The organism is Lactobacillus sp. B4015, from assembly GCF_026536055.1.
Lineage (GTDB): Bacteria > Bacillota > Bacilli > Lactobacillales > Lactobacillaceae > Lactobacillus > Lactobacillus panisapium.
In genome coordinates, this window is sequence record NZ_JAFNOY010000003.1 from 1 (window position 1) to 57,671 (window position 57,671).

The 57,671-nt window shown below is 36.6% G+C and carries 47 protein-coding genes (1 of these 47 running past the window's edge); 35 read left to right on the forward strand and 12 right to left on the reverse strand.

The window, feature by feature from the left end; translation table 11 throughout:
• The 3 genes from J3U71_RS03310 to J3U71_RS03320 form a co-directional block, all read left to right on the forward strand.
• Positions 1 to 1,324, forward strand: a 1,324-nt coding sequence (locus J3U71_RS03310) for an SLAP domain-containing protein (protein ID WP_267392779.1), incomplete at its 5' end; no start/stop codon positions are given.
• Positions 1,325 to 1,712: 388 nt separating this feature from the next.
• On the forward strand, positions 1,713 to 14,000 hold the full coding sequence (locus J3U71_RS03315; RefSeq protein WP_267392778.1) for an SLAP domain-containing protein: 12,288 nt from the start codon (positions 1,713 to 1,715) through the stop codon (positions 13,998 to 14,000).
• A 273-nt stretch (positions 14,001 to 14,273) separates the two neighbouring features.
• Positions 14,274 to 24,593: an SLAP domain-containing protein gene (locus J3U71_RS03320; RefSeq protein ID WP_267392777.1), complete on the forward strand. Its 10,320-nt coding sequence runs from the start codon at positions 14,274 to 14,276 to the stop codon at positions 24,591 to 24,593.
• A gap of 85 nt (positions 24,594 to 24,678) precedes the next feature.
• Here J3U71_RS03320 and J3U71_RS03325 read toward each other — a convergent pair whose 3' ends face one another.
• From J3U71_RS03325 to rpsD, 3 genes are all read right to left on the reverse strand, one after another.
• Positions 24,679 to 25,995, reverse strand: coding sequence for a replication-associated recombination protein A (locus tag J3U71_RS03325; protein ID WP_267392776.1), 1,317 nt, complete (start codon positions 25,993 to 25,995; stop codon positions 24,679 to 24,681).
• Entirely contained in the window at positions 25,995 to 26,465 is a 471-nt protein-coding gene (locus tag J3U71_RS03330) for a YueI family protein (protein WP_267392775.1), read from the reverse strand. Before J3U71_RS03330 ends, J3U71_RS03325 begins: the two co-directional genes overlap by 1 nt.
• A gap of 69 nt (positions 26,466 to 26,534) precedes the next feature.
• The gene (gene rpsD / locus J3U71_RS03335) at positions 26,535 to 27,146 is read right to left on the reverse strand and encodes a 30S ribosomal protein S4 (RefSeq protein ID WP_103751508.1); all 612 of its coding nucleotides are present in this window, start codon (positions 27,144 to 27,146) and stop codon (positions 26,535 to 26,537) included.
• A gap of 426 nt (positions 27,147 to 27,572) precedes the next feature.
• Here rpsD and ezrA point away from each other — a divergent pair, with 426 nt between their 5' ends.
• Positions 27,573 to 29,288, forward strand: a complete 1,716-nt coding sequence (gene ezrA / locus J3U71_RS03340) for a septation ring formation regulator EzrA (RefSeq protein ID WP_267392774.1) — start codon at positions 27,573 to 27,575, stop codon at positions 29,286 to 29,288.
• Positions 29,289 to 29,688: 400 nt separating this feature from the next.
• On the opposite strand, the gene J3U71_RS03345 is transcribed toward ezrA, so the two are convergent.
• The 4 genes from J3U71_RS03345 to J3U71_RS03360 form a co-directional block, all read right to left on the reverse strand.
• On the reverse strand, positions 29,689 to 30,837 hold the full coding sequence (locus J3U71_RS03345; protein WP_267392773.1) for a tyrosine-type recombinase/integrase: 1,149 nt from the start codon (positions 30,835 to 30,837) through the stop codon (positions 29,689 to 29,691).
• A gap of 6 nt (positions 30,838 to 30,843) precedes the next feature.
• Complete coding sequence (locus tag J3U71_RS03350) at positions 30,844 to 31,152, reverse strand: hypothetical protein (protein WP_267392772.1); 309 nt, start codon at positions 31,150 to 31,152, stop codon at positions 30,844 to 30,846.
• Positions 31,145 to 31,396, reverse strand: coding sequence for a hypothetical protein (locus J3U71_RS03355; RefSeq protein WP_267392771.1), 252 nt, complete (start codon positions 31,394 to 31,396; stop codon positions 31,145 to 31,147). The genes J3U71_RS03350 and J3U71_RS03355 overlap by 8 nt, the downstream gene beginning before the upstream one ends.
• A gap of 548 nt (positions 31,397 to 31,944) precedes the next feature.
• Positions 31,945 to 32,574: a helix-turn-helix domain-containing protein gene (locus tag J3U71_RS03360; protein ID WP_267392770.1), complete on the reverse strand. Its 630-nt coding sequence runs from the start codon at positions 32,572 to 32,574 to the stop codon at positions 31,945 to 31,947.
• 152 nt (positions 32,575 to 32,726) lie between these two features.
• Here J3U71_RS03360 and J3U71_RS03365 point away from each other — a divergent pair, with 152 nt between their 5' ends.
• Positions 32,727 to 32,861 (forward strand): hypothetical protein, encoded by a 135-nt coding sequence (locus tag J3U71_RS03365; protein WP_323848332.1) that lies wholly within the window; start codon positions 32,727 to 32,729, stop codon positions 32,859 to 32,861.
• Positions 32,862 to 33,030: 169 nt separating this feature from the next.
• The gene (locus tag J3U71_RS03370) at positions 33,031 to 33,234 is read left to right on the forward strand and encodes a hypothetical protein (RefSeq protein WP_267392769.1); all 204 of its coding nucleotides are present in this window, start codon (positions 33,031 to 33,033) and stop codon (positions 33,232 to 33,234) included.
• A 135-nt stretch (positions 33,235 to 33,369) separates the two neighbouring features.
• Here J3U71_RS03370 and J3U71_RS03375 read toward each other — a convergent pair whose 3' ends face one another.
• The 5 genes from J3U71_RS03375 to J3U71_RS03395 form a co-directional block, all read right to left on the reverse strand.
• On the reverse strand, positions 33,370 to 33,612 hold the full coding sequence (locus tag J3U71_RS03375) for a helix-turn-helix domain-containing protein (RefSeq protein WP_267392768.1): 243 nt from the start codon (positions 33,610 to 33,612) through the stop codon (positions 33,370 to 33,372).
• Entirely contained in the window at positions 33,593 to 33,955 is a 363-nt protein-coding gene (locus J3U71_RS03380; RefSeq protein ID WP_267392767.1) for a helix-turn-helix domain-containing protein, read from the reverse strand. The genes J3U71_RS03375 and J3U71_RS03380 overlap by 20 nt, the downstream gene beginning before the upstream one ends.
• Positions 33,936 to 34,295: a helix-turn-helix domain-containing protein gene (locus J3U71_RS03385; RefSeq protein WP_267392766.1), complete on the reverse strand. Its 360-nt coding sequence runs from the start codon at positions 34,293 to 34,295 to the stop codon at positions 33,936 to 33,938. Before J3U71_RS03385 ends, J3U71_RS03380 begins: the two co-directional genes overlap by 20 nt.
• Positions 34,296 to 34,368: 73 nt before the next feature.
• Positions 34,369 to 34,788, reverse strand: a complete 420-nt coding sequence (locus tag J3U71_RS03390; protein ID WP_267392765.1) for a hypothetical protein — start codon at positions 34,786 to 34,788, stop codon at positions 34,369 to 34,371.
• A 5-nt stretch (positions 34,789 to 34,793) separates the two neighbouring features.
• Positions 34,794 to 35,132: a helix-turn-helix domain-containing protein gene (locus J3U71_RS03395; RefSeq protein WP_267392764.1), complete on the reverse strand. Its 339-nt coding sequence runs from the start codon at positions 35,130 to 35,132 to the stop codon at positions 34,794 to 34,796.
• A gap of 129 nt (positions 35,133 to 35,261) precedes the next feature.
• Between J3U71_RS03395 and J3U71_RS03400 the strand changes: the two genes are divergently transcribed.
• The 29 genes from J3U71_RS03400 to J3U71_RS03540 form a co-directional block, all read left to right on the forward strand.
• On the forward strand, positions 35,262 to 35,480 hold the full coding sequence (locus tag J3U71_RS03400; protein WP_267392763.1) for a helix-turn-helix transcriptional regulator: 219 nt from the start codon (positions 35,262 to 35,264) through the stop codon (positions 35,478 to 35,480).
• 22 nt (positions 35,481 to 35,502) lie between these two features.
• A complete protein-coding gene (locus tag J3U71_RS03405) occupies positions 35,503 to 35,844 on the forward strand; it encodes a DUF771 domain-containing protein (protein WP_267392762.1) in 342 nt (113 codons plus the stop codon).
• Positions 35,845 to 35,870: 26 nt separating this feature from the next.
• Entirely contained in the window at positions 35,871 to 36,041 is a 171-nt protein-coding gene (locus tag J3U71_RS03410) for a hypothetical protein (RefSeq protein WP_220268286.1), read from the forward strand.
• 13 nt (positions 36,042 to 36,054) lie between these two features.
• Entirely contained in the window at positions 36,055 to 36,285 is a 231-nt protein-coding gene (locus J3U71_RS03415; protein ID WP_267392761.1) for a hypothetical protein, read from the forward strand.
• A 5-nt stretch (positions 36,286 to 36,290) separates the two neighbouring features.
• Positions 36,291 to 36,749: a hypothetical protein gene (locus tag J3U71_RS03420; protein WP_267392760.1), complete on the forward strand. Its 459-nt coding sequence runs from the start codon at positions 36,291 to 36,293 to the stop codon at positions 36,747 to 36,749.
• Positions 36,739 to 37,662: a hypothetical protein gene (locus J3U71_RS03425; RefSeq protein ID WP_267392759.1), complete on the forward strand. Its 924-nt coding sequence runs from the start codon at positions 36,739 to 36,741 to the stop codon at positions 37,660 to 37,662. The genes J3U71_RS03420 and J3U71_RS03425 overlap by 11 nt, the downstream gene beginning before the upstream one ends.
• Positions 37,663 to 37,676: 14 nt before the next feature.
• Entirely contained in the window at positions 37,677 to 38,450 is a 774-nt protein-coding gene (locus J3U71_RS03430; protein WP_220268282.1) for a phage antirepressor, read from the forward strand.
• Positions 38,451 to 38,495: 45 nt separating this feature from the next.
• The gene (locus tag J3U71_RS03435) at positions 38,496 to 38,696 is read left to right on the forward strand and encodes a hypothetical protein (protein ID WP_267392758.1); all 201 of its coding nucleotides are present in this window, start codon (positions 38,496 to 38,498) and stop codon (positions 38,694 to 38,696) included.
• Positions 38,697 to 38,699: 3 nt separating this feature from the next.
• Positions 38,700 to 39,080: a hypothetical protein gene (locus J3U71_RS03440; protein ID WP_267392757.1), complete on the forward strand. Its 381-nt coding sequence runs from the start codon at positions 38,700 to 38,702 to the stop codon at positions 39,078 to 39,080.
• Positions 39,081 to 39,095: 15 nt separating this feature from the next.
• Positions 39,096 to 39,557: a single-stranded DNA-binding protein gene (gene ssb, locus J3U71_RS03445; RefSeq protein ID WP_267392756.1), complete on the forward strand. Its 462-nt coding sequence runs from the start codon at positions 39,096 to 39,098 to the stop codon at positions 39,555 to 39,557.
• 38 nt (positions 39,558 to 39,595) lie between these two features.
• Positions 39,596 to 40,033, forward strand: a complete 438-nt coding sequence (locus J3U71_RS03450; RefSeq protein ID WP_267392755.1) for an ArpU family phage packaging/lysis transcriptional regulator — start codon at positions 39,596 to 39,598, stop codon at positions 40,031 to 40,033.
• Positions 40,030 to 40,479 carry a RusA family crossover junction endodeoxyribonuclease gene (locus tag J3U71_RS03455; protein WP_267392754.1) on the forward strand — a complete coding sequence of 150 codons (450 nt, stop codon included), beginning with the start codon at positions 40,030 to 40,032 and terminating at the stop codon, positions 40,477 to 40,479. Before J3U71_RS03450 ends, J3U71_RS03455 begins: the two co-directional genes overlap by 4 nt.
• Positions 40,480 to 41,228: 749 nt before the next feature.
• Positions 41,229 to 41,939: a DNA-methyltransferase gene (locus J3U71_RS03460; RefSeq protein WP_267392753.1), complete on the forward strand. Its 711-nt coding sequence runs from the start codon at positions 41,229 to 41,231 to the stop codon at positions 41,937 to 41,939.
• The gene (locus tag J3U71_RS03465; protein ID WP_267392752.1) at positions 41,932 to 42,492 is read left to right on the forward strand and encodes an HNH endonuclease; all 561 of its coding nucleotides are present in this window, start codon (positions 41,932 to 41,934) and stop codon (positions 42,490 to 42,492) included. Before J3U71_RS03460 ends, J3U71_RS03465 begins: the two co-directional genes overlap by 8 nt.
• 168 nt (positions 42,493 to 42,660) lie before the next feature.
• A complete protein-coding gene (locus J3U71_RS03470; protein ID WP_267392751.1) occupies positions 42,661 to 43,188 on the forward strand; it encodes a phage terminase small subunit P27 family in 528 nt (175 codons plus the stop codon).
• Positions 43,178 to 45,091, forward strand: coding sequence for a terminase TerL endonuclease subunit (locus tag J3U71_RS03475; RefSeq protein ID WP_267392750.1), 1,914 nt, complete (start codon positions 43,178 to 43,180; stop codon positions 45,089 to 45,091). The genes J3U71_RS03470 and J3U71_RS03475 overlap by 11 nt, the downstream gene beginning before the upstream one ends.
• Positions 45,060 to 45,251: a hypothetical protein gene (locus J3U71_RS03480; RefSeq protein ID WP_267392749.1), complete on the forward strand. Its 192-nt coding sequence runs from the start codon at positions 45,060 to 45,062 to the stop codon at positions 45,249 to 45,251. Before J3U71_RS03475 ends, J3U71_RS03480 begins: the two co-directional genes overlap by 32 nt.
• On the forward strand, positions 45,244 to 46,413 hold the full coding sequence (locus tag J3U71_RS03485; protein WP_267392748.1) for a phage portal protein: 1,170 nt from the start codon (positions 45,244 to 45,246) through the stop codon (positions 46,411 to 46,413). The genes J3U71_RS03480 and J3U71_RS03485 overlap by 8 nt, the downstream gene beginning before the upstream one ends.
• The gene (locus tag J3U71_RS03490) at positions 46,394 to 48,214 is read left to right on the forward strand and encodes a phage major capsid protein (RefSeq protein WP_267392747.1); all 1,821 of its coding nucleotides are present in this window, start codon (positions 46,394 to 46,396) and stop codon (positions 48,212 to 48,214) included. Before J3U71_RS03485 ends, J3U71_RS03490 begins: the two co-directional genes overlap by 20 nt.
• A gap of 68 nt (positions 48,215 to 48,282) precedes the next feature.
• Positions 48,283 to 48,588, forward strand: a complete 306-nt coding sequence (locus J3U71_RS03495; RefSeq protein ID WP_267392746.1) for a head-tail connector protein — start codon at positions 48,283 to 48,285, stop codon at positions 48,586 to 48,588.
• On the forward strand, positions 48,578 to 48,919 hold the full coding sequence (locus J3U71_RS03500) for a phage head closure protein (RefSeq protein ID WP_267392745.1): 342 nt from the start codon (positions 48,578 to 48,580) through the stop codon (positions 48,917 to 48,919). Before J3U71_RS03495 ends, J3U71_RS03500 begins: the two co-directional genes overlap by 11 nt.
• A complete protein-coding gene (locus J3U71_RS03505; protein ID WP_267392744.1) occupies positions 48,916 to 49,311 on the forward strand; it encodes an HK97-gp10 family putative phage morphogenesis protein in 396 nt (131 codons plus the stop codon). Before J3U71_RS03500 ends, J3U71_RS03505 begins: the two co-directional genes overlap by 4 nt.
• Positions 49,298 to 49,681 carry a DUF806 family protein gene (locus tag J3U71_RS03510; protein ID WP_267392743.1) on the forward strand — a complete coding sequence of 128 codons (384 nt, stop codon included), beginning with the start codon at positions 49,298 to 49,300 and terminating at the stop codon, positions 49,679 to 49,681. Before J3U71_RS03505 ends, J3U71_RS03510 begins: the two co-directional genes overlap by 14 nt.
• Entirely contained in the window at positions 49,678 to 50,334 is a 657-nt protein-coding gene (locus J3U71_RS03515; RefSeq protein WP_267392742.1) for a phage tail protein, read from the forward strand. Before J3U71_RS03510 ends, J3U71_RS03515 begins: the two co-directional genes overlap by 4 nt.
• A gap of 16 nt (positions 50,335 to 50,350) precedes the next feature.
• The gene (locus J3U71_RS03520) at positions 50,351 to 50,737 is read left to right on the forward strand and encodes a phage tail tube assembly chaperone (protein ID WP_267392741.1); all 387 of its coding nucleotides are present in this window, start codon (positions 50,351 to 50,353) and stop codon (positions 50,735 to 50,737) included.
• A gap of 32 nt (positions 50,738 to 50,769) precedes the next feature.
• On the forward strand, positions 50,770 to 50,952 hold the full coding sequence (locus tag J3U71_RS03525; RefSeq protein ID WP_267392740.1) for a hypothetical protein: 183 nt from the start codon (positions 50,770 to 50,772) through the stop codon (positions 50,950 to 50,952).
• A gap of 18 nt (positions 50,953 to 50,970) precedes the next feature.
• Positions 50,971 to 55,050 carry an NlpC/P60 family protein gene (locus J3U71_RS03530; protein WP_267392739.1) on the forward strand — a complete coding sequence of 1,360 codons (4,080 nt, stop codon included), beginning with the start codon at positions 50,971 to 50,973 and terminating at the stop codon, positions 55,048 to 55,050.
• Entirely contained in the window at positions 55,040 to 55,801 is a 762-nt protein-coding gene (locus tag J3U71_RS03535; protein ID WP_220268262.1) for a hypothetical protein, read from the forward strand. The genes J3U71_RS03530 and J3U71_RS03535 overlap by 11 nt, the downstream gene beginning before the upstream one ends.
• Positions 55,798 to 57,671, forward strand: the 5' portion of a protein-coding gene (locus tag J3U71_RS03540; RefSeq protein WP_267392738.1) for a phage tail spike protein. It continues 1,135 nt past the right edge of the window; only the first 1,874 of its 3,009 coding nucleotides appear in the window; its start codon is at positions 55,798 to 55,800; the stop codon falls past the right edge of the window. The genes J3U71_RS03535 and J3U71_RS03540 overlap by 4 nt, the downstream gene beginning before the upstream one ends.

Below are 57,671 nucleotides of genomic sequence, written 5' to 3' on the forward strand. Positions count from 1 at the left end.
TGGTTCCGGCTCCAACGGCTCAGGCTCCAATGGCTCCGGTTCCAACGGTTCCGGCAGCAATGGCTCCGGTTCCAACGGTTCCGGCTCCAATGGCTCAGGTTCTAATGGTTCCGGCAGCAATGGCTCAGGATCCAACGGTTCCGGCAGCAATGGTTCCGGCTCCAACGGCTCAGGCAGCAATGGTTCAGGCAGCAATGGCTCTGGTTCAAATGGCTCAGGTAGCAATGGTTCAGGCAGCAATGGCTCAGGATCCAACGGTTCTGGCAGCAATGGTTCCGGCTCCAACGGCTCAGGATCCAACGGTTCCGGCAGCAATGGCTCAGGATCCAACGGTTCCGGCAGCAATGGCTCTGGTTCTAATGGTTCCGGCAGCAATGGCTCAGGATCCAACGGTTCCGGCAGCAATGGTTCCGGCTCCAACGGCTCAGGTAGCAACGGTTCTGGCTCCAATGGCTCAGGCTCTAATCAAAAGAATTCTTCTGAAGATGTTGATGTCGATCTCAATAATGGTCAGAAAGTAAAATTGATGCATAATGCGTACATTTACGACCTTCAAGGTAATCGGGCAAATCGGATTACTCTAGGGGCTGGCTCAGTCATTACCGTTTATGGCATTAAAAATATTGCTGGCAAAAACTACTATATTGTTGTTGATCGAGGGGCAAATAATAGTAAGTACCTCATTAAAGTAGCGAATATTGAAGCTAGAAAACTAGAGCTTAAGCACAATAGTTACGTATATGACAAGCATGGTAAACGGTTAAAGAAGGCCGGCGAGTTGAAGAAAGGCGCATTTATTGATACTTATGGTGCGGCTGTCACTATTCGTGGACAAAAGTACTTCATTATTAACAGTAATCAATATGTTAAGGCAAAAAATGTTGCTGCTAAGGCAAGCTCAGTAGGAACTTCTAAAGTTGAGGCAGCTCCAATCAGCACCCCTGTAGCTAACACTCAGAATCAAGATGTATTTGAAAAAGAAATAATTCATAATTCATATCTGTATGATGGAGAAGGAAGAATAGCTAATAAGTTAATTATTTTAGGTGGTTCCGTAATTAAGACCACTAATCCAAAAATGATTAACGGTAAATTATTCTATAAGTTAGATGATAATCTATATATATCTGCAAGTAATATAGACGGTAAAAAGAGTAAGTTAACTCATAATGCATTTATCTATAGTAAACATGGTAATCGAATTGGTAAAAAAGTTTTGAAGAAGCATAGTCAGGTGAGAACCTATGGTGCTGCAGTCAAAATTAACCATAAAAAGTTTTATCTAGTTGCTAAAAATAAGTATGTAAAGAAATCTAATTTTTAGTCAATAATTTGGTTAGTTGAGTAAAAAATGTCACAAGTTATTTTGTAATAGCTTGTGGCATTTTTGTTTTTATCTTTATTTATATAGTATATCTTTATAAAATTATCTATATGAATATATAAAATATAAAAAGTATAATAAAAATTTATTAAATAAATAAGTGATCTAAGAAGTTATTTGTCTTCTATATTTATTGTGCTGATAGTCGATAAATTTTTCTAGTATTTTCAGGAATAACGACGACCATATTTTCTTAAGTGATAAAAAAGGCTGTTTTAAAATAACAATAACTGTTGTATTTTTAATATAATAATAAGCAATATATTAGCATTTATTAGTCTTACCAATAAAATAAAAGATATAAAGTGTCTTTATAGGGAGGCTAATTATGTTAGGAAAAAATAATTTAAATGAGAAAAGAAAAAAAATGAATATGCAAAATAAGAAGGAGCGATTTTCAATTAGGAAATTCACGGTTGGCGCTGCTTCTGTTTTGCTTGGTTTTACTTTTTTTGGAATGAATACTCAATTTGTAAAAGCCGATAATATTAATTCTAAACAAGAAGTAAAAAAAGAAAATATAGATACAAAGCAGTCTGATGTAAAATCAGTCAATGAAAATAAAAATACAAAACAAGATTTATCTACATATTCTGGGCTTACTTCTTTTTTAAAAACAAATACTGGTAATTCAGAAAATGCTACCAAGCCAGAAACCGGTAAAACGCAACAGACTAGTTTAGCAGGTCAAACCGGTATTGATAAAGACAAGGCCACTCAAATAGACAATAATCAAAATAGTCGAACACAAAATTCTAATGGTACTGATACTTCAGATCAAACGGACAAATTAAATTCGAATGGTTCGAATTCAGACCAAACGGATAAATCTAATTCGAATGGCTTGAATTCAGACCAAACGGATAAATCTAATTCGAATGGCTCGAATTCAGACCAAACGGATAAAAATAACTCAAAAGGTTCCAATTCAGATCACTCCTCTGATATTACTGGATCAGGTGATAATAGCAAGGATAATGGTAAACTACCAGATAATTCAAAAGACAATAATAATCCAGCAAATACTGGTGATCAATCAGGAAAAACTCCTGACAGCATTAAGAAAAAAGACACTGACTTAACTGCTAATGATAATAAAACCAGTGATCAACCAACAATTGTTAATGGTGCAGCTCACGTCTACACTTGGGCACAATTTAAAAATGCTTATCAGAATAAAACTGTCAGTGAAATCGATATTATGCAAAATATTGTTGCTGACAATAACGTCAACTGGGTTGGATTCGACTTTGATGGTAGAACCCTACTTATTAAGAGTTATGATGCTGATAAAAGAACGGATAAATATACCATCAATTTTAAAGGTAATCACCCTAATTTAAAGGGATATACTTCTTTGGATTTAACATATGAAAACCTAAACATCTGGAGTGCCGACTTTTATGGTATTGCAAGGGCATATGATTTGATAGGTGATAATTATGCTAACATTACTTTTAAAAATGTTGATTTTCACGGCTCTCAGATGATATATACCAACAAAAATACGCATATTTTCTTTGTTGGCAATAATACTGCAGAAACAGTTAAGACACCATATGATGTTAATGGACCATCCGATGCAAATAACCAGCAATTATTTCAATATACTGGTGATAACAACTCAATTACTTTTTCAGGAACATTTGTTGGTAAAACATATGGCGGTAATGTAATTGAAATGTCTGGTGACTATAACAAGGTTACTATCGATAAGGGGGCAACAGTTAGCTTGTACCCACGTGGTAATGGTGATGGTACTAGTTTGATTAGTAATCCTGCAGAAACGACTGGAACCATTTTTGCAATTGTTTTAAGAGGTAATAATGAATCCGTTGATGTTAACGGGACGCTTAATATTGTAGTTCAAAATGATAAATATAAAGGGCAATATGATAATAACCAAGCTACTGCCATTTACATAAATGATAGTCCAACTTCAACTTTTAACATCTTAAATGACGCCACGGTAAATATAAATACTAACGGTGATATTGCCGATTATATGCTAAAAAGAAATGTTATTTACGACGGTGGTAATTTTAATATTAGACCAAGAGGGACACTGAATGTTACTGGTCAAAATATGGGTAACTATTCAGACACATTGGTTTACATTAAAGGTAAAGCTGATGTCGAAAACGGTGGTTTTAACATTAGATTGTTGGATAATGCAGGCACTGGTGCTATTACTTTAGTTGATGTCCAGGGTGGTACTTTAATTGTTAATAACCCCACTTCTTTAATTTTAGATGCACACTTAAATAAAAATCCTAATACCAGTATTATCGGTGCAATGCCAATAACTATTACTAATGTTAGACAAAAATTTGATTTGAGTGGATTAGGCATAAATATTAATGAGCTTCAGTTGCCACCATTCCATGTTTTAAAAGTAAGGAAGACTAATCAAACAATTCTTGTGGATAATATCGAATTACTGAATGGACTTCGTAAAATTACCCAAAAGGATTTAACTGATTTAAAGGACAAAATGGCCAACGCTGGTGTCAAGTTCGAGGCTTTACCGCCTGACGTAATCACTTCTTTACAATCGGCTGCAAGTACTAATGCCACTTATGACAGTCTTTTTAAAGATATCATTGAGAAGGCTTTTAATAACCAAAATAATTTCGGTTATAACAACATTAGTTTTATTCCAGCTAATCCGAGCGGATTTTTGGATATTGATCCAAGTAAAGTTGATGTTGTTAGAAATAGTGATGGATCCCAGACAATTTCTGGTGAAGCAGGAAGCGTAATTAATTATGATGCTGCCTTGGACGGGCCAGATACTGATTTGCAACATCCAAAAAACATTTTTAGTTTAGTTTTACCTGTAGCTACTAAGGCTTATATCACAGCAAACCTAGTTGACGGTAATAAAAATAAGTCTGTTTGGTCACCAAAAGATGAAAGCGGCAATGAGCTAATAGCTAATCCATATGCGGATACAAATGATTCTTTGCGAGATATAAGTAATAGCTCTCTTAACCCATTACCTAAACAATTTGCTGCTGTTGTTAATGATGACGGCTCCTTTGAATTTACTATTCCAGCTGATCAAGTACTTAAGTTGAATAAAGCGTATTCAGTAGAATTGTCACCAAGTGCCAATTTTATTGGCTATGATCCAACTGATGTTAATTCAGGAAGTAGGCCAATTTCTAAGTACTTAAATATTCAAACTCTTAACGAAGCGCGTAATCATGCAGCTCAAGAAATTAACGATGCTATTAATAATGCAAAAACTAATCTACCGAATAATCTGACTCCAGAACAAAATGCAGCATTTAATGATGCCATTGCTAAAGCAGCTGCAGCAGCTTCACAAACTATTACGGATGATAATAAAACTACCTCGGTTTACGATCCAAGTGCAAATACCTATGTTGAAGTTAATAATCGGAAGCAAGCAGCTATAGATATCATTGAGCAAGCACTAAAAAATGCCAAGTCATCTTCAGAAACTGAAACTAATCGTACAGATGCAATTAATGAGTTAAATGATGCTGCCAATAAACAAATTAGTTCTTATCCATCTCAAACCACTGCAATAAATCAAGCGCGGGATAATGCCATTAACCAAGTTAAAGCTGCAAAAACTCCTGAAGAAATTACCAAGGCAAAGGATACAGGTGTTGATGCAATTAATCATGTAGCACAAGAATATAAAAATGCTATTAAGGCAGATTTAAATAATCAAATTAAGCAAGTTAAATCGGCTTTGCAAGGTATTGCAGAAGATACAAATCTAGATCAAAAGCAAAAAGATGATATCTTAGCACTGGCTGATCGACTTAATCGACCGCAGGCAATCATTGCAGATAAGGGTGACATTGATAAAGATGAAGATCAGTCGTCCGTTGAAAGTCATCAAAAAGAGGCACAAGATGCTATTACTGCTTTACAAAATACAATTAATGCAATAACCAAGCTTGAAAATTCTGCTAAGGATCAAATTACAAAGCATACCGATAAAGCTGAACAAATAAAGGATGCACTAAATAAGACGGTTCATGACGTCATAACAGGGGATGATCCTGATGGCTCTAAAGGTCTAGAGGTAATTGATAAGGTATATGCTGACCAAGAAGCAGAAAACATTATTAATGCTGCACAGGCAGCCAAAAAGCGTGTGCAAGAATCAGGGTTATCAGCTGCTGATCAAGCTAGCTATTTAACCGAAATTGATAATGCAGTTAAATTAGCTACAGCACAGCCTGGAACTGATGGTTATGATGCTAATGAATCTATCTATGGCACTTCGAATGAAAACGCTATCAAGCAGAGAATTGCCAAGGCACAAAATGCTTTTGCTAAAGCGGCAGCTAAGGCTGAATTGGTAGGATTTGGTCAAACAAGTAACACCAATATCGGTGTTACTACGACTCCTGCAATTGACCAAGCAATTAAAGCTGGCTTGACTGCTATTGATCAAGCAACTGATATTGATGCTGCAGAAGAACAAGCAAAGAAAAATGTTTTGAAAGAAATTTCTAAGAAGAAGTTAAATGATGCTGAATCAGATTTTGAAAATCAACTAGATAATGTTACTGGCTTGACTGCAAAAGATATTGATGATGTCAAAGAGCAGGCAAGAAAATTAATCAATAACGAGCAAAAGCCAGTTGGCTATAATCAAAAGATTGATCAGGCAGATAGTTTAGAAGCAATTGATTCTGTCAGAAACGATGGAATTGACGCTTTAAGCAAATTGCTAGCTGCTCAAACAGAAAAGGGTCAACTTAATAAGCAAATCACTGAAGCTACGCAAAAGATTCGTCAAAAGCAAGAGCAGGCCAATCAGGTTATCGATAATATTAATTCTTTAACTGACGAACAGAAAGCCGCATATCATAAGCAGGTTAATGATTTAGCCGATCAAGGAGTTAATGATTTAGCAACGACACAAAGTTCTAAGATTGATGATTTGGTAAATACAGTTAATGGCAACATTGATAACGTGGTAACCAAAGCTCAAGGTAAAGCTAATGAAGTAGTAGAAACTGCTAAAACTTCAGCTAAACAAAAACTTGCAGATGAAGCAACTGCTGCTAAGAATGCAATTGACCAAATTCCTGATAGCCAACTTAGTCAAACAAGTAAGGATTACTACAAGGACTTAATTGATAAGCATGTTAAGGAAGCTACAGATAAAATTGATGCGACTACAGTTGTTGATGCAATAGCTTCAATTCAAAAAGATGGTGAAGCTAATATTAACCGTGATTTGAATGATGCTCAGATTTCGGCTGCTAGGTCAAAAGCTATTAAAGATTTACGTGATGCCAAAGAAGCAGCTAAAAAAGTGCTCAATGATGCGCATGATGCAAAATCAATTAGTGATAGTAGTTGGCAAGATAAGCTTAATCAAATTGATAAATACTATGATCAAGCTACCGAGGCAATAGCTGTAGATTACCAGCTTGGAGATATCACCAATCATGCTACAAAAGGAATAGCAGATATTAAGAGTGTAGCTGATAGTATTTCATCGGATATTGAATCGCAAAAATTAGCACAACAAAAGCAAAATGCGCTTAATGATTTACAAAAAGCGGTAGACAATGTTCGGAATCATATTACAAATGATCCTAATTTATCACCTACAGAAAAGACTAAATATTATAATCAAATTACCGAAAAGTTTAATAATGCTCAATCTGCTATTCAAGCGGCTGATAAGGATCAAGTACAAGCAGCTTTAAACGATGGTAAAGCGGAATTAAATAAAATTCAAGAAGATGCTGATATTCAATCAGCCAAGGATAAGGCAATTTCTGAATTATTAGCTGAGAAAAACACAATTTACCAAAAGATCGGTAACTTGGATGAAGTTACAAGCGCAAACAAAGATCAGCTGCGGAAAAAAGTTGATGCTGCATATGATGCTGCAATAAGTAAAGTTAATAATCCTTCTCCTGCAACAATTGACCAAATTACCTCGGAAAAAGAGCAAGGTAAAAAGAATATTGACGATGTTATTACAGATTTAAATATCAACAAGATTATTAATCAACAAAAGCTTGATCAGTATGCTGAACAAGCTATTAATCGGATTCAATCTTCAACGGACATTTCGCAAGATCTTAAGAATCAAACCATTACCGCAATTCAGTCAGCTCGTGACAGTGCGAAAGCAAAAGTAACTAACCAAACTGATATCGCTTCAGCTAATAGTGCTGAAAAAGACGGTGAAAAAGCAATTGATTTGGCTGAGGCACAAGGCAATGGCTTAGATACTCTTAAAAATAATGCAAGTAAGCAAATTAGTGATGCCGCTGATTCGGCCATTAAGCGCTTAAATGATTTATATAACTCCTTAAGTGATGAGGCTAAAACTGAACTTAAATCTACTTTTGATGACGTCACTAATAGTATTAATACAACTGCGCAAAATGCAAAAGCTCAGATTAAAAAAGCCACAAACAAGCAAAATGTTTCTGATATTTATAATGACGCAATTAATTCTATTAGAAACGCGGAATCAAAGGCAAACCTGTCAGCAACTAAATCGCAAGCTAAAGAAGCTATTCAAAAAGCGGCAGACGAAGCTAAAAAGAATCTATCTGATCCAAAAGATCAAGATGCTATCGATGTTGTTGCCAAACTAGGAGTATCTGATGTTGACGCAGCGCAAGATATTGATACTGTAAACAAGATTAAGGGTAATGCTATTGATGGCATTAAGAATATCACATCAATTGCTCAATCAAGTGATGCAGAAAACACTCGGAGATTAAAGCAAGAAGCAATCGATGCTTTAAATCAAAAACTAGGAGACAAGACCCAAAATACTGGTGCATTAGGTGATGTTGGCAATCTGATAGACTTAACTGACCAGCAAAAAGCAGATTACCAAAATGCATTGCAACAAGCGCATGATCGTGCAGTTGCAAATGTTGAGGGTGCTACTAAGGAAAATATTGATACTGAAAAGAACACGGGATTAAAGAACATTGATGACATTGTTACAGCGGCAAAATTGCAAGCAGCAAAGAATAGGGCAAAAGCTGATTTGGATCACCTTGCTCAAGATGCTGTTAATAAAGATAAGAAAGATGAAACTACAATTAATGCTGAACGTGACAAGGCAAAAGCAAATGTTGATCAAGCTCAAAACCAAGATGAAGTTAAGACAGCTAAAGATAATGGGACAACCACAATAACTAATATTGTTAATACAGCTGATAACGAACAGCTTACTGCTAATAAAACAGCAGCTAAATCTAGTTTTGAAGAAGCAGTAAATAAGTTGCAAACTCAGCTTAATAATGATTTAGCGAATAAAAAGATTGGTCAAGATCAGTTTGATGACTTAAAGAGCAAGCTTGACCAGGTACGTAGTGATGGTGAAACCAGAATTACTTCTTCTACAAAGCAAACAGACCTGGATGATGCGATTGCTAAAAATACATCTGATTTGAATGACATCAGCTCTGCAATCACCAGCGCAGAGAACTTAAATGGAGCACTAGCAAAATTACAAGATGCAGTTAATAAAGCAACTGCTTCCGCTAATAAGATCGCTAACGATGATCCTGAATTAGCTGGAAGAATGAGAGAACAGATTGAACAAGAACGTTCTAAAGCTGCTAAAAATATTCAAGCTGCTAAAAATAGTTCCCAAGATGCTAATGTAGCCATAAATGAAGCAGCGGCTAACGGTGTTAATGCATTAAATCATTTAACCGAACGCTTTGAGCAAAAGAATAAGGTAATTAATGATTTAAAGCAGTATTCTCAATCTGCTAAAACAAGTTTACAAGATCCAAATTTGTCTTCGACAGAAGTTGCTACTGGTGAGCAAGCTATCAACCAAGCATTACAACAAGGAATTACTAATATTTATCAAGCAACAGATACTGATGATTTGGCTATAATTGAAGATACAATTAAGCAAAACATTGATAATGCTAAATTACCAACTAGTTTATTAGCAGAGAAGAATAAGCAGATTAGTGCATTAGATCAATATGTAAAAGATAAGGGCGATATCAATAGTATTGCCAAAGATCTAAGCGATGAGCAAAAGCAAGACTTACAAAATCAGGTTGATCAGGCAGTTAAAAAGGCAAAAGAAAAGATTCAGGCAATTAATTTACCTGAAAACGCGCAGGCTGCTGACTTAGAAACTGCAAAGAATAAGCTTTCAAATGCTGAAAAAGGTATTCCAGAAAACGGAGAAACCGCCGACTTTGGTGAAGCAGGTGTTGACAAAGTTTACACTTTGGCTAAGACAAAAGAAGCAATATTCCAAGCTAAACAGGAGGCAATTGTTGAATTACAACAAAATAAAAATGCAGCTAATAAAGCTGTCGAAGATTCAGGATTGTCTGCTAGCGATCAAGCCAAACAAAAGCAAAAGATTCAAGATATCTTTGATAGCAGTAAGGATAAAATCAATAGTATTTCTGATAAAAAGCCAGATGGTACTGATAAGACCGTAGAAGAAGTCACGCAAGAAGCGAAAGCCATTGTTGATGCCGCTTCTAAGGGTTATCAAGGACCAAATGGTGAAAAAATACCAGGATTTGATCAAGTCAAAAATGATGCTGATCTTGCGGGTGCCAAGACTACTGCTGAAGGAATCCTGCAAAATAAACAGACTCAGGCTAAGCAAACAATTGATCAGTCACAGCTGACCCAAGAGCAAAAGACTGCTGCTAAAAATGCAGTAGATACTGCCTATGAAAATGCCAAAACTGAGATTGAAAAGCAAACAGATATTAGTAAAATTCCAACTGATGAAGCACAAATTGGTCAAGAGATTGATAACATTATTAAGAATTCATCTAGTTGGGTTAAAACTGATCAAACCAATGCACTGAATGGTACTGAAGGTATTGATGGTTTGCAAGAGCAATTTGACAAGTTAACTGCCGAACAGAAAGCAAATCCTGAATATAGTGGCAACATTAAGGACATTACTGATAGCATCACTGCAATTAAGCAAGCTGACAACATTCAAGCAATCAGTGCAGCCTATGACAAGGGAATAACTGCCTTGAATAAGCTCAAGGGAATGGAAACTATCAATGAAAGCCTTAATAAAGCTAAAGCTGATATTAATGCTAACAATGATTTGGATCAAGATAAGAAAAATGAACTTATTCAGAATGCAGAGAATCATGCTAAGGAAGGTAAGCAGAATATCGCTAACGTAACTGCTCCGACTGGTGATCCTGAAGCAAAGAAGAATCAGATTTCGCAGGCAGCTGACAATGCGGTAAATGATATCCAAAGCGAAGTTAACAAAGCAACTGATGCAAGTAGAACTAAAGCTGATGATGAACTAAAGCAAAAGTATCAAGAAGCAATTGATAAGCTTCATGAAGAATACGGCGCTGAGGCTATCACGAGTGCAACCGATAGTGCTTGGAATACTCATCAACATGTTACTGGTGATACTCCTGATGAGATTCAAAAGAGTAAACTCGATGCAGAAAAGGCAATTGCCAAGGGTGCAGTAGATGACGCTGCTGCCAATGCCAAGAACAAGCTTGATAAAGATGAAACCAAGAAACCGGATGGTTCGAAATACACTGACAAAGAAAAGCAGGATATTAAGGATCAGATTGATAAAAATTCTAAGGATGCTAAAGACAAAATAGATCAAACTACAGGTAAGAAAGACGATAAAACTGGTAAAACTGATACAGATGATGCCCGTGATGAAGGAATTACCATTATTGGTGGATCTGAAGTTGGAATTGATAAAGCTGCTGCGCAAACTAAATTTGATCAAGAAACTGCTAAATTGCAAAAGCAAATTGACGATGATTTAGCTGCTAATAAGTTAAGTCAAGATCAATATAATCAATTAAAGAATCAGATTAGTCAGGTCAAACAAGATGGTACAAAACGGATTAGCGATTCAACTACTGCTGAAGAATTAGCTAAAGCACAGGAACAAAATCAAGCTGATTTAAGTAATATAAGTTCTGCTATTGCTAGAATTGAAGCAATCAATCAAATCAAGCAAAATGCAATTAATGAATTGCAAGTAAATAAAGCTGCTGCTGATCAAGCTATCGAAAAATCAGGATTGTCTGCTAGCGATCAAGCTAAACAAAAGCAAAAGATTCAAGATATCTTTGACAGCAGTAAAAGTAAAATCAACAGTATTTCTGATAAAAAGCCGGATGGAACAGATAAGACGATTGATGAGATAACCCAAGAAGCAAAGGCCATTGTTGATGCCGCTTCTAAGGGCTCTCAAGGATCAAATGGTGAAAAAATACCAGGATTTGATCAAATTAAAAACGATGTTGATCTTGCAGGTGCCAAGACTACTGCTGAAGGAATCTTGCAGAATAAGCAGGCTCAGGCCAAGCAAATAATTGATCAATCACAGTTGACTCAAGTGCAAAAGACAATTGCTAAAAATTTAGTAGATACTGCCTATGAAAATGCTAAAACTGAGATTGAAAAGCAAACAGATATTAGCCAGATACCAACCGATGAAGCACAAATTGGTCGAGAAATTGACGATATTATTAAAAATTCTTCTAAATGGGTCACTATTGATAAAAATAATGCGCTGGTGGGTGACGGTGATGTTGCAGGTCTGCAAACGGGCCTTGACGAATTAGCTGATAGACAAAAATCGAATCCAGATTATGCTGCTGATATTAAAGATATTACAGATAGCATTGAAGGAATAAAAAATGCTAGTGAAATAGAAAAGGTCACTGCTGCATACAATAAGGGTATGACAGCTTTGAACAAGCTTAAGGGTAAGGAAACTGTCCAAGTTGCTTCTGATAAAGCAATCAGCGAACTTATTCAAAATGATGATATTGACGAAAACACGAAAAATCAGATGATAGCTGCGATTAAAGACCAAGCCAAAAAAGGTAAGGAAAACATTTCTAACATTTCTAATTCAGCTAGTGATCTAGAAACGATAAAAGGTCAAATTAGCGATGCTGCTATCAATGCGGTAAATGAAATTCAAAGCATAGTTAATAAAGCTACGAATGAAAGTAGAACTAAAGCTGATCAGGAGCTGCAACAAAAGTATCAAGAAGCAATTGATAAACTCCACAAGGAATACGGTGCTCAAGCTATCACGAGTGCAACTGATAGTGCTTGGAATACTCATCAACATGTTACAGGTAATACTTTCGATGAGATTAAAAAGAGTAAGCTCGATGCAGAAAAAGCAATTGCCAAGGGTGCAGTAGATGATGCTGCTGCCAATGCCAAGAACAAGCTTGATAAAGATGAGACCAAGAAACCGGATGGTTCAAAATACACTGACAAAGAAAAGCAGGATATTAAGGATCAGATCGATAAAAATTCTAAGGATGCTAAAGATCAGATCGATAATTCCGACGATTCTAGTTCAATCGACAAGCATCGAGATGATGGAATTACCATTATTGGTGGATCAAATGTTGAAATTGATAAGGCTGCTGCGCAAACTAAATTTGATCAAGACACTGCTAAATTGCAAAAACAAATTGACGATGATTTAGCTGCTAAGAAGTTAAATCAAGATCAATATGATCAGTTAAAGGAAAAGATTAGTAAGGTCAAACAAGATGGTACAAAACGGATTAGCGAGTCAACTACTGCTGAAGAATTAGCTAAAGCACAGGAACAAAATCAAAATGATTTAAATAATATAAGTTCTGCTATTGCTAAAATTGAAGCTACAAATAATGGTTCATCTAATAATTCTAATTCGGGTGGCTCTGGAAGTTCATCAGACGGTTCTGGTAATTCACAAGTACCTGTAGCAACTAAGCCAGGAACTGGTGGAGATAAGGATGTTGATACCTCTGTAGCCAATGCCGAGGAAGTTACCTTAATGCATAATGCTTATGTTTATGACCTTGACGGTAAGAGGTGCAATAAGATTATTCTTGGAGCCGGTTCAATTGTCAAGACTTATGGTATAGAAAATATTAATGGCAATCAGTACTACATCTTAATTGATCGGGGCGATAATAACAGAAAATATTATTTGGCGATTGGCAACGTTAAGTATTTGGTACAAAAACTAAAGAATGATGCTTATGTATATGATAAGTATGGTAATAAGCTCAAGAATCTGGGCGTTATCAAGAAAGGTAAGACTGTTAATACATACGGCGATGTAGTCAACATTCGTGGTCAAAAGTACTTTATCATTGATACGAACAAATACATTAAGGCAAGCAAGGTTGACATTAAGAAAATCATTCCTAAGACCGAAAATGTTAAGGTTACGCCAGTAAGCGTTCCTGAAAGCACGAAAGAAAACGCAACGGTCGAAAAAACAATCATGCATAATGCATATCTATATGACAAAAAGGGAGTGAGATGCAATAAGTTAATTTTCGGTGCTGGTTCCATCATTGACACGGTCGGCATTAAGCGCATTAATGGTAAGCTCTACTATGGTTTGGCTGATGGAATGTATATAGCTGCTGGCAATATTGATCCAAAGCAAATGAAACTAAAGCATAATGCCTTTATTTACGGTCAATATGGTAATCGCTTAAGTAAGAGAATTCTATGCAAGCATAAGAAAGTAAGGACTTATGGTGCACCAGTAAAAATTAAAAATAAGCTTTATTACATTGTTGCTAAAAACAAATATGTAAAGAAGGCCAATTTTTAAAAGCTAAATAGATAAAATAAAAGTGGTACAACTTGTTGAAAATACAGGTTGTACTATTTTTTATATTTGATTTAGTTTTGTCTTATATTATATGTATACATAGATACGTATAAACAAGATTTATTAATAAAAAAATAGGAAAAATAGGCCTATGATGATAATAATTTTGGCGTTATAATAACTACTTTTACTATAATCTTTTATAAAATATATTAAAAAAGCTTTAAAATTGACTTTAATAATTACAGATATTACGGTATAGATGTATAGGCTATGGTTAATAGAAAGGATATCTGTATGTTAGGTAAAAATAATTTTCAAGAACGATTGAAGCAAATGGAAATGCAAGATAAGCATGACCAGTATTCAATTCGCAAATTGAGTATTGGTGCAGTTTCTGTTTTATTAGGCTTTTCATTTTTCGGTATAAATGCTGAATCTGTTAAGGCAAGCGAAATTAGTCCTGAACAACAAACAAGTCAGGTTGCCACTGATTCGACTACCAAAACGGCAAATAATGTAGTAAAAGAAAATAATCATACTGACTTAAATGAAGAAAAAAGTAATAAGCCAGATTTAACAACATATTCTGGTTTAAGCTTGTTTTTTAAAGAAAGCAATGTAGATCAATCTTCAGCTTCTCAAACAAAGCAGAACAGTAAGGTGTCGAAAGTCACCCAAAAAGCTATTAATGATTCATCTGCTCCCAACCATGAAGAGACAGAAAAGAGCAATTCTTCTACTGAAGTGGCCGACTCTAAGGAAAATAATGATGCAAATGACAATGCTTCTGCTAACTCTGGAACTAGTAATAGTAACCAAAAGCAAGATAAGCAAAATAAAGGCGACCAAACTAATAATGATTTAGAGCAAAATAAGCTGCCAGATGATTCTTCCAATAAGCAACCGACTAAGCCGGCCAAACAACAACCTAAAGCTAACCAAAACCTAGGCTTGGTGGATATAATAGGTGATACACCGCAAGTAGAAGGCAATGTTGCTAAGGTATATAATTGGCGTCAATTTGTTAATGCTTATCAGCAAAAAAAGATTCCTGCTAATACGACGATTAACGAAATCGATATTATGAGTGATATTTCAGCTGACCAAGATAATGGCACTACTGGTTTTGATTTTACAGGAAGAAAATTGCTGATTAAATCGTCTGGTTTGGGTAGACACAAAATTGATTTTAAAGGCAACCATCCTAACTTAACTTCTGCTAATTCTCTAGACTTGACCTATGAAAATTTAGATTTATACAGTGCTGATTTCTTTGGTGTTATTGATACGGCTAATGTTGGTAATCAAAAAGAAGCCGTAATTACATTTAAAAACGTTCGTTTCCATGGTTCACAGATGGTTTATTCAAGTTCTAGAACGCACATCCATTTTGTGGGTGACCAAAACGTGGCGGAAACAATTCATTGCCCATATCCTGGTACTACTGCTTCCAATGGAGATAACCAGCAATTATTTGAGTTTACCAAATCTGATAACACAATTGATTTTGACGAAGGTAACTTTATCGGCAAAACAATTGCGGGTAACATCATTCAGATGGATGGTAGCAATAATACCGTCAACGTAGCTAAGGGTGCAACAGTCAACTTAGATCCTCGTGGTAATGCCGATGGTATTAATGCGACTAAAGCTAATCCAGCAGAAGGTACTGGAACTGTTTTTGCAATCGTAATGCGAGGCGATAAAGAAACGGTTAATGTTCAAGGCGATTTGAATATTAATATTGGTTCAGGTATCTTTTCAGATTACGATTACAAACAGGCTTCTGCCATTTATATTAATAAAACTACTAAGGGTAACACTTCCGCCTTTAATATTCTAAATGGCGGAAATGTCAAAATTAATACTAATGGTGATATTGCTGCTTTCAATAAGAGAAGAAATTTATTGTATGATGGTGGCGACATTAATATTCGACCAAGAGGTTCTTTAACTATCATTGGCCAGAACATGGGCGTATATAACGATACTTTGGTTCTGATTGAAGGAACTGCTACTGTTCAAAATGGTAGTTTTGAAGCTCGGCTAGAAGGAGCAGATACTGGTAGAAACGCAATTATCTTGGTGGATACTGGCCAGGGTGGTTCAATTATTGTTAATAACCCTCGTTCCTTAATATTGGATGCACATTTAAATAAGAATCCAGGAACCAGCATTATCGGGAACAATAAGATTTCAATTACTAACGTCCGCCAGGCACTTGATCTAGGTGACTTACTCAATGGGATTGGTCTTACGGGATCAATTGCGCTTCCGCCGTACCATGTTTTGCAGGTTCAAAAGGGTAATGACACACTCAACGTTAATAAAATTGAAATGTTGAATGGTAATACCAAGATTACATCTGATGATGTAAAAGAGTTAGAGAAAAAACCTGTTGTTTCAGCTATTTTAAACCAGATACCGTTCTTAAAGACAATTTTAGAAGATGCAGGTAAACAAAATTCAACTTTTGATACAGTCTTTGCTCAGGTAATTTCTAAGATTTTTGCCAATAGCTTACTTCCTGGATATAACAACGCTCGCTTTATTCCAGCTAATACAAGTGGTTTTTTAGACATAGATTCAACTAAAGTTAGTGTTGTCACCAATGAAGATGGCTCAAGAGAAGTCGTTGGTGCTCCTGGATCTGTGCTAAATTATCAAGAAAGCAAGGATGGACCCGAAAGTGATGGCTTATTCAATAAGATTCTTCCGGGCGGAACTGATGCCTATATTTTAGCTAGCCTAAAGAGCCCTAGTGGCAAAATAACTAGCTGGTTCCCGAAAAACGAACAAAATGGCAATATGATTGAGAGCCCATATGGTAAAACCGCAGACTCAGATGGAAGTCTTAAACAAAAGCAATTTGCTGCCAAAGTCAACAATGACGGTTCCTTTAGGTTAGTTTTACCGACATCAACTACAGCTAATCTTGATGAAAAAACTCAAATTTTATTGACACCGCATGCTAACTTCGTTGAATATGATCCGCTTGCTCTTGATGAAGGATCACGGCCAGTTGCAATTGACTTGAAAATTGCTTCATTAGCTAATGCGCAAAAAGAAGCGGCACAAGCAATCAAAGCAGCAATTACCCAAGCTAAAAATAATTTACCGGCAAGCCTAACTCCAGAGCAGGCTGCTGCTTTCAACCAAGCAATGGCCCAGGCAGATGCTTACACGAAACAACCAACCGAAAAGGGTTATGATGAAAATACTTCTGTATATGGGGTAAAAGATCATTTGTCCGTAAGTAGTAGGCAAAAGAAAGCGCTAGCAATAATTCAAGCGGCAATTGATACGGCTAATGCCCATGATAATTTACAAACCCAAAAGTCTAAGGCAATTGACGAATTACAATTATTAGCTAATGATCAGTCGGCTGCTTATCCATCAATTAAAGACAAAATTAACCAAGCGTTGGTAACTGCTACAAACAATATTAAGTCACCTACTACCACTGCAGATAATTTAGCTGACATTTTGGCTAGTGAAAAAGAGAATATTAACGGAGTCGTAAAATCTTATAAGAATAGTTTTAAACCAGAACTGAGTGAGTCGTTAAGGAGAGTTAAAGATGATTTAAAGACTGCAGGGGCAGATAGCAATTTAACTGAAACGCAACAAACTGCAATTAATGGATTGATTGATAGCCAAGAAATTATTGCGGTCAATGATGCTATCAAACAAGACGGTGCCATTGATCTAGCTCAAAATGAAGACCAAGTTAAGACTGCAGTTGAACAAGCCAAAGGTAATTTAAAATCAATTCAAGATAAAATTGCGGCTATAAAATTAGTTGAGCAAGAAGCCAATAAGCAAATTGAGCAGCACAGCCAAGATGCTAGTGAGATTAAGGACGCTTTAAATCAAGCTGTTAGTGCAATTCTTGCTGGTAATGATCACGATGGTTCTGCAGGAAGGGATGCTATTGCCAATGTCCATAATGAAAAGACACATGCCGCTGCTAAAATCGAAATAGCTAATGCTGCCAGTGCTGCTAAACTGAAATTGCAAAACAGTGGCTTAAACGTTGATGAACAGCAGAAGTACCTAAATGCAATTGATCAAGCTGTTTTAGTTGCGACTGCTCAAAAAGATTCTCCTTCTTTTGATGAAAATAAATCAATTTATGGTAGTAACAATGATCAAGAGATAGCAAATAAAGTTATGCAGGCCAAGAATCTCTTTGAAAAGGAAGTTGCTAAAGCTGAACTTGCCGCTTATGTTAATGAGATTGAGCAGGCATTAGAAACAACTACTGCTGAAAATGACAAAATTAGCACCGAGCAAAAAAATGGTACTGCCAATATAGATGCAGTAAGCGACAAGAATGAAGATGGTTCTATTGCTGATATTGCCGAAAAAGTTTCTGCAGCCAAAGCAACTGCAAAAGAAAATATTTTAAATGAAGTTAAAATTCTCGCAAAAAAGAGACTTGAGGACAAACGTGATACTGTCTTAGATAATATTAGAAATATTTCTGGTTTAACAAGTGAGAATATTGCTAATAACGAAAAAGAAGCTAATAACTTATTAACTTCACAAGACAAAACTGGCTATAGCGATTTAATTGACACTAGTCAAGACTTTAGTGAAATAAAGACGCATATTAGTGAAGGAATTAAAGCATTAGCAGATTTGCAAGCAGCTGCTAATGAAACTGCTCAGCGCAATAATGCCATCAGTAACGCCAATAATGCAATCGTTGCTAAGCAAAATGAAGTCAATAAAAAGATTGACGAGTTAGATGTTTTAAATGATCAAGAAAAGCAGAGCTTTAAAGATCAAATTGCTGCTGCAATTGTTAGTTACAATAAAGCGGTAGAAAAAACGCCAACTTCTGCTATCAGCAAGTTAGCAGATGCACTGGTTTCACAAATTGATAACATTCTTCAAGATGCAACTGGAAAAGTTTCTACCGAATTTAAGGCACAAAAAGAAGCTGCCTTATCTAGTATTAGTAAGCAGGCACAGGATGCTCGTGATCAAATCAGTAAAATTAGTGATGAGCAATTAAGTTCCACTAATAAAGAATATTATAATGATCTAATTAATCAAGCTGAACAGTTGGCAACAACCCAGATTAAGGCCGCACAAAATACTACAGATTTAAATGCGGCTGCAAATCAAGGAAAAGTTGATATTCAGGATGCTCTTACCAAGGCCTTAGTTGAGGCTGCAAGATTAGCAGCAATCAATGATTTGTTAACTACCAAAAAGAAAAATGTTGCAGTAATTGAGAAAGCTTCAACGGATCATAAGATAAGTAAGGAAAGTGCACAAAAATACATTGATTCAATTACGGGCTATTATGATAAGGCTGTTGGTCTAGTTAAAAATGATACCAGTATTGTTGACATCAATTCAGACAGTACGCTGGGTATTAATAGCATGAACAATGTTGCTAATAGTATTGCCGATGATGAAGAAGTTCAGCAACTAGCAAAGCATAAGCAAGATGCTTTGGCTGAACTTGACCGGTTGGCTAATTCTACAGTAGCCGAAATTAAGGCTAATGCCTCACTGTCTGGCGTAGAAAAAGATCAGTATGAAAGCCAAATTACAGATGCACTTTCTCAAGCTAAAATAGCAATTGAGGCTGAGACTGCTATTGACGGTATTGATCGCCAAAAAGATGTTGCTAAGGCAAAATTAGCTAATATTGGTACGACGGCAGCATTCCAAGGAGCTAAAGAGGAAGCTTGGAACAAGTTAAATACTGCTAAGAGCATTGTGACTGATCAAATTAATAAGCTTGATAGCATTGATCTTCCAACTAAGAATAAGTTTTTGAAAGAGGTTCAAGATAGCTATGATAAGTCATATGCTGCAATAAAGGACCCTAATCCGGAAACGATTGAGCAAATTAAACAAAGTGCCGATGATGGGGTAACAGAGCTTAAAAACATTGTTAGTGATGTCAATGTCGCTATTGCCATCAGTCAGCAGAACTTAAACAATCACGTTACCAAGGTAATTCAGGAAATTAATAATTCTAGCACTCTAACAGATGATGCTAAGAAAGAAACAATTGCAAAGATTGAAGATGCTTCGGCAACTGCAATCCAAAATATCGGAAAGGCTACTTCCGAACAAGATGCTAAAAAGGCGGAAACTGACGGAGAAAATGCAATTGATAAAATTGCTGCAGATAGTTTAGACCTTGCAGGCTTAAAAGAGCAGGCGAAAGCTTCAATCACAACAGCGGCTAATAGTGCTGAGAGCAATCTAAAAACTCAATATGATCAGTTTATTAAAGACTATAATGATTTTATTCAAAATAATCCTAATTTGACTACTGCTGAAAAAGCAGCAATTAAAGAAGATTATGATAATGCAAGTAGTGCTTACGAAAAAGCGACAAGTAGCGGACAGTTAATCGATACTGCATTAACAACTGCTACGACAAAAATTGATAAAGCTAAGAATAAGTCTGAAGTAAGCGATGCATTAGTTGATGGCAACCATCAAATTACAACTATTGAACAAGAAACATCACTAGCAATCATTAAGGCACAGGCAAAACTTAATATCAGAAAGGCCAGCGCTGATGCCCATACTAAATTAACAGATGAAAAAGATATAGCTGCTTTAAACGATGTGGTTAACCAAGGTTTGGCTAACATTGATGCTGAAACTGATGCTGGACTTGTTGCTAAAGATGAAAAAAATGCGATTAATGGCATTAACAACGTTATTTCGATTGCTAATTCTGAAAATACTAAGAAACAGCGAGAAGCCGCTTTAAATGAATTGGCTGCTATTTTGAATGGTGATCCTGAAACTGGCACGGAAGGAATTCTTAAGCAAATTGCTGATCTTTTAGATGAGAATGGAAAACAGGGATTAACTCCAGAACAAGTAGCTGCTTTCCAGCAAAAAGCACAAAATGCTTATGATACTGCAAAAGGTATTATTAGTGGTGCTGATGCAAAAGATATTGCCGGTTTAAAGGCAGAAGCAATCGCAAACATTAATCAAACATTGATAGATGCTAAGTTGCAAGTTGCTAAAAATAAGGCAATAACTGAGCTCAATAACATTGCCGAGAAGACGCGCGATAATGCTCCCAAGGAAAAGGATGCAATTGAGCAGAGCCTAAAAGATGCAATAGCAACTATCAATCAAGCCACTGATGTCAATTCGGTTGATGCTGCTAAGTCAGCTGGTGAGAAGGCGCTTAACGGTATTGTAGCCCAAGCCAAAGATTCGGCACTGAAAAATGAAAAAGTGGCAGCTAGGGATGACCTGACTAAACAGGCCGGTAAACTCAAAGATCAAATTAGTCAATCGTGGCAAAATCATTTGATTGATCAAACACAATATGATCGCTTAACCAATCAAGTTAACGAAGCACTTACAGCTATCAATTTGGCTCTTGATGGTGCAGGCAGTATTGATGAAGTAAGGCTTGCTAAAGGAAATGGGCAGACAAGTTTAGATCAGATTAAGACAGATCTTGATCAATCTGAAGCGTTAAACAAGGCCCTGAGTGATTTGGATAAGGCAAGTCAGAATGCATATCAAATCGTTGATCAGGTGGCAGCTCAAATTGGTAAGACCCCTGAAGAAATTAGTCAAATAGCTAATACAATGAAGGGTCTGATTGACAAGGAACACGATAAGGCAGTTAACGATGTCAAGACGGCTCAAACCGGCGTAAAGCCAATTTCAACCATGAAGCAAATTGTTAAAGATGCCCAAGATGCTGTTACCAATTTGACTGATGGCTTCCAGCAGAAAAATGAGTTGATTGGCGAGTTAAATAAACATGCGGATGAAATTAAAGCAGCGCTGTCTGATCCGAGTTCCAAACTTGATCCACTTCAAATTACAGCTGGTGAAAATAAGATTGATCAGGCACTGCAAAATGGTATTTCTGCTATTCTAAAAGCAGATAAGACTGCTGATTTGCAATCATTAAAAGATAATGCAATTACAGCAATCGATAATGCTAAATTACCAAGTGATCTCTTGACTGAGAAGAACACTGCAATTGCAGCGATTAATGATTATGCCGCTCAAGCTAAGAAGATCATCGATCAAAATCAAAAATCTGATGAAAATCCGAATGGTTTGGCAAAAGAATTGATTGATTCGCTAAAAGATCAGGTTGAACATGCTAGAAAGAAGACCATTGATCAGATTAATAACGTTAACTTAACTGCCTTAACTCCAGATAGTTTGAATGACGCCAAAGCTAATATTAGTGCAGCTTTAAACGGTAGTGTACCTGAAGGACAAGCTCCTGATTTTGGTAAAAAGGGAATTGACGTTATTGTTAATTTGACGAAACAAAAAGCGGGAGTTGTACAGGCAAAGCAAGAAGCAATTGCCAAGCTTGAAAATGAAAGAGCTGCTGCTTTAACTGCTATTATTAATTCTAAACTGTTGCCAGATGAGCAAATACCATTTAAGAATAAAGTGCAACAATTATATGACAGCAGTAAGCAAGCTATTAATGATCTTACTGATTCAGATGAACAGGAAGTTAAGAAGAAGGCAGATGACATAATTGCTAATGCTGGTTTGGCTGATTTAATATCGCAGGCAAAACAGCAAGGCAATAAGTCAACTGCTCTGCGTGACCTTGTTTCTAAAAAGGCCAAAGCATCTAAAATTATTAATGCTTCTCAACTATCGCCGGATGATAAAAAGGATGCATTAGCAGAAATTGACCAACTATTTACTGCTGCTAGTGATAAGGTTAATGAAGGTAAAGAAATACCAGAAGATGTTGGTAAGGAAATTGATGAATTATGGCAAAGTGGTCATATGCCAAATGACTGGTTCGCCAAAGCAAAAGAAAATGCTCTGAATGGATCAGATCAGATTGGCGGCTTGCAAACCGAATTTAATAAATTGACTGATGAGCAGCGTAATAATGAAGCTTATAAACAATATCTTGCAGATATCAATGACAGTATTAGTGCATTTGGTCAAGCTAATACGATGGAAAACATCAATGACGCTTACGACAAAGGAATGACCGCAATTAACAAGCTAAATGCACAGGAAGAGATTTCACGGAATCTTGAACGCGCTAAAAATGAAATTAACTCTCATCAAAGCTTGAGTCAGCAGGATAAGGATGAGTTAATCAAGAAAGTAAACGATTATGCAAAAAGCAGCCGGAATGAGATTGATAACATTGTGGCTCCAGTCGGCGATACTACAGGTAAAGCTGAGCAGATTAAATCTGCAATTGATAATTTTAAAGCCAACATTGAAAGTTATATCAATCAAGCTAAGATCCTTGCCAAAAACAATGCAGACCAAGAAATCAAGGAGACATATCAACATGCATTAGAGCAACTGAATGAAAAGTTTGGTTCACACGTAGTTACTGCAGCTACTGCTAAAGCAAATAACAATCATGAACATGTAACAGGTGACACACCTGAAGCAATCGAGGCTGATAAGCTAACTGCAATTAAGGAAATAGCTGATGCAGCAATTACGGACGCAATCAGTAGTGCACAAAAAGTTGTGGCTGAACTCAAGCATAAGGACGGATCTGATTATTCGGCTGCTGACAAGGCAATTCTTACTAAGGAAATTGCTAAGCAAGGAAAAACTTTAACTGATAATCTTGCTTCGATATCCGATCCTGAGCAAATTAAAGCACTAATTACGCAAGCAGTTAGTCATTTATCCTTAATTAGTTCTGACCCTAAGACTATTTCTGAGATTTTGCAAAACAATTATCCAAAAGATAGCAATATTAGTAATCCAGTTGTTAATCCAATAACTAATCCGGATAATAAGAATCCTGAAAATAAGACAGAAGAAGTAATGTTAATGCACAATGCATACTTGTATAATGCTAATGGTCAGCGTGATAATCAAATTATTTTAGGTGCTGGCTCAATCGTTACCAGTCATGGCATTACCCGAATTAATGGCCGCGATTTCTACATTTTGGTAGATCAAGGTGCAAAGCAGAAGAAGTATTACTTAGCTGTTGGTAATGTGCAATCTACTAGCCGGATTTTACGTCATAATGCCTTTGTCTATAATAAGCATGGCAAACGAATTATGAGTGCAGGTATCCGTTATAAGGGCAAGCAAATTAAAACTTACGGCTCTCAAGTTACAATTAAAGGTAAGAAATACTATATTATTGCCCATAACCGCTATGTCAAAGCAGCAAATGTTGGCAGTAAATTTATTCAAAATGCTCAAACGACTAGTGTTGCCGCATCCAGCGCTTTAACTAGCCAAAATATCATTGAAAAAAGAGTTATGCATAATTCATATCTGTATGATCAAAGTGGTATTCGAGCTAACAGATTAATTGTTTTGGCAGGCTCAAAGCTTAATTTTGAAAAACAAACGACTATCAATGGTCGTCCATTCTATCGTTTGAGTGATGGCTTGTATATTGCTGCCAACAATATTGATGGTCAAAGTGTTGGCTTAAAGCACAATGCATATATTTATAATCAACACGGAGAGCGTCAAACTAGAAGAATGCTAAGAAAGAATCAGCAGATAAGAGTTTATGGTGATCCAATCAAGATTAATGGTCACAAATATTATATTTGCGATATCAATAAATTCGTGAAAGCTGCTAACTTCTAGTTTTAAATAAGCGATAAAAAAAGAAGTCGTAAACCGATAAAGTCGGTTTACGACTTCTTTGTATTATAAAAATGCATGACTGGGCTTAATTATGAGACTTTTTACGTAATCCTTCGTCTTGCATTTGTCGTAAAATCTCGTATTGCTTTTTAAGGGCTTTTTCTATTTTTGAATTTCCTTTGGGCGCAAAATATTGTTTACCAGTTAATTTGTCTGGCAGGTATTGCTGAGCCACCCAGTCGCCGGAGTATGAATGCGGGTATACATAGCCAGTGCCATGTCCTAATTTTTTTGCTCCAGAATAGTGTGCATCTTTTAAATCATCAGGGATACTGCCGTAATCAGTACTTCGAACATCGTTTAAAGCGGAATCAATTGCGCTAATCGCACTATTACTTTTGGGCGATAACGACAATTCAATAACCGCACTGGCAAGAGGTATTCTGGCTTCGGGAAAGCCTAAACTTTGCGCAGCTTGAATGGCTGTAATGGCATGTTGGGCAGCAGCGGGGTTAGCAAGACCAATATCTTCATAGGCAATTACGCTAAGCCGGCGGCAGATTGAGATTAAATCACCAGATTCAATTAAACGCGCTAAATAATGTAAAGCAGCGTCCGTATCAGAGCCGCGAATTGATTTCTGGAAAGCTGAAACTAAATCATAGTGACCATCACCATGAGCATCAAAATTTTGACTACGCATTTGAATTGAATTAGCCATCTCGTCTTGATTAATAGTAAAACCTTTTTCGGGATCTTTTTTAGCCATAATGAGTTCTTGCTTTGTAGAACGCACAGCTAATTCAAGTCCATTCAGGGTAGAACGAAGGTCGCCATTTCCTTTTTGAATTAATAATTGCTTGGCATCTGCAGTTAGCTTAACTTTATATTTGCCTAAGCCTTCGGTCTGATCGCTTAATGCACGGTCAATTGCTTTAGCAACATCAGTTTCAGCAAGCGGCTTAAGTTCAAAAATTTGGCAACGTGACCTAATGGCAGGCGAAATTGAGATATAAGGATTTTCAGTTGTAGCACCAATCAAAATGACTTGACCGGATTCTAATAATGGTAAAAGAAAATCCTGCTTAACTTTGTCTAAACGATGAATTTCATCGAGCAGGAGGATTACTGTTCCGCTCATTTTACCTTCAGCTGCAACTTGTTCAAGCTGTTTTTTACTATCAGTTGCTGCATTAAGTTTACGAAAAGCGTATTTGGTTGAACCAGCAATTGCACTAGCGATACTTGTTTTACCTATGCCTGGTGGCCCATAAAGAATCATTGAGGAAAGAAGTTTGGCTTCAACCATTCGGCGAATTAACTTGCCGGGCCCGATTAAATGTTGTTGTCCCACAACTTCATCTAAGTTTTGTGGTCGCATTCGATATGCTAAAGGTTTCATTATTTGTCTCCATGAAAAATCCGTTTCCAAAAACCGACTTTTTTAGGTTTAGTTGGTTGGCTCAGCTCCGTTTTAGGTATTTCTGGTGGATAAACTTGCGCAATTTCGATTCGCATTTTATTAATTGCTGTTTGCGCAACTACCAAAATCGCCGTATCATCTGGGCCAGTTTTAGCAGTTTCGTCACTGACAATGGTAAATGGAATGTTATTTTGACTGCATTGGGTTTCTACTTGACTTAAAAAGTCATCATTTACATTGCAGTTAATTAAAAGTGAATATTTAAGATAGTCCTGAAAGTGAGCTGAAAATAGGTCAGTTAATTTTTTATTTTCAACTTCCGCATTTGTCATTCTGACAAAAACCCGCTCACGTAGTGATCCTAAAAATTGCCGGCGTTCATCAGGCTTTGTTTGGGGGGTGATTCCTTGTGCTGCATTGGCAACTCTGGTATTTAAATCATCGGACATTGTTTGCTTGTTCCTTTCGAGTAACAAAAAACCCTTTCCATGTAGGAAAGGGGATTTGCGGATAAAAAATTAAAGTAACTTGTTGTAGTATTCAACAACTAAAGCTTCATTAATTTCTGGTTCCATTTCGTCACGTTCTGGAAGACGTACAAGTGAACCTTCCAATTTGTTGTCATCAAATGAAACAAATGATGGACGGGATGCAGCTGCTTCAAGTGCATCTTTAACTTGTTGTAAGTTCTTTGACTTTTCCTTAAGGCCAATAACTTGACCAACTTTAACTTCGTAAGATGGAATGTCAACACGTTTGCCATCAACAGTAATATGACCGTGGTTTACTAATTGTCTAGCTTGTTCTCTAGTAGTAGCTAAGCCTAGACGGTAAACAAGACTGTCTAAACGGCATTCAAGTAAAATCATGAAGTTAGTACCGTGCTCACCTTCACGGATTTTACCAGCGCGCTTGAACAAAGTTCTAAATTGACGCTCGTTTAAGCCGTACATCCAGCGCAACTTTTGCTTTTCGTGAAGCTGCTCACCGTATTCTGACAAACGACCACGTGAATTAGGACCGTGTTGACCAGGAGCATAGTTACGACGGCTAAGTTCCTTACCAGTACCTGAAAGTGAAATACCTAATCTTCTTGAACGTTTCCAACTTGGACCTGTATATCTTGACATAAAATCCTCCAATAAAATCTGATAACAGTTTTTGGAGTAAAATATTACGTATAAGTTCAACATTCGTGCATCTTAATTTTCATTTTCGCCTGTTGCAGCGTCGGTTACTCGTTCACTTAAACGTATTAAGATGTTGACGTTCTTGTCACTTATAGCTGCAAATATTTTACAACCCTTACATTATAGCGAGCTGTTCCTACTAAATCAAGAAAAAAGTTAAATGAATACTAATTCTGTAGTAAAGTCGTAAGTACTAAATTTTTACTTGTAACGAAAATAATCGCAAAAAACTATTATATAGGTAAATTTTAGTAAAGAATTAGCTCTGATAATTCATGAACTAGATACTTCTGGCACTTCTTAAGATCAGGTTCCCACACTGGTAAAGAAGTTTGGTATAATTGGAAGTAGTTTTGGAGGAAAAATATGTCATCAACTCAGTCAATTATTGTAATAATTGCAATTTTAATCATCATTCTAATTATAGCATTTATGCTCATCGTTAATCGGAAGCAGCTGCGGGAAATAATTGAGCTTGACGACTTGATTACCAAGATTGAGAAAATGAACTTGGACGCAGACATTATCAAGCTGGATAAAATGGACCTTGCGGGAGAGAGTTTAACGACATTAACTACTTGGCGCAAAAATTATGATCAAACCACAACGAAGAAGATTCCAGAAGTACAGGATTTGATTGAAAAAGCTGCTGAACAAAATGGTCATTATCAGCTTTTTAAGGCTAGGAAAAACATCAATCAGGCTCAGGAAATTATGAGACCGACTTTTGATGATGCAAAAAATACTAAGGAAGTATTTAATGAACTCCTTGAATCAAACCGCGAAAATCAGATGCTACTTAATGATCTAAATAAAAATTACCAGGATATGCGCAAGCAGGTTTTAGCTGATTCCTTTGAATATGGTCAAGCATTAGACCAAATTGAAAGTGATCTGTCTGCAATAGAAGGTGACTTTACCGAAGCCAAAAGTCTAACTGCACAAGGTGATCAAGTTGAAGCAAAACGAGTCCTGTCAAAAATCAAGGTTGCATTAACTGGTGTGAAAACTAAATTACCAGAAATCAGAAAGGCTCGTCATGAACTTGATACGGTTTTCCAGGATCAACTACGGGAAATTTCTGATTCATACAAAAAAATGATGTCGTCTAAGTATTACATTACCAAGATTGATATTCTAGCAGAAATTAAAAAAGTGCGAACTGAAGTTGATGATGCGCGTAAGTTGTTACAAGATCTAAAAATCGATGAACTTAATAAGAAGATTAGTAAAATTCAAAAAGAAATTGCCAACTTATACGATGTCTTAGCGAGGGAATACAAGGCTCGTCCTTTTGTTGAGGAAAATCAGGACAAAATTCAGCGCCTTCTTTCTCATGAACAAGTTGAATCGAAAAAATTAGTTGAGAAGTTGCGTCATATTGATGAAAGTTACGAGTTAACTCACGGTGAATTAGCTGAAAGTCGGCAGTTAGAGCAAGAAGTAAATAATATGAATCATCAGTATACAGTTGACACTCAAAATATTGCTGATGGAAAGGGAGTCTATTCCGCTATTAAGGCTTCTTGGTTAAGTATGCTTGAACGTCTGCGCGAAATTGCTGATAAGCAAACCAAGATGGGACAAGATGTTGATGGCTTATATGATTCCGAAAATGTTGCCAACGACTCAGTCAATCGCTTTAAGCAGGAAGTTTCATTAGTATATCGCCGCTTGGAGCGAACAAATCTACCAGGTAACCCTGATACTTTTGTTCAAATGTACACTTTGGTAGTAAATGAGATTGGCCATGTTGCCAAGGAACTTAGCGAAGTAAGAATCAATATGGAAAAAATTTCTAATGAATTAATTCAGATTTCAGATGACGTTGAACGTTTGAAAAGAGAAGCGGATGATATCATTAATTGTGCCGATTTAGTAGAGCTGACCTTGCAGTATTCTAATAAGTATTCAAACAATGAAGCAGTCAAAAAGGCGCAAACTAAGGCAATGGAATTGTATAGCCAAGAATTTAATTACAAAGATGCTCTTGACACCATTGCCACTGCTCTTGAAAAAGTGGAGCCAGGATCATATCAACGCTTAGAAAATGCGTATTATTCAGATAAGAAAAATAACTAACCTTAAATTCGAAAAAGTACTGTATCAATGGCAAAATACGGTACTTTTTTGTTGTCAAAGTAAAATTTTTGAACTATTCACAAAAATAGTGTTACTATTTTAGAGCAATTTTCCATCTAATATTAAGGAAGCAGTGGTTCTTTCTTACTTATCACTGCAAAAAGAGAATTATAATTTCCTTATCTAAATTGCAATTGAAGCGTTGGAGCTTTTAAGTTACAATTTATTAGTTAACAATAGCTATTTAGAGCTTTTTGAGGGGGAGTAAAGTTTGTGATTTATTTTGACAATAGTGCAAATAATTTTGTAAATGCTTATAAATAAAGGCTTTTATGGGCAAAATAACTTAAACGGGAACACAAAAGGGACAAACTAAAACCAGTTCTTAATTGAACTGGTTTTAAAATTTTAAATTTTTTATTTTATCGTCATATGTTTTATGAGTTTGTTCTGTAATATGCAGATAGATTTGACGTGTGATACCTTCACTAGAATGGCCAATTCGCTCTGAAATAATACTTAAGGGAAATCCTAGCTCGGCTAATTTAGAAACGTGTGTATGACGGAAAATATGCGATGTGACGTTCTTTTTTATTTTGACATGCGGACGCATTCTTAACAGAAAAGTTTCTGCTGATCGACTTACAATAACTTTATGATTTGTTGAATTGGTAAAAAGGAAATCATTAGAAGTTTTATTTTTAGAATTTCTATGATAAATATCAACAGCCTGGTTTGGTAAAGCGATGGTTCTTCGACTTGTTGCAGTTTTCGGGGTGTCTTGCTTAACTTCGCTATGTCCAACAACAGAAATCATTGTACCTGTGACACTTGCATACCAAGTATTTTGCTTAAGATAAATATTTTTTAGCTGAATAGCGCATGCTTCACCGATTCTCATACCAGTAAGATAAAGCCACAGAAATAGGTCCGCATATACTTTTTTATGCTTGGTCAAACAATAATCTATAATGATTTTTACTTCATCATCAGTTAAATACCAATTTTCTATACGATAACGCTTTTTAGCCTTTTCATCTTTATAATTAATTTTAACATCATTTATAATATTATTTTGAACGTAGCCAAATTGTTTAGCATAATCAAATATTTTTGAAATGACATTAAAATAAATACGTGCAGTGCTGTTCGATAAATTATCTTTGTAAAGTAAGTCGTTAAAAAATTTATTAATTTGAACCGTAGTGATATTGGAAATAATCTTATCACCAAATTTTTGGTTAATAAGGTTAAGCGTAGATTCATAGCTTCGAACAGTTTTATACGCTAATCCTTGCTTTTCCCATTGATCCTTTAATTTTGGTGTTAGCTCATTAAAGGTGATAGGAGTGTACGAATATTGTTCTAATTGTTCTTCAACTTTTTTCTTAACAGCTTTTTCAGCTTGATTTCGAGCAAATGTAGTATTCTTAGTAATCGTGATTGATTTTTTTTTAATTCCTTTAAAAGAAGAATCACGGTAGCGAATCGAATATTTAAATTTGCCATTATCAAGCGGTGTAACTTGCGGCGAATAATATTTAACCATTACTCCTCACATAATCGGTAAGTAGGTTTTTAGGAACATAGTAAAGTAAATACCAAACTTGCAAAATAAACAAGCAAAGATACCAATTTTAATTAGCCACAAAATTATTGTGCCTAAACAGCTTGAGTCTGTGGCAGCAATGCCTGATCTTATAAGTGATGGAGCGGACGGATTATTGCGATCCTCTCTGGTAAAGCCCTCGTCATATTCGCCTTTAATTCTTAGAATTATGCTATGAATAATCAAGTAAACGTAACCACCTAGGAGTACGCCCCAGAATATCATAGGTAAAATTATATGATACCAATTATTCATGATGGTGCGCCCAATTAAACGTTGTTGGTTTCACAGTAATAGATTCTGCTTCTTTAAAAGATACTTGCTTCATTTCAGCTAGATCATTCTTGTAATGATCATAAGATTCTTCCGTATCGCCCCTATCAAATACACATATCATGCTGGATAGCTCCATAGATACATTATCATACATTTTGCTCATTAATGCACTGGAGGTATCTTCATAATCATATGCACTATCTATAAAATATTGCTTTGTCATTAGTATTACTCCTTTATTTATTTAATATCTACTGACAATTCCACCATAAATCTTTGATCATACAGTCATAAGAACAATAATTATCATCATCATTAAAATCGTTATAGTAGACTTTATCAGTGTTTTAAGTATTTTACCACAAACAATAGCCACACCTGAAACAATCCTCTTCATATCGTGCCTGTTCTATTATATCATCTGTAATAATTTCGCCATTATCAATATCAATTAATTCTGGTAATTGTTTTAATTCTCGATTTACTAGTTTAAAACCGAATGATTTAGATGCAAGTAATTACTCTTGAATTGTCAAAGGTGGTTTTAACGATTTTATTTTACTTTGTCCTTTTTAATTAATCTATCAATGTCGCTACTCATTTTTCCTTCTTACTTAAAAATCGCCTAATGTTTAATGTCGCTTATGTGTTGGACAGAAAAATAAGCGTTTTTAAATTTTTATTCCATGATCACCATTTTATTTAAATCGTTTTTCGTTTTCTACTAAAAATGCTGCAGGTTAAGCGATATAGTCATGTCAGATGGAAGAACTAATTAACTTTGCGACGTATTTCCAACACTTTTCCTAAAATTTTTCCAGGATTTTCTTTATTCAAAATAATTGGTGAAAATCCGTCTACATTATCAGGCATCAATATTATTTGATCTTTCACGTGTTTTACACGCTTTAACGTTGCTGATTCATCATCGTCTACTAAAACAGCAGCTATTTCACCATCTTCTACAGTTGATTGTTGCTTAACTAGAACAATATCGCCATCTTTTAAAGTTGGCTCCATAGACTCGCCCTTACATCTTAGTCCAAAGACAATATCATCTTTAGTTCCTGTATCAAAGTACATAGGTATATAGCCTTCTATATTTTGATCTGCAAGAATTGGAGTTCCACAAGCAATAGTTCCTACTAGAGGCACATGACGTAATCGACTTTCATCAATAATACTTGCATCTTTTAGAACTGGGAAAAAATAATTGATATTTATATTAAATTTTTGAGCAATCTTAAAAAGGATATCTTGATTAGCTTTTCTACTACCAGTTTCATATCTTGCAACATTTACTCTTGATGTACCGATTTTGTCTGCAAAGGTTTGTTGATCCATACCATGAGACTCACGCAATTTTTTAATCTGAGATCCAATATATTTAGACAAATCCATATTTTTAACCCCTCTTTTTCTAAAGCATATTATAGTATACATTTTTCCAAAATGGAACAAAATTGAAAAAAAGCAAAAAAACAAGTTGTAAGTGTTCCAAAAAGGATATATACTTTAATTGTTCCAAAGAGGAACAGAAAGGAGGTGGGAATATGCAACTGCTTTTGTATGGTTTAAAGAAAAATAAAAATAAACTTACACAAAAAGATATTGCTCAATATTTAGGCATTAGCACAAAATCATATCGCGACAAGGAAAAAAGGCAAGCAAGAATTCACTCAAGATGAAATGTTCAAATTATCAAATTTTTTTAAGAAGCCAATAGATAAAATTTTTTTGCCTAGATAGTTCCAATTTGGAACTGGTAAATTAAAAACATAGATTTTAAATCAGAAAAATGAAAAAAATCAGAGTTTATAGCGTTGATGAGGTAACTGGCTAATTATGGAACTCTTGTTGTCAAAAAAAGAAATAATGAAGAGATACCACTACAAAAATACGACGTTTTACGAACGTAGAAATGAATGCTTACTTTCAGAATATAGTGATGCTGTGATTTTGGACGGATTACGACACACTTTGATTAAAGCAGATCGTTGGCAAGAATTTATAGAAAATAGAAGCGAAAAGAAAAAACGCGAATTAATGGGTTTGGAATAATGAAATGGATAGTTTTATACAACTTCCTGTTTCAGCTATTTCAGGATGTTTTTTAATATATTCTTCCCCAATAGCACGATACATGTCCTTTAAATCCCTAGGAATGTTACCTTCATAGGTCATTCCTAAATCTTTCTAAGTTATCTCATCATTGCTATATCCAGATCCAGGTCGGCTTAATAAATAATCTATAGTTACATTAAAGTAGTCTGCAATTCGGGACAGCATTGCGATATTTGGTTCTCTTTTTCCAATTTCGTACATCCCGAGTGTACTTGTTCCAATTTTAATAATTTTGGCCAATTCAGCCTGATTAAGATTTTTGCTTTTCCTGAGATAAGCAATTTTTTTCCCAAGCCTATTTTTTTGTAGATCCATGTTCCAAGCTCTCAGGGTGTTTTTTTACATATTCTTCAGCAATAGCACGATACATATCTTTTAGTTCGTCAGGGATGCGACCACCATAGGCCATTCCCAAATCTTGCCAAGCCAGTTCATCATCACTGCTAACAGCACGACCCAATAAATAATCAGTTGTGACATTAAAATAGTCTGCAATTCGAGACAACATTTCATTATTTGGCTCTCTTTTTCCAGTTTCATACATTCCAAGTGTACTTGTAGCAACATTAATAATTTTAGCCAATTCAGCCTGACTAAGATTTTTATTTTTTCTAAGACTGGCAATTCGTTGACCAAATTTATTTTTTTGTGGATCCATGTTTTAAGCTCTCAGGATGCTTTTTGACATATTCTTCAGCAATAGCACGATACATGTCCTTTAATTCGTCAGGGATGCGACCACCATATGCCATTCCTAAATCTTGCCAGGCTAGTCGATTATCTTCTTTTAAATTTGAATTTCCAGCTAATTGATCCATTGAAATATTAAAAGCTTTAGCAAATTCTTGAAGTTCATCGCTAGATACCTTTCTGTTACCTTTTTCAATTTTATTCACAACAGTATTATCCATTTTCACTCTTCTTGCTAATTCAGCTTGGCTCCAATTTCGTAATTCTCGCTGATTAATAATGTTCTGAGCTAAATGCTTAATAGACATATGTTCACCTCAGATAAGTAATTCGTTTTCTAGCTTATTTTTTGCGATATGATTCAAACTTTCTGGATGTTTCCTAACGTATTTTTCTGTCTAACTTTTTCTTTTTAAAAAGGATCATTGTATCGTCATACATCCACGCTGGGATGTCAAATTGATCTATAAAATCACACGGTTCAGATGGAGCATCTATTTGATTCATTGCGTAATCAAAAATCATTTTTAGCGAAAAAATATCGGCATTGTGTTCTTTACTGCCTTTACTACTAGGCCCAGATTGATATTCCCAGGTACCAATGTCCCCGTTAACTAAATGTCCCATTTCATGACCAATAATAAATGGTATTTCCCACTGATTTTTCCAATTCAAATTAATATACATTTTATTAGCTTTGTGAAATGAAATAGATGGAAAATCTGGTGCTTCGTATATGACTTCGAAATTAATCCCCAAGCTTGTAGCAACCTTAAATAAGTAATCAATTATATCAATCATATATTTTATTTACCTTTTCGTGAGTCAGAATCCATTAATTTTTTGATGATTTCCAGATATTCGTCAGGGATGCTTTTTCCATGATAGGCAAGAGGAATGTCATCATCAATATCAAAAGATGAGTTAGCAGCATTAATTGGAGAAGAATTATTTGTTTTTCCTAACAAATAGTCTGTTGAAACATGAAAAATATCAGCAAGTTTACCAAGGGTAGTTGTATCAGGACTGCGAACTCCTTTTTCCCACATAGAAATAGTTGATTTTGCCACATTAATCTTTTTTGCTAACTCAGCTTGAGTCATATGATTATTTTTTCTAAGTTCATTTAATCTAATTGGTAACATAAATCCACCTCTTAACTAGAATTATAGCGTTCACTATTTGTGAACTCAATAAGAGTTATCAAAATGTGAATATTTATTTGACAGTTCACAAACTGTGAATTATATTATTAATTAGTTAAGGAGGGACAAATGAATCAAGAACTTAAAAAAGTTAGATTATCTAGGGGATATTCTATTGCAAAACTTGCAAAAAAAGTTGGCATTTCTAAAACATACTGTTTTTATATAGAAAAAGGGAAGAGGAATGTTAGTTATCATTTAGCAATTAAATTTGCAAATGTTCTAAAGACCACTCCTGACGCTCTTTTTTTGCAGTTTGAGTCCACAAAATGTGAACAAAGTGAATAGGTTTAAAAGGAGGCAGCTTGTGATGAACAAAATTATGGAATTACCAATTTCAATTGATCCTTTAATTAACAAAATTGACCAAATCATGGCTGAGAGAGGCTATGTACCTGCTGATTCTTTAGTAGGCAGAACGATTAAGATGCCAGAGTTTTCCAAAAAGTACTGCGGCAATAAAGCGGATAAGTGGATTAGGTTATTCATTTTTGACCAGTATCCAGAAGTTGATATTCAGAATGGTGGATGGGTTGTTAATCCACATTGGACCGATAAAGGCAGGAGAACAATTATTTTTGAAAATCCGGCTAGCGAATGGATGGAGAAGCATCGTACCGAAATAGATTGGAACGCTAAATTACCTAAATAGACAGTCAAAGAATTAGGTGGATAAGAATGAAATTTTTAACTAGATGGACAGATTTTTTAAATAATTGTTTTGATTTTGGTGAAAAGACATTATCAAACACTGGCGGATTGGCAATACTGGCAGGGTCAATTATTTTCATTGCTCTGTTAATAGTATTAACAGTAATTGGTGGTCCAGAACAATTACCTGGAACTTGAAGGGAGGATAATAATGCTTTACGAAATGCTTTACGAAGAACGAAAGGCCAGAATTAAGGAATATGAGAAGGTAGCTAATAGGACAATCAACTGGTTTATTTTAACTATGATTGCAATAGCATGGTGCTATTTTTTTAGAACAAGGATTGCTGAATTTTTAGCAATTGCATTTTTTATTATTTTCGCTGGCTGCTACGGAAAACTGGGTATTTTATATTACTCAATCTTTAAGAAAAAGAGGTAGTCGTTATGTTTGGAAACAGAAAAGGCGGTATCAAATTATTTAATACAGGTGACTTTTGGATACAAAATCAGTCTTACGAAAATGGTGAGATAGATTACGGAATCGAACCAATGATTGCTGGTGAAAAATTTGCCAAGGATAATCTAATTGATAAAAAGGTTATCAGAAAATACAAAGGTAAGCCAGTTTGGGTTGCTTTTGATATTGATCACAGGCCTGTAATTTACGGGGGATGCATATCTAGCAATGTTGAATGTGATTATATCAATGCACATTCTTTTATAATGGCTCAACTCATAAAGGTTGATAGTATTAGCAAGTTTGCAGCAATGATGGGTGAAGATGAACAAGGCGTTGACTTTTTGAGATTGCTAAATAAAAACGACCGGAACTTAGAGTTTTGGGAAAATCTAGCAGTTAAATGGTTCTCTGCAAAATGGATGGGTGAACAAGATGAACGATAATCTATTAATCAGCGAGCCACCTATGCTATTTGAGCCTAGTTTGGCGAAAGAACTAGGTAGCTCTGACAAAGCGCTAATATTACAGCAATTACATTACTGGCTTAACCGATCAAATAACGTACATGATGGGTACAGGTGGGTCTATAACTCCATTAAAGATTGGCATAAACAATTCTCGTGGATAAAAGAGCGAACACTGCAAAATTATTTTGCTGACCTTGAAAAAGGCGGATATATCATTTCCGGTAATTTTAACAAAGCCAAGTTCGATAAAACAAAATGGTATCGAATTGATTATGACCGATTAGAAAAAATTTCTAATCGAATAACCGAAAAACAGATAATCGATGAACCGAAAAATGACGAATCGAATAGCCGAAAAACAGATAATCGAATAACCGAAAAACTGCCAATCGATGTACCGAAAAACTGCCAACCAATACCAGAGATAACACATAAGACTACACAAGAGAATAACAATATTAAGTCCAAATCTGACAATTTGGACAAGCCTGATTATGAACAAGAATTTAATTTTCTCTGGAATCTTTACCCTAAAGGAAAAAAGCAGGGCAAGCAATTAGCATTGCGAAGTTACAAGCGCTGGCGAAAGTCGCACAAGTCTAATACGTTTAAACAAGCCAAGATACAGCTTAAGAAATATTTGAAATATATAAAAGTCCAGCACGTCCAGGTTCAATTTATTAAGGCAGCTAAGACGTGGTTCGGCAATATTGATGACGAGTACGACATTAGTGCACCACCAGTCAACCAGAGTTATAAACCAATTCAAAAAACGATTGAAAAGGGTACCGACTGGAGCAAACAGAAACCTGAGGTTAATAACAGCGTAAATGCTGACCAACTGACTGACTTTTTTAGGGATTTTGAAAATAAAAACGGCTTGACCTAGAAGGGAGGCTAACAATGCAAGATTTACAGATTTTTGAGTTTGAAAACCAAGGCGTTCGAACGTTAACAATTGATGATGAGCCTTACTTTGTGGGCAATGATGTAGCAAATATTCTTGGATATAAAAAGGCTCGGAATGCTATTGCCAGTCACGTTGATTTTGATGACAAAAAGGACGCCCCAATTCAAGGCCCCCTTGGAGGGATGCAGAACGTCACGGTAATTAATGAGTCTGGTCTATACAGCTTAATAATGAGCAGTAAGTTGCCAAGTGCTAAAAAATTCAAGCGCTGGGTCACAAGCGAAGTGCTTCCGAATATTAGACGACATGGAGCTTATCTTACAGACCAGAAAGCTATTGATATTATGACGAATAAAGATGGATTGGCCAACTTATTAAAACAAGCAGCTAATCAGTTGGAGCAGAAAGACATACAGATTAAGAATTTAGAGCCAAAGGCAAGATTTGCTGATACGGTTTCAGCAAGTGATGACACTATCTTAATTGGCGACTTGGCCAAAATTTTAAAAAGCAATGGCATTGACATTGGTCAAAATCGATTGTTTGAATGGCTCCGAATGCATGGCTATTTGGCAAGACGGAACGGTAGCTCACGAAACATGCCTACACAGAAGTCAATTGAGCGCAAACTTTTTAAAATCAAAGAAACAGCCATCACTCACGCTGACGGGCATATTACAATCCAGAAAACCCCAAAAGTAACTGGCACGGGCCAGCAGTATTTTGTAAAAAAGTTTTTAGAAATCAAAGAAATTTTGGAGGAATAAAAATGAGTGTGACAGCGCAAAATTAATCTTAAAAGGTGATAAAAAATGAAATTAGCAATTATTGTGTTACCAGTTATTGGCTTAATATTAGGTGTTTTAGGTATATTAATTTTAGATAATTTTTTTGGCGAATATACCAAAATTAAGCAATTTATCGCAATTGTGTTAATAGCAGTTGGTTTTATATTAGCCATTAGCGCAGGCGTTATTGAACATTTCATGTGGTGGACTAGCTGGGGGTGGTAATTAATGAAAATTCTGAAAACACCTAAACTCCCTAAAAACAATAAATTTAAGAAAATAGATAGTAAGCTTTCCTTAAAAATTGATAGGAAGTATAGTTCGAAATTTGCAAACAACAGTGATCTAATCATATCAATACAACCTGTAGATAAAGAGAAAGTGTCTTACTTGATTGTCAAATCTTCAATTGAAATTAACAGAATCAATCCCGGTCAGCTACTAGAACAATTTTTGTTAATTAACTTAGAAAAAATGATAGTAGTAGATGGACCAGATTCCATTGAGAATTTGATTAGCCATCTTGAAACATTTAGTTTACATGCGGATTTTTATGGCTTAAATAGGGTTAAAAAAACTATCCCATTACACATTTTAAAGAGCAAATAGAGAGGGTAAAACTAAATGATAAATAGAGCAGTAATTACAGGTCGCTTAACACGTGATCCTGAATTAAAGACTACACAGAGTGGGCTGTCGGTTGCTACGTTTACCCTTGCAGTTAATCGGCAATATTCAAAAGTCAAGAACAAGAGCATTGCTGATTTTATTAGTTGTGTTATATGGCGTAAGGCAGCCGAGAACTTTTGCAATTTCACAAAGAAGGGCTCATTGGTTGGAGTTGATGGTCGTATTCAGACCAGAAGTTACGAAAATAAAGATGGCCAGAGAGTTTATGTGACAGAAGTAGTTGTTGATAACTTTGCGTTGCTTGAAGCAAAACCGGAACAACAGAATAATGTCAATACGAGTGATTTGAAAAAGGAGGATAGAAATAGCGCCAAAACTAATCAAGATATTCAAAAAGATCCGTTTGAAGGCAATGGTGAAACGATAGAAATATCGGATGATGATTTGCCATTTTAGGTAGAAATTAGCAAGTAGGGATGTGGTGAGTAGTGCAGTTGGATAAGGTAGCAACGGCCAGCAATGTTACTGAGTTTTTACATAATAATTTAGCAGAATATCTAGCCAACGCAGGGATGAATAAAGCAGACCTTAGTTCACCACAATTAAATGGGACTGGTGTCAGTCATGGCTTCGAGAATTCGGCCGAAAGTAATATGTTAAAGATTTTTGACTACGAAAATAAATGCTGGGCGATTGGATGTGCAATTAATAATTGCAGCAAAGTTAGCAGACAAATATTGCAATCAAGTATCCTCGAAGATTTAAATGATTACGAACAAATCATGAGATTAAACTATTCTGACAGAACGTTTTATCGAAAAAAACAAGAGGCACTTTGTGAGTTTGCTACCAGAATTCAATTCTGGGCTTACAAATTCAATACGAATATTGCTGAACTACGTATTTATCAAGAAAAGGAAAATAAAGCTTGAAATACAAATTTACAATTCCCGGGAAACCAAGAGGCAAACAGCGACCACGTGCCACTCTTAGCCATAAGCAGTTCTACACTCCATTACAGACCAAGCAATATGAAGCAATGGTTAGGTTTATAAGTTTAGAACATGCAAAAATGCTGACAGGTCCTTTACGTGTCGATATAATTGCTTACTTTCCAATTCCCAAATCATACTCTAAAGCAAGGCGAAAGAGATGCTTATCAGGCGAAGAAGTTCCAACCAAAAAGCCTGATAAGGATAATATTGAGAAAATCATATTAGACGGTTTAAATCCACTGTACAAAATTAATAGGTTTACTCACCATCGTGAGATGTGGACGCCAGGGTTCTACAAGGATGATAGTCAAGTTATTGCTGGCGAGACAAAAAAATTATATGGAGAACCAACAAGGGTTGAAGTCATAATTACAGAATTGTGAGTGTGAAGAGATGGCAGACAAGTGGCAGATACCTGGCAGACAGGTGGCAGTTAAAGCATGCTAAATTGATATTGTCGAAAGATTGGGGGATGGAAAAGCTCAGTCTTTCGACACCTCCTTTCTGATATATTTTAAAAAAAGTAACAGATGGCAGGTACTTACTTAAAATACTTGCAAAAGAGCTGCGGTAATGGTTGTAGCTGGGTTCAAGTCCCAACACCGCAATAGCAATGGGTAAACACTTATTGCATTTAAAAATTATTGTTTGAAGAGGTTGCTGCCACATTAGTAATTGAATTATTATATCCAATTATTACGGCATGCATTTTCTTTTATGGTTGAAGAGAAAAAGTCAATTGCAGAAAGAGTTCGTTTATAACTGTCTGACAATGACTTCATTTAACAACATTAGGTTCGAATCCTAATGCTGTTATAGACACGCGATGACCTATGTGCTGACCTAATAATGTCAACAATTAGCTGCTTAGAGAGCGTGTCAGAACGTGTGCCACAGAATTATCTTTATTATCAGAAATACACTATGTTTGGTTGCATGTGGCAGGCTGAATGGAAAGTCAAAAAATATAGAGATAAGAGTAAAGGACTAAACCATCAACTTCAGGTTCGATTCCTGGCACGTTTTTATGCTAATAATATTTAGCAAAATAAATTAAGTCGGATTAACGTCCGGCTTTTTTGTTGGAGTGATATAAATAATTCGTTTAGAACAAGGCGATTGCCTACAAATTATGGAGAATATTGATGACAAAACCGTAGACATGATTTTAGCAGATCTACCATATGGTGTAACTGACAATAGTTGGGATGCACTTATACCGTTTGAAAAATTGTGGAAGGAATATGACCGAATAATTAAAGATCATGGATGTATTGCATTGTTTGGGCAAGAGCCCTTTAGCAGCCAGCTCAGAATGAGCAATAGAAAAATGTATCGCTATGATTGGGTTTGGGTTACACCAGAGATTAGCAATTTTTTAAACGCTCATAAAATGCCGTTAAGAGCACATCAGGATATTTGTATTTTTTATAAAAGATTACCAAAATACAATCCTCAGATGCGCACCGGTTTTAAACCATACAAGTCTAAGAAAACAGGCTCATTAAGTAGTAACTATAGGCTTAATGCAAAGGATGCTAGCAAATATAAAGGTTCAACTTCTAATGGTGAAAGATTCCCAATTGATGTTTTGAAATATAGCAGAAGTTGTTCTAAAAGATTACACCCTACTCAAAAACCAGTACCGTTATTAACCTATCTAATAAAAACCTATACTACCGAAGGAAATTTAGTGTTGGACAATGTGATGGGTTCAGGTTCAACAGGTATAGCAGCTGTTGAAACTAACAGAAACTTTATAGGCATCGAACAAGATGAGAATTACTTCCGTATTGCTAAAGAACGAATAGAAGCAAAGATCAAGGGGAATAGTGATGAATAATCTATACCACCATTGTGGCTATCCAAATTGCATGAACTGGGTACAAGGGCAAGACAAGTATTGCAATAAGCACCATGCTATGCGACAAGCTAGCTATGAAAAATATAAAGAAGAACGAGAACGGTTGAAAGAAAGTCCATTATATCGTGAACTTTTAGACAACAGGGCTAAGGGCAAACAACGGCAGTACAATCAAACTAAAAGAGATGCCGAGTCTGTTAAGTTCTATCGCTCAAAACAATGGCAACAAGTAAGAGACTATCGAATAGCTTACGACCAATACGTTTGCCAATGCTGTGGTAAAAACTATCAAGTCAATAGGCTAACAGCTGATCATATTGTCATGCGGAAGCTTTTAAAGCCTCAGCAGCAGTTAGATTGGCATAACCTTTGGACGCTTTGCAATCGATGCAATACTATTAAACAGCAGATTGAGATTGATTATCAGCACAAGCAACTATACGGTCAGCTTAGGGCAATGACCAAAACAGATTGGAAAAAACTAATTTTAAAAAAAGATAATTCTAAAAATACCCCCCGGCCTATCGCTTAGAAGAGAGCTATCACACAATGCTGGTCTTCTTTTTTCGAAGTGCAGTTTGATTTTTTTGAGGTAGGGGGGCTAGCCAAAATAAGAATGTTGAAATACAAAGCTTTCGAACTGCATTAGGTGTCAAAAATAGTCTTAATATTTCTAAATATTTTAATGAAAAAGTAGGAGGTGGTAAAAATTAGGAAAACCAAACTGACAACTAATAAAGCAAGAGCTCCAGCACGGCAACGGAAAAAAACCGAAAAAATGTTAGACAAGAATGGCGACCTAAACAACCTACCTACGCAGCCACCTTATTACTTAAAAAGTTACGCGCGAGCAATGTGGACTAGGGTTGTCCCTTTCTTAAATTCAACCAAAGTAATTAAGCAGCCAGACCGTCCACTTGTTGAAGCGTTCTGTATTAACTACCAAATTCTAAGAGAGAGTTATAAGTCACTTGCTGAAGATGGCGTGCAGGTAAAGATATTTACCAGTTTACAAGATAATACTGGTAAAGTTGTTGGGCATGATTTTACTGGTTATAAACCAAATCCTGCCGTAAAAGCAATTGATTCAGCTAGTGTAAAAATAAATTCACTAGGAAGTCAATTAGGACTGTCTCCTAGTGCTCGGGCGGAACTGGCTAGTCTTGATATTGATGAAGATGATGCGGACGTGCAAGAGGTACTGAAAGGTGGCAATGATGAATTCTAAAAATAATCGCAAAGTAAAAGAGTTTGACTTTACTAGACGCGACACAGATTTGCTGCAGACATTTAAAACGTTGATGGACGAAGGTTATTTCAACGAAATTTTCGAAAAGTATCGCGATCCAGCAACGAGATATGCATTTAAGGTTCTAACACTAAAACAGGTGGCTAGTTATAAAATTCAATTAGCATGTTTTAGGCATCTTAATGACTTGAAACGCAGCATTTGTGATCATGATTTTCCTTTTGAATATGACCTAAATAATTGTCACTTGATTTTAAACTTTGCAAAGCTGTGTCCTGACGTTAGCGTAAATAAGCCAGTGCCATTAATGTTATGGCAACAAGCAATTTTATGCCTTAATCAAGGGTGGCGAACTAAAAGCAATAATCAGAAACGTTTTACATATGCTTTGATTTCGGTAGCTCGTACAAATGGCAAGACTTATTTGACCAACATTCTATTAGCTTATTCATTTCTAATCGAAAATGCTGAAGAATACAATCAGGACTATCTTTATTCAGCGCCTGTTGATAAGCAATCGATTAAAGGCTGGCGTTATATTAGACAAACATTTCAACAACTTTCAAATACACCTGGTTTCAAAAAATTAATTAAAAATCAACGTATTGAAGTTAATGACGAAACGGTTAAAAACCGCAAGACGTTCAGCAATTTGCAACGCTTGACGGCTAATAGTGGCCAATTTGATGCATATCACTTTTTACTAGCAATTGTTGATGAATATGGAGATCCGCATTATGCAAATGGGGCAATGGGTAAAATTACTTCTGGCCAGGTTCAAAAGGTAAATCATGAAACTCTTGCAATCTCGACTGCTTACGATAACCCAAACTGTCCAATGTTTAAAGATGAAAAGCGTTTGACCGAAGTTCTAGAAAAAGACAATTCGCGCGAAGAAGATAGGTCATTATTACTGGTTTGGGAACAAGACGATATTTCAGAAACAGACAGGCCTGAAACGTGGGTTAAATCTAACCCACTATTAGACTTACCTTCAATGAAAGAGACACTATTAAACGGCCTCCTTGACGAAAAGGCTCACCGTTCTAGCTCAGGAGACATTTATAAGTTTCAAAACAGGAACCTAAACATGTGGCTTGCAACTAGTGCGAATAAATACTTGCGACTAGATGATATTCAGCAATCAGTGGTCAGCAATTTCAATTTTGAAAGCCGCGACTGTTATGTTGGATTCGACTTATCAAGATTTAATGATGACACTGCTGTTGCCTTTGTTTTTCCGTATACGGACGAAAAAGACCAACGGTTTTTTATCTATCAGCATTCTTTTGTTCCAACAGCACATTCACAGAAAAGCATAGTTTTGAAAAGTCAGCAAGATGGGATAGATTATGAAGCAGCGGAAAAGCAAGGCTTTGCAACAATTTCAAAAAATCGTTTTGGCGAAATAGACAATGAAGTGGTTGGCCAATGGTATTTAGATTTTGTTAAAGCACATAATCTAAACATTAAGGCGTTTATTTACGATGCTCACTTGGCAGCTCCTTTGATTGAATGGCTAAGTCAGCAGTGTCCAAATGTACCATTTGTGACCTTACGACAAGGGACGCTATCACTTGATCCACCGACACGAGAATTGCGAAAAATGTTCGAAATGCGCCGAATTAGCATGCTAGATGATCCAATCATGCAATACTCACTAATAAATGCTTCTCTTTTTGAAAATGCATATGGCGTAAAAGTGGATAAAGAAAGCCGTTCGGCCAAAATAGATGTTGTTGATGCGATTATTGACGCAATCAGTGAGGCCCAATACTGGTTTACTAACCCAGAACGCAATGAAATTGACAGCAAACAGCCTTTTGCCGGCTGGTCGCAGGAGAAAATAGATGATTACTACAAAAATGACTTTAGTTTTTAAAAAAATGCTGCAATTTATACCTCTAACATTAGTAATTTTAGGGGCAATTTCAATGGCTTACGCTGGCTTTATTATTAATAAAGCGCTTGGCTATTTTGTAACTGGTGTTTTGCTAATAATTTTTGGAATTGTTTTTGGATATTTGAGAGGTGGTGAGTAGAATCAATATTTTTAAACAGATAGCAAACGCTATTAAACCTGACAATTTTGTTAGAAGTCAGTCCTTGCCGTCAAATAGTTTTTTCCCTAGTTTTACAATAAGTCATGGGCGGATAGTGCCCAACGTGATGGCCAATGTAACTATTGCTGAGGCGACGAAAATTCCCGAGCTTTTTAACGCTGTGAATTTGATTGCTTCAGACGTAGCTAGCTGTACTTTTGAAAATACAGCACCCTACACCGATTTGTTAACAAAACCTAGTAAGCTAATTAGCTCCTTTAATTTTTGGCAATCGGCGGTAGCGCAGATGCTTTTAACAGGTAATAGTTACCTGTTAATTCATCGTTGGCAAGATAATAAACAACCGGCTTATTTGGAACAGATACCTACAGCTAATGTTGAGCTTCTAATATTAGACGATGGCACAGATTTAATTTACAAAATTAACTTTGATGATGATCGAAAATCAATTGAAGTTAACAGTAGCGAAATGATCCATTTGCGGTTAATTGCTACTGGCGAAGGTGACAATACACTAATGAGATTTGTAGGCATTAGTCCTTTAGACAGCTTAGTACAAACCTTGGATGTAAACCAAAACAGTGACCGACTGATTTTAAAGCAATTGCAAAAAGCTATTTTGCCGGCCAATATAATAACCTTACCGGAAGTTCAGGTAAACAAAGAAAGAAAAGCTCAAATTCGCGAAGATTTTGAGAGCCAATACACTGGTGACGGTGCAGGGTCAACAATAGTATTAGATCAATCAGCCAAGCTATCACAATTGGACATTAGCTCGGATGTTTCCAAATTTCTTAGCACAATCGATGCTAATGCTGGCCGTATTGCAACAGCTTTTGGAATACCAGCTGGTTATCTTAGTCCGAACAAGTCAGATAATCAATCTAATGTTAGTCAGATTGAGAGCTTATACATTAACAATCTAACAAGATACATTGATCCTGTTGTCAGCGAGCTAAGGATGAAACTACAGCTTCCAAATTTGGAGCTAGATGTTAATAGTGCGATTGATAGGGATGGACAGATGCTAATCAATAATATTCAGAAACTAACGAGTGGAACAAATCCAGTTTTGTCAGCAGATGAAGCTAAGAGCTTAATGTCAAATAGAGGTGTAATCAATGAGAAAGAAATTAACTAGGAAAAAAATCAGGGCAAAGCCGGAAAGTAATTTAAGCACTAGATCCTTTGCAACTGAGTTAGAAGTTAGAGATCTAGACAGTGGAGGCCATGAGATTAGTGGCTATGCAATAGTGTTTAATCAACCGAGCGAAGACCTAGGTTTTATTGAATACATTACTCCCAATGCTTTGGATAAGGTTGATTTAAAACAACTGTTGTTACTTTACGGCCATGATTTCAACAACATTTTAGCAAGAGCAGATTCTGGAACATTAACCACGAAGGTTGACGACAAGGGTCTGTTTTTTAATGCAAAAATTCCCAACACAACTTTGGGAACCGATGTTTACAACAATATTGAAAATGGAAACATCAAGGGTGCGAGTTTTAGATTTGATGTAGCTGAAGATGGCGATGAGTGGAAAACCGATGAAAATGGCCAGCTAATTCATACGGTAACGCAAATTGCTAATTTGCCAGAAATTAGTTTGACACCTTATCCAGCTTATTCAGAAACGAGCGTTCAAATTGAGCGCTCTAAAGAGAACTATTTAAATGAAAGAGAGAATACACAAATGCCAAAAGATGCTTTAGACAACTTAAAAAATAAAGAAAATACAAGAGATGCTGAGACGAGCAATGAGAGCCCGTCAAAAAGTTTAAACCTAACAACTGATGATATTCAGGCCGTAGCAAGCGCTGTAGTTTCTTTGTTAAAAGCAGACAATACTAATGATGCTTCAGATGATGATCTGAAAGATCCAAAAAATGAAAATGGTTCTGATACATCTGACAATACAGGTGGAGAAAATCATGATGATAAAAATGAGGATGAAGATGACAAAAAGCGCAGCCAAAATAGTAAGAAAACTTTTGTTCGTCAACGTGGTGTTAAAGGAGGAGCCGTTAGAGTGACTAGTTCGGAGACCGATAAAAAAGCACAGACAGCAATCCGTAGCTTTGGCCAATATGTCGAATCGCATGGTAATGTGCGCGACAATTTGACCACTGGCACCGAAGGCGAAGTCTTAATTCCTAAAGCAGTAATGGATGCTTATCAACAGCCGGAAGATACTGACAAACTAACTAGTCAAGTGCGCAAAGTGGCTGTATCAGAGCCATCAGGTAGTTTACCAATTATCAAAAAGGGAACGGCAAGATTTACCACGAAGGCTGAATTGGCGGCTAACCCTGAACTGGCAAAAATGGAAATTAGTGCGGTGGAGTACAGACTACAAACCTACGCTGGTTCAATTCCTATTTCAAATGAAATGATGAGTGATTATCCGCAAATTGGTAACATTGTTTCAGACTACATCCAAACAATGAGAGCTCTGACTGAGCAGGATAAAATTGGTGCAATCTTGCAAACTGCACCAGCTAGTGTTGCAAATGATGCTGACGGTCTTAAGACAGCTGTCAATATAGGTCTATCAAATTATAGCAAGACTTGGGTTGTCTCTGAATCAGCCTATAACTTTATTGACCAATTGAAAGACAAACAAGGTCGTTACATGTTTAACGACAGCTTAACCTCACCATCAGGCAAGAGCTTGTGTGGATATGGTGTAATTGTTGTTCCAGATAAAGTTTTAGGCAATGACGGCCAAGCACATGCATTTGTTGGCGACCTAAAGGCCTTTGTTCTTGAACCGTACAAAGATGAAGCGTCTGTCAAGTGGATGGACAATGACATCTATAGCCAGAAGTTGGCTGCATACATTCGTGCTGATTTCCAAAAAGCCGATGAAGATGCTGGTAAATTCTTAACATTAGATGCAGCTAAGCCTACGCCAACACCATCAACAACTACTAAATAGTTAATCTTTAGTCGCTTAATAAATAAACAGTAGCCAGTTGGCAGCGGCTAATATTGCGGGGTGAACAGATGAGTGAGAGCAATCAATTAATTGAGCCAAAGCAGTTGCTTGCCGAATTGCACATAGATGATACTCCAGAAGAAGAGGCCACAATTGGCAATTTAATTAGCATGGCCAAAGCAATTGTCGATGAGGCTATTTCAGATACTAATAACTCTGAATTGGCTCAAGATGAATTATATCTATCGGCGGTTAGAACTCTGACCACGCAATTGTATTACGACCGGACTCTGTCCGAAGGCAAAGCACCAGCAGTACAGTTACTAATTGCGCATTTACAATTTAAATATGGTGGTAGCAATCATGGCGCTTAATAACATATCAATATCGAGCCTTAATAAGAAGGCTATTTTTTGTACTACGGCAGTAGTTCATAACCCTAAAACGGGTGTTAATAAAGAACAACTAGTACCTGCGTTTACCTTATGGTGTATGCCATATACACGAACTATTGGTCAACAAGCTAGTCTTGCACCTGAACAGTTGGACCAACCAATAATAGTGGTCCGGCACAATCGCCAGATTACAGCCCAAATGAAGGTCAAATATGATGGCATAGTTTATAACATTGCTAATATATCGCCAGATGATAGTAACAAAATTATTACATATGACTATATAACGCTGAAAAAGGTTGCCAAATGAAGTTTGAAGATTTTGCTAATCAATTTTTGGCTGACGCAAAAAAGAAAATACCAAACAGCCAAAATCAAGAACAAATTACACAGGCTGGCGCTGAAGTTCTAAAAAAAGAGATACATAACGCTGCCATGCAACACCATCATAGCAACAATTCAGAAGTTACCCACCTGGCTGATGACATTCATGTAGTTTCTGGCGATATTGGTGGAGAACATAATGGTGCGTCAACAGTTGGGTTTGCCAAAAAAGGCCATATTGCACGTTTTTTAAACGATGGAACCAAATATATTAAAGGCGATCATTGGTTTGATGTTGCAGTAGAAAAAGCTAAGCCAGACGTAATAGCTGCGATGGAGAAGAAGTTTAAAGAGGTGACTAGAAATGATGCCGGTTGACATGCTGGCAAAGAATATTATTAGTATTAATTTGCCATGGATAGAACCAGCTAATGTGATTTGTACCAATATGACGGCTGATCAAAAGAATGATGTTGATAACACCATTCTTTTTTTAACCGAAGCTACAAATCAGCCAGCAAATTACTCCAATGACACAATTAAGCGTTGGCAACTTGTTGTAGAATTACAAATCTTTTGGGGTTCAGAACCTGATGTTGATAATATTCAAACAGCTGAGATTGAATTAATGAGAAAAATAATTGACCAGGGTTGGTTGGTAGAGCAGAGCTCACCACATACAACAGACCCTGATACAGGACAAATAACAAAAACAATTTATTTAATACGAAATGAGGAAATAAAATGAGTGCACATGGTATTAAAGATGTTACATTCGCATTATTGGACGATAATGGAAAATTGATTAAAGGCGCCGATGGATTAAGTGATACAGGCTTGTATTTAGCTGATGATACCGGCGAAGGTTTTACCGCCGTAAACTTCACTGGCTTAGAGACAGAAGGCACGCCACAATGGGCTAATGACAAACTCAAGAGAACAAGCTATGCTCCAACACAGCCAAAGGTTGCGCTGACTGCTCTTGATATTGACGCAAAAATTTTAATGAAATTAAAAGGCTACAGCGATGATGGTAAGGGTGGATATATTCGCCATTTACCCAAGCCGCATGTTGCGATGCTAGTTCACAGTAGAAGTTTAGACAATAAAATTGATCTCTACGAAGGTGTTGCAAATTGTGAAGTTATCGAAGAGGCAAGCAATCACTCAACAGATTCTGGCTCTGGAGAAGCCGATGCTGAAACAACGTTGTCTGCAACTGTTCTGACACCAATTGACAAGACAGTTTTTGCAGACCCTGACGATCCGACAGTTCAACAACCTTATAAGTATTGGCTGAACAACGCCACGGGTTTTGACAAGGCAGCTATGCTTAAAGAAGTTTTCGGAGGCTACTCTGCAGTTAATAGTGTCACACCAGCAAACAATTCAAACGATTAATAGTAGGAGAGAATAAATGAAAAAGATCAAGATTAACCTTAAACCGTTGGTTGGAATAGACAGGAAGATAACTGTATTTCCCTCAATTAATCTAATGCTAGAAGCCCTAGATTTATCGGCAACTATAGAATCACACACTAATGGTAATAATGTATCTAGTATGGATGATATTAAGTCAACTAAAAAAGCTTTTACAACAATGCTTGATTTTATTCAAAAGGTTCTCAATCTCTCTGATAAAGAGATGGAATATTTCAAAAATCATAGCACGCCAGAAAAAGTGGGCGATGTTTTAGGCAGAATTGTGATGGTAATTAGAGGGACTGACCCAGAAACAGTTGAAAAAGTTGCTAAAAAACATGAACTACAACAAAAGGCAATGTCAAAAAACCCAAAAAAATAGCTGAGTTTACTTTGCAACAGAAAAAGGCTCTGATGCAGTTAAAAGATGAACGTGAAGATTTGCTTTATTTGATAAAGATGTTGCTGGCAGAAGGTGCTATGCCGTCAGAAGTTGGCAAGCAGAACTTTTACGACTTTTTAGAAGTTCTCAAAGCGCGACCGAAGGATAGACGGCCAGAATTAATTGATCCAATTGATGCAGTCATACATTTGTAGAGAGAGGGGTGCTGAAAAATGATTGAATTACAACATGATATGGCGTCACAGGTCTCTTTAGATGTAGACAGAGCAGTCAAAAGTTTTAAAACACTTACAAGTGCAGTTAATGCAAGTACATCTGAATGGAAAGCTAATGAGGCAGCAGCTAAACGTAATGGCGATGGTCAAAAAGCGCAGCAAATTAAAATTGAAGGCTTGACCAAGTCTATCAATTTGCAAAAAGCAAAGTTGGAGGACTTAAAGAAACAGCAAGCTGCTGTGGACACCTCTACTGAAAAAGGCACAAAACGCTATTATGACCTAACTAATCAGATTACCAAGACCAATGCCCAAATAAATAAGCAGTCTGATCAGTTAAGTAAAGCTAAATCGGGGATGACTTACTATACTAGCGGACTGGCAGACCTACAAAAGGGCTATAAGCAAGCCACGCAGCTGTCTCAATCTTACATTTCACGACTAGAAGCTGAAGGTAAAACTGAGGAAGCCAACCGAGCAAAATTAGATAGCTATCGTAATTCAGTCGATCACTTAAGCAAGCAGTTAGCAATTCAAGAGTCAGAATTGTCTAAAGTAGCAAGCGCTAATGGCAAAAACTCCGAAGCATATCAGCAACAGCAAATTCGTGTAAATAAGACTGCAACGAGTTTGGCCAAAGCCAAGACGCAATTAAACGACTTTTCGACAAGTCTTGAAAAACCACGTCCAATGGGCTTTTTTACAAAAATAAAAGCACAGTTGCATGGAACAGAAGATGCTGCTAAGGAAACTAAGACTAGTATTGGCGATATTGTAAAAGGTTCAGCTATTGGTACAGGAATTACTAATATTCTTGGCGGTCTTAGTTCAAGCTTAATGGACGCTGCTAAACAGGGCTTTAACCTTGCAAAATCAGGCAAAGAAATTAGCGAAAACTGGGAACACATTGGCGTTGCTAAAAAAGGTGTCAAAGAGTTAACTGGCCAAATTGGTGAGATACGTGGCGTCAGCAATGCAAGCGGTGCTGCAATTACTAAACTACAGACGGGGCTCTATGGGTTAACTAGTGGCAATATTAAGCAAACCAAAGCACTTACTAATGAGCTGTATGCTTTTGGTAAAGCTGGCGGTGCCAGTGAAGATCAAATAGTACAGGTTGGTGGCAAACTAACCCGTATTTTTTCAGCTGCTAAAGTAAATCTAGGAGCGTTTAACAAAACTTTCGCAACGATGCCAGGCTTAAAGGTTGCTATTCAAAAAGCAAGCGGTATGACCAAGTCAGCATTTAACGATGCTCTAGCTAATGGCAAAATTTCTGGTGCTCAAATGAAAAAATACATGCTCGAAGCTGCGAATGGCAGTGGCAAAGCATGGGAAAAATTCGGTGAAACAACCGAAGGCAAAATTGCCAAAACCAAGGGTACCTGGACAAACTTTACAGCTGCAGTCATGAAGCCCTTAGCTAATACCGCATTAGATGGCCTGAGCAAAGGCTTGGATCGGATAATTGGTAAAAACGGCAAGCTAAATGAAACCGGAAAGCATATCCAATCTATTGCAGGAGAACTTTCTAAAAACGTCGGTAAGAGCTTAATTAATGCCATTAACTTTATTGCCACGCATACAAACGCTGTAAAAGCAATGGGTGTTGCATTTGCCACCTACTTTGCCGTGTCCAAATTTATGGCAATGACTACCACGCTATCATTATTTGTTACCAGAATTCAAAAAGTTATCTCAGCAATTAGAGAATGGACTGTTGTTCAAAAATTACTAGACATTGTAATGAATGCTAACCCAATTGGTATCGCTGTTGCAGCAGTTGCAGCATTAGCAGCTGGTTTTATTCTTCTTTATAAAAATTGCAAGCCATTTAGGACTTTTATTAATGGCATTGGAAAGCAGATACAGAAAGCCTTTTCTAATGTTCCATCGATAATTAACAAAGTAATTAAGTGGTTTTCAAAATTATTTACCAACGTTAAATCCACGTTTAATAAAATTATAAAAAGTATTAAAAATGCTTGGAAGTCGGTCACAAAAGGATTTAATTCATTTAAAGCTGGTTTTAAAAAAAATTGGGATAAATTCTGGGATAAAATTCATGACACCGTAAAAAAAGTTTGGAATAAGATGCTGACAGCATTTAAGAGTTGGGGAAAAAGTATAAATTCCTTCTTAAATACTTTTAGTAAAGATTTCAAAAAAGTCTGGTCCGGTTTATGGTCTGGCGTAAAGTCAATCTTTAATAAAGCATGGTCGGGGATTAAAAGACTCGGTCGCAATGCAATGAATGGATTAATTGATATTGTAAATAGCGGTATTAGTGCTGTTAATAATGTCATTCATGCCTTTGGGGGCGGAAAGCAAACTATAAAATTGCTTGGCCATGTAAAACTAGCCACAGGTACTGACTCAATTCTAAAATCATTGAGTAATCCAATTACAAAGCCAGTAATTGCTACGCTTAATGACGGCAATGATAGCCCACAGACTGGCAACAAAGAGATGCTAGTTGATGAAAATGGCAATGCTGGAATTGTGCAAGGGCAGAATACTAAAGCGCTATTGTGGCCAGGGATGCATGTTATCAATGCTCGTGAAACGGCCATGCTTATGGGACTTAGTGGTGTCAAACATTTTTCAAAGGGTACCGATTCGATATTTGGACAAATTGGCAATGCTGTTGGAGGGTTTGTCAACGGAATTGGAAGTTGGGTAACTAAAACGGCTGGCAACTTAAAAAAATATTTTGACCTTGCCGTAAAAATTGTTAGCCATCCGATTAAGTATATCGAGAGTCTCTTTAAATGGACAGACTCAAAAGGCATTGGCGGTGCAATGACAGACCTGACCCACGGAGCTTTTAACAAGGCTCAAGACTCCGCAAAGAGCTGGTGGTCTGCACTGTGGCAAATGGCTGGCGGTGACCTTAATGGGTCAAGCTCCAAACTGCTAGAATTAGTAGAAAAATATGGTGAAGGGCACCAGTATTTTTGGGGTGCAGAAGGTCCAGACAAATTCGATTGTTCTGGCCTGGTCTTGTATGCTCTTAAGAAGGGCTTTGGCATCAATTTTCCGCATTATAGTGGTAGTCAATACTCTGAGACGCAGCATATTAGCAAAGCGCAGGCCAAAAGCGGTGACTTAGTATTCTGGGGCGATGGCGGAAGCGAACACGTTGGCGTTTATGCCGGAGGTAATCGCTACTTTAGCGCACAGTCGGTATCACAAGGGATTCATATGAATACCTTAGATTCTGTTGTTGGGTACGGTGCGCCTAAATTTGGGCGTGTAAAGGGACTAAAACAGGATAGTGGAGCTGATACTCATGCGACTAGTGATTTGCAGAAATATATCAGAAATCAAGTCGGTAACGGCTTTTTTAGTTTTATTAGCAAGTTAGGTTCAATGTTTGGCGGCGGAAAGCTTGGCGGTGGCCAGCCTAGCGGATCGCACAAAAACTGGTTAGCCGAGGCAGGTTTTAAACCAAGTGATTTTGGATATATTAGCTATATCGTGGATCATGAATCCGGCTGGAATCCGAGAGCTCAGAACCCCAATTCGCCAGCTTACGGTATACCGCAATCATTACCGGGTAATAAAATGGCAGCTGCTGGTAGTGACTGGCGGACAAACCCAATTACCCAATTACGCTGGATGAAGAAATATGTAAATGAACAATATGGTGGAGCTAGACAGGCTTATAACCATTGGTTGCAATTTCGTTCTTACGCAAATGGTGGTCTCGTTAATCAATATGGCCTTTATCAAGTGGCCGAGCAAAACAAGCCAGAAATGATAATTCCACTAGACACAAGCAAACGCAGTCGTGCTACTCAGCTGCTTGACGAGACAACCCGTATTGTTAAGGGCAACGATGAGTCAATTTTAAATTCTAATATCAAGAATGAACTTGAGACCATAATTACGGTACTTGGCTCCATTGCAAACCCTGAAAAGATTAATAAAGTCATTGATCAATTGCAACTACTGTCACAGAATCCGGTTAAGGTTGATACCAAAGTCAACCTTGATGGCAAAACTTTAGCGAAACAGTTAGAGAAATATCAAATAAGACGTGCACAAGGAGGCCAGGCACATTATGCGTTCTAATCAAAAAGGACAGATTATTTTTAGAAACCGCAGCAGTGCAGACTTTGGAATTTATTGTAAAACGCCAATAACAATACCAACGCCACAGCTGGATGTTACAGCGACTCACATTAATGGACGTAATGGTGATTTGCTGCAAGCGTATGAATCGTTTAAAAACATTGATTTAGTGATTGATGTTACGGTGTTTAAGCCTAGACAATACCCAAATTTGTATCAGTTAAAAAATGAAATAATTGATTGGCTAACCGGATTTGACTATGACTACCTAAAATTTAGTGAAAATCCCAATTGGGTTTTCGAAGCAATTGTAAGTACACCACCTAGTTTAGTTCCACTCATTGAAGATGGCGCTGAAGAGGAGTTAACGGGGCAGATCGCCTTTAATTGCAAGCCTTTGATGTTAAAAACGCCAAGTATTCGATGGCAAGAAGTAAAGCCAGTCGTGTATAACACCGAAAAAATGCCAGCGATGCCTGATTGGCACATAGTTGGCACGGGAAATGTTAAATTAACCGTTAATGGTTTAGATTATCAGTTCAATAGTGTTCAAAAAGAAGTATTTGTTGACGGCGAAAACTGTCAGGCTTATTCCATTGATGCCCAAGGAAACAAAGTTAACTGTAATTCGGACGTGATTTGGGAAAATAATGACGCCCCGGTTTTAGTAACTGGCAAGAATGTTATTAGTTGGACTGGTGACGGTATACCTCAAATTGAATATAAGCCAAAATTTAGGAGGCTTGCATGATTAAGTATTTACGATTCCCAATTTTGTTCAAAAATGTCAGTGATAGTTCTACAAACAACGGGATTGGTGCTTTAAGCGATGCAATAAAAGTTGAAGTTAATTGTGCAGCAAATGCAATTCAAACGCTATCAATGGAATACAGAATAGATGGCGTGTTAGCTAAAGAAATTAAAGGCGGAGAAGTTATCCTAGCAGATGCTTCTCCGGTTTTATTAAGACAGAAATTTCGAATTCAAGAAGCGACCAAAAGCCTAGATGTAATTAACGTTCAGGCGGTTGGAATTGCTTCAGATTTTACAAACAGGGTTATAACAAAAGATATTAGCTTGCCAAACATGTCGGCGAGCCAATGCTTTAATGCCTTACAAGACGCATTACCACCTTTAGAAAGTATACCAGGTGTTGAGTTCACCACTGATATTTCAGATTTGGCCAATATTAACTACACGGTTGACCAAAATTCTGATATGAGTGCAATCCTGATTGGTGATGATGCCGAAGGGGATGAAGCCACTCAATCAATGCAGACCTTGTATAAGGGTAATTGGGTTTTCGACAACTATCACTTATATTTGCTTAAAAATCCTGGAAAATACACTGGAGAAGTAATTAAGCATGGACGTGATATGGGCACTTTAGAAAACACTGATAACATTACTCAGTTATATACTGGAATTTTTCCATACGCAAAATATACTCCCACACCTAAAACGCCTTTACCAACTGATATGACTCAGGCAGGGGATGAATTAGATGGTATGGGAACAGTACAGTATCTTGGGAATGGTGATTTAACAACATTTGACAGCCCTTATCCAGGCCATAACGTAGTTGGTCATGTTCAGAATGGCCAGCATTTACAACTGGTTAGAAAAGTTGATGGTGGCAGTGATCCGGCACCGATGAACAACAACGACTGGTATATGTTATCGGATAATAGTTGGGTTGATGGTAATTTTATAACTTTTGACAAAAAAGGCGACTATATTGTTAATTCGGGAAATGGTCAAGGCCACACTACAACAGGGTCAGACTCAAAAGGAATTATATATAGTGAAAGTGGTACAGCCTCAGTTGCAATTGATGTTATTCACGTCTATCGGTCTCCATTCCAAGGCAAAGATCACTATCGCCTTGACTTCACATTCAAAAAAGGTGATCGAATTAATTACCGTCACATTGCAATTGATGAAAATGGCAACAAATGGTACGAAGTTGGAGTTAATGAGTGGGTCTATGGCCCACATTTGGCGTTTGGTCAAAAAAACAGCATTGTTTATTTGCCAGCTTCTGGCAAAACCTATGTCAAACCGGGTGCTATATGGTACGCAGTTCCAGGTACTGCTAATCAAGAGATAATTCGTGAAGGCTATTACAGCATTCTTGGTCAGGCTACAGTTGGCAGCGATACTTATTATAAGCTTTCGTCTACAAAGTGGGTTAAGTCGTCAGATTGTGATTTTAGCCATAAAAAAACGGCTAAACCAAAAAAGCCAAATGATTATGTTAGCCATGAGGCCAGCAATACTGGAAGAATTGCTCTGCATGATAAACCATGCGGTTCAATAATTAGCGATACAATACCGGCCAAACAACAGGTTCAAGTCAATGCAACAGCTGATTGTAACGGTGAGAGCTGGAGTCAGATAACCTGGAACGGCAAGACTGGTTGGGTGCCCAGTTCAGCGCTAGATTACAGCGCTGATGATGACGTTGAACCTAATTGGGGAGCTGATAATACTAATGATGATGAAGAAATAGATACCGATGCGCAACAAGAAATTTACGTGACACTCCCAGACAGTATTGTTTACTCTGATAATCAAATTGGCCATGAGTTTCAACGTATTAAAACCGTTGACTTAAGTCA

What these genes read in the sequence shown, in the direction of transcription:
- J3U71_RS03510 (WP_267392743.1), top strand. Translation starts at nt 49,298, where the DNA reads ATGATGCCGGTTGACATGCTGGCAAAGAATATTATTAGTATTAATTTG.
- J3U71_RS03345 (WP_267392773.1), bottom strand. Translation starts at nt 30,837, where the DNA reads ATGGTTAAATATTATTCGCCGCAAGTTACACCGCTTGATAATGGCAAA.
- J3U71_RS03475 (WP_267392750.1), top strand. Translation starts at nt 43,178, where the DNA reads ATGAATTCTAAAAATAATCGCAAAGTAAAAGAGTTTGACTTTACTAGA.
- J3U71_RS03315 (WP_267392778.1), top strand. Translation starts at nt 1,713, where the DNA reads ATGTTAGGAAAAAATAATTTAAATGAGAAAAGAAAAAAAATGAATATG.
- J3U71_RS03500 (WP_267392745.1), top strand. Translation starts at nt 48,578, where the DNA reads ATGGCGCTTAATAACATATCAATATCGAGCCTTAATAAGAAGGCTATT.
- J3U71_RS03530 (WP_267392739.1), top strand. Translation starts at nt 50,971, where the DNA reads ATGATTGAATTACAACATGATATGGCGTCACAGGTCTCTTTAGATGTA.
- J3U71_RS03460 (WP_267392753.1), top strand. Translation starts at nt 41,229, where the DNA reads ATGGAGAATATTGATGACAAAACCGTAGACATGATTTTAGCAGATCTA.
- J3U71_RS03495 (WP_267392746.1), top strand. Translation starts at nt 48,283, where the DNA reads ATGAGTGAGAGCAATCAATTAATTGAGCCAAAGCAGTTGCTTGCCGAA.
- J3U71_RS03490 (WP_267392747.1), top strand. Translation starts at nt 46,394, where the DNA reads ATGAGAAAGAAATTAACTAGGAAAAAAATCAGGGCAAAGCCGGAAAGT.
- J3U71_RS03350 (WP_267392772.1), bottom strand. Translation starts at nt 31,152, where the DNA reads ATGAATAATTGGTATCATATAATTTTACCTATGATATTCTGGGGCGTA.
- J3U71_RS03525 (WP_267392740.1), top strand. Translation starts at nt 50,770, where the DNA reads ATGCAGTTAAAAGATGAACGTGAAGATTTGCTTTATTTGATAAAGATG.
- J3U71_RS03425 (WP_267392759.1), top strand. Translation starts at nt 36,739, where the DNA reads ATGAACGATAATCTATTAATCAGCGAGCCACCTATGCTATTTGAGCCT.
- J3U71_RS03410 (WP_220268286.1), top strand. Translation starts at nt 35,871, where the DNA reads ATGAAATTTTTAACTAGATGGACAGATTTTTTAAATAATTGTTTTGAT.
- J3U71_RS03405 (WP_267392762.1), top strand. Translation starts at nt 35,503, where the DNA reads ATGAACAAAATTATGGAATTACCAATTTCAATTGATCCTTTAATTAAC.
- ssb (WP_267392756.1), top strand. Translation starts at nt 39,096, where the DNA reads ATGATAAATAGAGCAGTAATTACAGGTCGCTTAACACGTGATCCTGAA.
- J3U71_RS03380 (WP_267392767.1), bottom strand. Translation starts at nt 33,955, where the DNA reads ATGGATCCACAAAAAAATAAATTTGGTCAACGAATTGCCAGTCTTAGA.
- J3U71_RS03440 (WP_267392757.1), top strand. Translation starts at nt 38,700, where the DNA reads ATGAAAATTCTGAAAACACCTAAACTCCCTAAAAACAATAAATTTAAG.
- J3U71_RS03385 (WP_267392766.1), bottom strand. Translation starts at nt 34,295, where the DNA reads ATGTCTATTAAGCATTTAGCTCAGAACATTATTAATCAGCGAGAATTA.
- J3U71_RS03435 (WP_267392758.1), top strand. Translation starts at nt 38,496, where the DNA reads ATGAAATTAGCAATTATTGTGTTACCAGTTATTGGCTTAATATTAGGT.
- J3U71_RS03480 (WP_267392749.1), top strand. Translation starts at nt 45,060, where the DNA reads ATGATTACTACAAAAATGACTTTAGTTTTTAAAAAAATGCTGCAATTT.
- J3U71_RS03360 (WP_267392770.1), bottom strand. Translation starts at nt 32,574, where the DNA reads ATGGATTTGTCTAAATATATTGGATCTCAGATTAAAAAATTGCGTGAG.
- J3U71_RS03395 (WP_267392764.1), bottom strand. Translation starts at nt 35,132, where the DNA reads ATGTTACCAATTAGATTAAATGAACTTAGAAAAAATAATCATATGACT.
- J3U71_RS03520 (WP_267392741.1), top strand. Translation starts at nt 50,351, where the DNA reads ATGAAAAAGATCAAGATTAACCTTAAACCGTTGGTTGGAATAGACAGG.
- J3U71_RS03420 (WP_267392760.1), top strand. Translation starts at nt 36,291, where the DNA reads ATGTTTGGAAACAGAAAAGGCGGTATCAAATTATTTAATACAGGTGAC.
- J3U71_RS03515 (WP_267392742.1), top strand. Translation starts at nt 49,678, where the DNA reads ATGAGTGCACATGGTATTAAAGATGTTACATTCGCATTATTGGACGAT.
- J3U71_RS03535 (WP_220268262.1), top strand. Translation starts at nt 55,040, where the DNA reads ATGCGTTCTAATCAAAAAGGACAGATTATTTTTAGAAACCGCAGCAGT.
- J3U71_RS03465 (WP_267392752.1), top strand. Translation starts at nt 41,932, where the DNA reads ATGAATAATCTATACCACCATTGTGGCTATCCAAATTGCATGAACTGG.
- J3U71_RS03330 (WP_267392775.1), bottom strand. Translation starts at nt 26,465, where the DNA reads ATGTCCGATGATTTAAATACCAGAGTTGCCAATGCAGCACAAGGAATC.
- J3U71_RS03320 (WP_267392777.1), top strand. Translation starts at nt 14,274, where the DNA reads ATGGTTAATAGAAAGGATATCTGTATGTTAGGTAAAAATAATTTTCAA.
- ezrA (WP_267392774.1), top strand. Translation starts at nt 27,573, where the DNA reads ATGTCATCAACTCAGTCAATTATTGTAATAATTGCAATTTTAATCATC.
- J3U71_RS03375 (WP_267392768.1), bottom strand. Translation starts at nt 33,612, where the DNA reads ATGGATCTACAAAAAAATAGGCTTGGGAAAAAAATTGCTTATCTCAGG.
- J3U71_RS03355 (WP_267392771.1), bottom strand. Translation starts at nt 31,396, where the DNA reads ATGACAAAGCAATATTTTATAGATAGTGCATATGATTATGAAGATACC.
- J3U71_RS03390 (WP_267392765.1), bottom strand. Translation starts at nt 34,788, where the DNA reads ATGATTGATATAATTGATTACTTATTTAAGGTTGCTACAAGCTTGGGG.
- J3U71_RS03415 (WP_267392761.1), top strand. Translation starts at nt 36,055, where the DNA reads ATGCTTTACGAAATGCTTTACGAAGAACGAAAGGCCAGAATTAAGGAA.
- J3U71_RS03365 (WP_323848332.1), top strand. Translation starts at nt 32,727, where the DNA reads ATGCAACTGCTTTTGTATGGTTTAAAGAAAAATAAAAATAAACTTACA.
- rpsD (WP_103751508.1), bottom strand. Translation starts at nt 27,146, where the DNA reads ATGTCAAGATATACAGGTCCAAGTTGGAAACGTTCAAGAAGATTAGGT.
- J3U71_RS03325 (WP_267392776.1), bottom strand. Translation starts at nt 25,995, where the DNA reads ATGAAACCTTTAGCATATCGAATGCGACCACAAAACTTAGATGAAGTT.
- J3U71_RS03430 (WP_220268282.1), top strand. Translation starts at nt 37,677, where the DNA reads ATGCAAGATTTACAGATTTTTGAGTTTGAAAACCAAGGCGTTCGAACG.
- J3U71_RS03400 (WP_267392763.1), top strand. Translation starts at nt 35,262, where the DNA reads ATGAATCAAGAACTTAAAAAAGTTAGATTATCTAGGGGATATTCTATT.
- J3U71_RS03505 (WP_267392744.1), top strand. Translation starts at nt 48,916, where the DNA reads ATGAAGTTTGAAGATTTTGCTAATCAATTTTTGGCTGACGCAAAAAAG.